At 53.6% G+C, this 57,671-nt stretch carries 47 protein-coding genes (2 of these 47 running past the window's edge); 22 read left to right on the top strand and 25 right to left on the bottom strand.

Annotated elements, in window-relative coordinates; genetic code table 11:
* From ABO_RS14665 to slmA, 3 genes are all read left to right on the top strand, one after another.
* Positions 1–2,211 carry the 3' portion of a phosphomannomutase/phosphoglucomutase gene (locus tag ABO_RS14665; protein ID WP_050731494.1) on the top strand. Its footprint begins 189 nt before the window's first position, so the window shows 2,211 of its 2,400 coding nt (coding positions 190–2,400); the start codon falls outside the window, past its left edge; it ends in the stop codon at positions 2,209–2,211.
* Positions 2,212–2,389: 178 nt separating this feature from the next.
* Positions 2,390–3,289 carry an acetylglutamate kinase gene (gene argB / locus ABO_RS01055; RefSeq protein WP_011587507.1) on the top strand — a complete coding sequence of 300 codons (900 nt, stop codon included), beginning with the start codon at positions 2,390–2,392 and terminating at the stop codon, positions 3,287–3,289.
* 203 nt (positions 3,290–3,492) lie between these two features.
* Entirely contained in the window at positions 3,493–4,077 is a 585-nt protein-coding gene (slmA, locus tag ABO_RS01050; RefSeq protein ID WP_011587506.1) for a nucleoid occlusion factor SlmA, read from the top strand.
* Between the two features lie 98 nt (positions 4,078–4,175).
* Here the strand turns inward: slmA and ABO_RS01045 are convergent, their stop codons facing one another.
* The 3 genes from ABO_RS01045 to rph form a co-directional block, all read right to left on the bottom strand.
* Complete coding sequence (locus ABO_RS01045) at positions 4,176–4,808, bottom strand: hypothetical protein (RefSeq protein ID WP_011587505.1); 633 nt, start codon at positions 4,806–4,808, stop codon at positions 4,176–4,178.
* A 2-nt stretch (positions 4,809–4,810) separates the two neighbouring features.
* Positions 4,811–5,473 carry an orotate phosphoribosyltransferase gene (pyrE, locus tag ABO_RS01040; protein ID WP_035459033.1) on the bottom strand — a complete coding sequence of 221 codons (663 nt, stop codon included), beginning with the start codon at positions 5,471–5,473 and terminating at the stop codon, positions 4,811–4,813.
* Positions 5,474–5,557: 84 nt separating this feature from the next.
* Positions 5,558–6,274 carry a ribonuclease PH gene (gene rph / locus ABO_RS01035; protein ID WP_011587503.1) on the bottom strand — a complete coding sequence of 239 codons (717 nt, stop codon included), beginning with the start codon at positions 6,272–6,274 and terminating at the stop codon, positions 5,558–5,560.
* 181 nt (positions 6,275–6,455) lie between these two features.
* Here rph and ABO_RS01030 point away from each other — a divergent pair, with 181 nt between their 5' ends.
* A complete protein-coding gene (locus tag ABO_RS01030) occupies positions 6,456–7,307 on the top strand; it encodes a YicC/YloC family endoribonuclease (RefSeq protein WP_231860900.1) in 852 nt (283 codons plus the stop codon).
* A 197-nt stretch (positions 7,308–7,504) separates the two neighbouring features.
* Here the strand turns inward: ABO_RS01030 and ABO_RS01025 are convergent, their stop codons facing one another.
* From ABO_RS01025 to ABO_RS01005, 5 genes are all read right to left on the bottom strand, one after another.
* A complete protein-coding gene (locus ABO_RS01025; protein ID WP_144412614.1) occupies positions 7,505–8,182 on the bottom strand; it encodes a transglutaminase-like domain-containing protein in 678 nt (225 codons plus the stop codon).
* 847 nt (positions 8,183–9,029) lie between these two features.
* Positions 9,030–10,262 carry an NAD(P)/FAD-dependent oxidoreductase gene (locus tag ABO_RS01020; RefSeq protein WP_011587500.1) on the bottom strand — a complete coding sequence of 411 codons (1,233 nt, stop codon included), beginning with the start codon at positions 10,260–10,262 and terminating at the stop codon, positions 9,030–9,032.
* A 143-nt stretch (positions 10,263–10,405) separates the two neighbouring features.
* Positions 10,406–12,064: a GMC family oxidoreductase gene (locus tag ABO_RS01015; protein WP_041704644.1), complete on the bottom strand. Its 1,659-nt coding sequence runs from the start codon at positions 12,062–12,064 to the stop codon at positions 10,406–10,408.
* Positions 12,064–13,476 (bottom strand): cytochrome P450, encoded by a 1,413-nt coding sequence (locus ABO_RS01010; protein WP_011587498.1) that lies wholly within the window; start codon positions 13,474–13,476, stop codon positions 12,064–12,066. Before ABO_RS01010 ends, ABO_RS01015 begins: the two co-directional genes overlap by 1 nt.
* A gap of 14 nt (positions 13,477–13,490) precedes the next feature.
* Positions 13,491–13,811: a 2Fe-2S iron-sulfur cluster-binding protein gene (locus tag ABO_RS01005; protein ID WP_011587497.1), complete on the bottom strand. Its 321-nt coding sequence runs from the start codon at positions 13,809–13,811 to the stop codon at positions 13,491–13,493.
* 82 nt (positions 13,812–13,893) lie between these two features.
* On the opposite strand from ABO_RS01005, the gene ABO_RS01000 reads away from it, so the two are divergent.
* The gene (locus ABO_RS01000) at positions 13,894–14,982 is read left to right on the top strand and encodes an AraC family transcriptional regulator (RefSeq protein ID WP_231868093.1); all 1,089 of its coding nucleotides are present in this window, start codon (positions 13,894–13,896) and stop codon (positions 14,980–14,982) included.
* 176 nt (positions 14,983–15,158) lie between these two features.
* Here the strand turns inward: ABO_RS01000 and ABO_RS00995 are convergent, their stop codons facing one another.
* Positions 15,159–15,764, bottom strand: coding sequence for a TetR/AcrR family transcriptional regulator (locus tag ABO_RS00995; RefSeq protein ID WP_011587495.1), 606 nt, complete (start codon positions 15,762–15,764; stop codon positions 15,159–15,161).
* Positions 15,765–15,945: 181 nt separating this feature from the next.
* On the opposite strand from ABO_RS00995, the gene ABO_RS00990 reads away from it, so the two are divergent.
* From ABO_RS00990 to ABO_RS00945, 10 genes are all read left to right on the top strand, one after another.
* Positions 15,946–16,878 carry a metal-dependent hydrolase gene (locus tag ABO_RS00990; RefSeq protein ID WP_011587494.1) on the top strand — a complete coding sequence of 311 codons (933 nt, stop codon included), beginning with the start codon at positions 15,946–15,948 and terminating at the stop codon, positions 16,876–16,878.
* An 8-nt stretch (positions 16,879–16,886) separates the two neighbouring features.
* Positions 16,887–17,714 (top strand): SDR family NAD(P)-dependent oxidoreductase, encoded by an 828-nt coding sequence (locus tag ABO_RS00985; protein WP_041704629.1) that lies wholly within the window; start codon positions 16,887–16,889, stop codon positions 17,712–17,714.
* Positions 17,715–17,752: 38 nt separating this feature from the next.
* The gene (locus ABO_RS00980) at positions 17,753–18,712 is read left to right on the top strand and encodes an alpha/beta hydrolase (RefSeq protein ID WP_011587492.1); all 960 of its coding nucleotides are present in this window, start codon (positions 17,753–17,755) and stop codon (positions 18,710–18,712) included.
* Positions 18,709–20,307: a flavin-containing monooxygenase gene (locus ABO_RS00975; protein WP_011587491.1), complete on the top strand. Its 1,599-nt coding sequence runs from the start codon at positions 18,709–18,711 to the stop codon at positions 20,305–20,307. The genes ABO_RS00980 and ABO_RS00975 overlap by 4 nt, the downstream gene beginning before the upstream one ends.
* A gap of 395 nt (positions 20,308–20,702) precedes the next feature.
* The gene (locus ABO_RS00970; protein WP_011587490.1) at positions 20,703–22,067 is read left to right on the top strand and encodes an OmpP1/FadL family transporter; all 1,365 of its coding nucleotides are present in this window, start codon (positions 20,703–20,705) and stop codon (positions 22,065–22,067) included.
* 33 nt (positions 22,068–22,100) lie between these two features.
* Positions 22,101–25,190 (top strand): Ig-like domain-containing protein, encoded by a 3,090-nt coding sequence (locus tag ABO_RS00965; protein WP_011587489.1) that lies wholly within the window; start codon positions 22,101–22,103, stop codon positions 25,188–25,190.
* A gap of 1,194 nt (positions 25,191–26,384) precedes the next feature.
* Positions 26,385–27,341 carry an alpha/beta fold hydrolase gene (locus tag ABO_RS00960; RefSeq protein ID WP_011587488.1) on the top strand — a complete coding sequence of 319 codons (957 nt, stop codon included), beginning with the start codon at positions 26,385–26,387 and terminating at the stop codon, positions 27,339–27,341.
* Positions 27,338–28,864, top strand: coding sequence for a flavin-containing monooxygenase (locus tag ABO_RS00955; RefSeq protein ID WP_011587487.1), 1,527 nt, complete (start codon positions 27,338–27,340; stop codon positions 28,862–28,864). The genes ABO_RS00960 and ABO_RS00955 overlap by 4 nt, the downstream gene beginning before the upstream one ends.
* Entirely contained in the window at positions 28,861–29,727 is an 867-nt protein-coding gene (locus ABO_RS00950) for an SDR family NAD(P)-dependent oxidoreductase (RefSeq protein WP_011587486.1), read from the top strand. Before ABO_RS00955 ends, ABO_RS00950 begins: the two co-directional genes overlap by 4 nt.
* Before the next feature lie 40 nt (positions 29,728–29,767).
* Positions 29,768–30,652: a metal-dependent hydrolase gene (locus ABO_RS00945; RefSeq protein WP_011587485.1), complete on the top strand. Its 885-nt coding sequence runs from the start codon at positions 29,768–29,770 to the stop codon at positions 30,650–30,652.
* A 788-nt stretch (positions 30,653–31,440) separates the two neighbouring features.
* Here ABO_RS00945 and ABO_RS00940 read toward each other — a convergent pair.
* From ABO_RS00940 to doeB, 9 genes are all read right to left on the bottom strand, one after another.
* A complete protein-coding gene (locus tag ABO_RS00940) occupies positions 31,441–33,054 on the bottom strand; it encodes a GMC family oxidoreductase (RefSeq protein WP_041704624.1) in 1,614 nt (537 codons plus the stop codon).
* Complete coding sequence (locus ABO_RS00935) at positions 33,041–34,156, bottom strand: acyl-CoA dehydrogenase family protein (RefSeq protein WP_011587483.1); 1,116 nt, start codon at positions 34,154–34,156, stop codon at positions 33,041–33,043. Before ABO_RS00935 ends, ABO_RS00940 begins: the two co-directional genes overlap by 14 nt.
* An 8-nt stretch (positions 34,157–34,164) precedes the next feature.
* Positions 34,165–35,325 carry an acyl-CoA dehydrogenase family protein gene (locus ABO_RS00930; RefSeq protein ID WP_041704621.1) on the bottom strand — a complete coding sequence of 387 codons (1,161 nt, stop codon included), beginning with the start codon at positions 35,323–35,325 and terminating at the stop codon, positions 34,165–34,167.
* A 50-nt stretch (positions 35,326–35,375) separates the two neighbouring features.
* On the bottom strand, positions 35,376–36,941 hold the full coding sequence (locus ABO_RS00925; RefSeq protein ID WP_255352975.1) for a long-chain-fatty-acid--CoA ligase: 1,566 nt from the start codon (positions 36,939–36,941) through the stop codon (positions 35,376–35,378).
* 32 nt (positions 36,942–36,973) lie between these two features.
* The gene (locus ABO_RS00920; protein WP_011587480.1) at positions 36,974–37,909 is read right to left on the bottom strand and encodes a PaaI family thioesterase; all 936 of its coding nucleotides are present in this window, start codon (positions 37,907–37,909) and stop codon (positions 36,974–36,976) included.
* An 18-nt stretch (positions 37,910–37,927) separates the two neighbouring features.
* Complete coding sequence (locus ABO_RS00915) at positions 37,928–38,908, bottom strand: BtrH N-terminal domain-containing protein (protein ID WP_011587479.1); 981 nt, start codon at positions 38,906–38,908, stop codon at positions 37,928–37,930.
* 29 nt (positions 38,909–38,937) lie between these two features.
* A complete protein-coding gene (locus ABO_RS00910; RefSeq protein ID WP_011587478.1) occupies positions 38,938–39,816 on the bottom strand; it encodes a metal-dependent hydrolase in 879 nt (292 codons plus the stop codon).
* A gap of 182 nt (positions 39,817–39,998) precedes the next feature.
* Positions 39,999–41,684, bottom strand: coding sequence for a dihydroxy-acid dehydratase (gene ilvD / locus ABO_RS00905; RefSeq protein ID WP_011587477.1), 1,686 nt, complete (start codon positions 41,682–41,684; stop codon positions 39,999–40,001).
* 18 nt (positions 41,685–41,702) lie between these two features.
* Positions 41,703–42,692, bottom strand: a complete 990-nt coding sequence (gene doeB / locus ABO_RS00900) for a N(2)-acetyl-L-2,4-diaminobutanoate deacetylase DoeB (RefSeq protein ID WP_011587476.1) — start codon at positions 42,690–42,692, stop codon at positions 41,703–41,705.
* Between the two features lie 101 nt (positions 42,693–42,793).
* Here doeB and gmk point away from each other — a divergent pair, with 101 nt between their 5' ends.
* The 5 genes from gmk (at position 42,794) to ABO_RS00875 (ending at position 47,316) form a co-directional block, all read left to right on the top strand.
* Positions 42,794–43,417, top strand: a complete 624-nt coding sequence (gene gmk / locus ABO_RS00895) for a guanylate kinase (RefSeq protein WP_011587475.1) — start codon at positions 42,794–42,796, stop codon at positions 43,415–43,417.
* Between the two features lie 150 nt (positions 43,418–43,567).
* On the top strand, positions 43,568–43,831 hold the full coding sequence (gene rpoZ, locus ABO_RS00890) for a DNA-directed RNA polymerase subunit omega (protein WP_011587474.1): 264 nt from the start codon (positions 43,568–43,570) through the stop codon (positions 43,829–43,831).
* A 251-nt stretch (positions 43,832–44,082) separates the two neighbouring features.
* A complete protein-coding gene (locus tag ABO_RS00885; protein ID WP_011587473.1) occupies positions 44,083–46,194 on the top strand; it encodes a RelA/SpoT family protein in 2,112 nt (703 codons plus the stop codon).
* Between the two features lie 319 nt (positions 46,195–46,513).
* Positions 46,514–46,900 (top strand): RidA family protein, encoded by a 387-nt coding sequence (locus tag ABO_RS00880; RefSeq protein ID WP_011587472.1) that lies wholly within the window; start codon positions 46,514–46,516, stop codon positions 46,898–46,900.
* A gap of 179 nt (positions 46,901–47,079) precedes the next feature.
* Positions 47,080–47,316 carry a DUF2789 domain-containing protein gene (locus ABO_RS00875; RefSeq protein WP_011587471.1) on the top strand — a complete coding sequence of 79 codons (237 nt, stop codon included), beginning with the start codon at positions 47,080–47,082 and terminating at the stop codon, positions 47,314–47,316.
* A 97-nt stretch (positions 47,317–47,413) separates the two neighbouring features.
* On the opposite strand, the gene ABO_RS00870 is transcribed toward ABO_RS00875, so the two are convergent.
* From ABO_RS00870 to ABO_RS00855, 4 genes are all read right to left on the bottom strand, one after another.
* Positions 47,414–47,992, bottom strand: coding sequence for a TVP38/TMEM64 family protein (locus tag ABO_RS00870; RefSeq protein WP_035461613.1), 579 nt, complete (start codon positions 47,990–47,992; stop codon positions 47,414–47,416).
* A 118-nt stretch (positions 47,993–48,110) separates the two neighbouring features.
* The gene (locus ABO_RS00865; protein WP_011587469.1) at positions 48,111–49,217 is read right to left on the bottom strand and encodes an ATP-grasp domain-containing protein; all 1,107 of its coding nucleotides are present in this window, start codon (positions 49,215–49,217) and stop codon (positions 48,111–48,113) included.
* Between the two features lie 44 nt (positions 49,218–49,261).
* Positions 49,262–49,753 (bottom strand): 5-(carboxyamino)imidazole ribonucleotide mutase, encoded by a 492-nt coding sequence (gene purE / locus ABO_RS00860; protein WP_011587468.1) that lies wholly within the window; start codon positions 49,751–49,753, stop codon positions 49,262–49,264.
* Positions 49,754–50,129: 376 nt separating this feature from the next.
* Positions 50,130–50,957 (bottom strand): NAD-dependent epimerase/dehydratase family protein, encoded by an 828-nt coding sequence (locus tag ABO_RS00855; protein WP_011587467.1) that lies wholly within the window; start codon positions 50,955–50,957, stop codon positions 50,130–50,132.
* Between the two features lie 137 nt (positions 50,958–51,094).
* Here ABO_RS00855 and ABO_RS00850 point away from each other — a divergent pair, with 137 nt between their 5' ends.
* Both ABO_RS00850 and recG read left to right on the top strand, forming a co-directional pair.
* Entirely contained in the window at positions 51,095–51,997 is a 903-nt protein-coding gene (locus tag ABO_RS00850; RefSeq protein WP_035461615.1) for a hydrogen peroxide-inducible genes activator, read from the top strand.
* 120 nt (positions 51,998–52,117) lie between these two features.
* Positions 52,118–54,229 (top strand): ATP-dependent DNA helicase RecG, encoded by a 2,112-nt coding sequence (recG, locus tag ABO_RS00845; protein ID WP_011587465.1) that lies wholly within the window; start codon positions 52,118–52,120, stop codon positions 54,227–54,229.
* Between the two features lie 186 nt (positions 54,230–54,415).
* Here recG and phoR read toward each other — a convergent pair whose 3' ends face one another.
* From phoR to ubiA, 3 genes are all read right to left on the bottom strand, one after another.
* A complete protein-coding gene (phoR, locus tag ABO_RS00840) occupies positions 54,416–55,726 on the bottom strand; it encodes a phosphate regulon sensor histidine kinase PhoR (protein WP_011587464.1) in 1,311 nt (436 codons plus the stop codon).
* Between the two features lie 89 nt (positions 55,727–55,815).
* On the bottom strand, positions 55,816–56,520 hold the full coding sequence (gene phoB, locus ABO_RS00835) for a phosphate regulon transcriptional regulator PhoB (RefSeq protein WP_011587463.1): 705 nt from the start codon (positions 56,518–56,520) through the stop codon (positions 55,816–55,818).
* 325 nt (positions 56,521–56,845) lie between these two features.
* Positions 56,846–57,671: the 3' portion of a 4-hydroxybenzoate octaprenyltransferase gene (gene ubiA, locus ABO_RS00830; protein WP_011587462.1), read on the bottom strand. Its footprint extends 47 nt past the window's final position; only the last 826 of its 873 coding nucleotides appear in the window; its start codon lies beyond the right edge, outside the window; it ends in the stop codon at positions 56,846–56,848.

The following is a 57,671-nucleotide window of genomic DNA, read 5'->3' as shown; positions in this document are numbered from 1 at the left end:
CAAGTCCATAGCACGATCGAGATATCACGTAAGCAACTGGACATTCTCAGTAACCGCCGCGACGCAAACCGCGCTCTGGCAGACAATGACCTGTCCAGCTTCAACATGCATCAGCAGCAATGGTTCCCCGAAGCCTCAGTCCAGTTAATTTCCCACCGTGATTCAGATATGTCCCGGCTCAGCTACACGGCCCAAGAGCTACTCAAGAAGGCCAGCTTGGGCCAAAAGCCCGAGCCCGTCATCATTGCCGGCGACATACCCCGGCTAGTGATCGCTCGCGCCACCCACAACGAATTTGGCAGCCTACTGCTCACCCAGTCCTTAGTTCCGCTGGCTACCGCCCTGCGCGCGTCTATCCCAAACGGTGGTGCGCTCGCCGTGAAATACGCTGGCACCCCTCTGCTCAACAACAAGCAACGCGCCAGCGGCGGCACCGCTCAGGTCACGCAAGGCCCGGTTGAAGTCAGCCTAGCACTACGCGCGCACAGCGATAATAGCCTGATTGTCGCCATCCTTGGCGTCTCCCTGGGTGCAGTTGCCATCCTCCTAACCACCCTGCTGGTCAACCGCCTGCTGAACCGAGCCCTGCGACAAGACGTCGCCGAGCTAATCCGCTACAGCGACGAACTCATACACCAACCGGGTGTCACCGCCCGCGACCATTTCCAGTTTCCAGTTTTAAAAGGCGCTAACGAAGCCTCCGCCCGGCTGGCCCAAAAATTACGCGAGCGCGCAGGCGCCACTCGTCCCCATGCCGCAGCCCAAACCGACGCCTTGCTAGTGGAGGAAAATGACGACGATAGCATTCTACTAATAGATGACGATGGCGGTGACCAAGCTGTACCCGACAGCATTTTTCGCGCTTACGACATCCGCGGCATAGCCGGCGACACCCTAACCGCTCAAGGCACCTACCTGCTAGGACGCGCCATCGGCAGCGAAGCCGGCGAACTGGGCCAGCAAACAGTGCTGGTGGCCCGCGATGGCCGCCTTTCCAGCCCGGAACTCAGCCGCTCATTAATCAAAGGCCTGCTAGAATCCGGCCGCGACGTGGTTAACCTGGGCCTAGTCCCCACTCCGGTTCTCTACTATGCCACCGAAGTACTAGAAACTCAGACCGGCATCATGCTCACCGGCAGCCACAACCCGCCCCAGCATAACGGCCTAAAAATCGTCATGAACGGCGACACTCTTTACGGCGAACGCATCCTAGCCCTTAGCCAGCGCATCAAAAACAATGCCTTTAGCGAAGGCCGCGGCCACGAAGAAGAACGCGACATCGCCGATCGCTATCTCAACGACATTGCCAGCGACATCGTGCTGGCCCGCCCCCTAAAAATTGCCATCGACTGCGGCAACGGTGCCACTGGCGAACTGGCGCCACGCCTGTTCAGCCAGTTAGGATGTGAAGTTGCGCCACTGTATACAGAGATCGACGGAAACTTCCCCAACCACGCCCCAGACACCGGTAACCCGGATAACCTCACCGACCTGATCCGCGTAGTACAGGAACAGGAACTGGACCTGGGCCTAGCCTTCGATGGCGACGGCGACCGCGTCGCAGTGGTTACCAACACCGGCGAAATCATCTGGCCCGATCGCCTGCTAATGCTGTTCGCCAAAGACCTGCTCGCCCGCAGCCCCGGCGCCGACATCCTTTTCGACGTAAAATGCAGCCGCGCCCTGCCTGCCATTATCCGCAAGAACGGAGGCCGTCCATTGATGTACAAAACAGGGCACTCGCTAATCAAGGCCAAAATGAAAGAAAGTGGTACCGCCTTGGCGGGTGAAATCAGCGGCCACATCTTCTTCGCCGACCGCTGGTTCGGCTGCGATGACGGCGCCTATGCGGGAGCTCGCCTGCTGGAAATCCTTTCATTGCAAGATGACACCGCCGGCCAAGTATTCGACCAATTTCAAACCGGCGCCACCACCCCAGCGTTGTATATCGATGCCACCGACGACAACAAATTTGCACTGATCGACGCCCTCGAGGCCCATGCCGACCAATTCACCGGCGGCCGCCCCACCACCATCGACGGGCTACGGGTGGACTTTCCTGATGGCTGGGGGCTGGTGCGCGCGTCCAACACCACCCCGTCACTGGTGGCCCGCTTCGAAGGGCGCGACGAAGAGGCACTGGAACGAGTAAAAGAACAGTTCCGCAAACAACTGCATGCAATCGATAAAAGCCTAAAATTGCCGTTTTGAGTTAGAATCACCGAACTGAAAGGTCAAACGTGGAGATGGCACCGCGCAAATCGGATACTCTTTTGCTCCACGCTTTATCCTAAGAGGGAACGCGGACAAAGCCCCTGCAATGCAAAGCGTTGGCCCTGCATTTTGAACGTTAAATACCTCCGCTAAAGCGAATACCCAAGGAGACCCAATGGACGCCAATAGTGCCCATGACACCGCCCGAATTCTGATTGAGGCGCTACCCTACATTCAGCGTTTTGCCGGCACCACGGTAGTCATCAAATATGGCGGCAATGCCATGGAAAACGAGGAGCTAAAAAACAGCTTCGCCCGTGACGTAGTAATGATGAAACAAGTGGGCATCCACCCGGTGATTGTGCACGGCGGGGGCCCCCAGATAGGCGAGTTACTGGAACGTCTTGGCAAAGAATCCAAATTTGTTCAGGGTATGCGTGTCACCGACCGGGAAACCATGGACGTGGTACAGATGGTGCTCGGAGGGCTGGTCAACAAAGACATCGTTAACCTGATCCAGCATAACGGCGGTCAAGCCATCGGCCTCACTGGCAAAGACGGTCGGCTGATTAAAGCTCGCAAGATGGTTCTCAAGGCAAGCGATGCGGATAGCCCTGCATTACAGGCCTCAGAGATCATCGACATCGGCCACGTTGGCGAAGTGCAGGGTATCGACACTCGCATCATCGACCTGCTCGCCGGCAGCGATTTTATCCCTGTAATCGCACCCATCGGCGTAGACGACAACGGCGCCAGTTACAATATCAACGCCGACCTTGTGGCCGGCAAAGTAGCTGAAGTGCTGCGTGCAGAAAAACTCATTCTGCTCACCAACGTCCCCGGCCTGAAAGACAAACAAGGCCAGATCCTCACCGGGCTCACCACCGAAAGGGTCAACAGCCTGATCAAGGACGGCACCATCTACGGCGGCATGCTGCCCAAGATAGGCTGCGCCCTAGAAGCAGTGCAAAACGGCGTGCACACTGCCCACATCATCGATGGCCGGGTGTCTCACGCCGTTCTGCTAGAAATTCTCACAGACAAGGGGATCGGCACCCTAATTAGCAAAGACTAGTTGAACAATAAAATTTTAAAGTTTTCAGCTTCAACTTAAGTCGCCGGCAAGAGGGATTGCCGGTGACTTTGCTATAACCAATTTATAAGAATATTGCAGCAATAAACCCGGGAATGTTGGGCGCGGGCATAGCATATGATATATCTCTTGCCACACTCGCGCTGCAGCTTGCCGCTTGCAGCTAAAAACGGGAACGACATTTCATGACCGATAAAAAACCGTCTCGGAAAGAGCAGATCCTGCAGTCGCTCGCCCACATGCTTGAAGCCGCACCAGGAGGACGCATTACCACCGCCGGGCTGGCGCGGGAAGTGGGTGTCTCCGAGGCGGCGCTATACCGACATTTTCCCAGCAAGGCAAAGATGTTCGAGGGGCTGATCAGCTTTATCGAAGAAGCCATTTTTTCGCGTATTAACCGTATCGTGGAAGACGGTCAGGCCAGCGATCAGGTGGAACAAATACTCACCTTGCTGCTGGCGTTCACCGAGCGCAACCCCGGTATTACTCGGTTACTCACCGGCGACGCCCTGACTGGTGAAAACGCACGCCTGCACCTGCGCATCCAACAATTCTACGACCGAGTGGAAAGCCAAGTAAAAAAAGTACTGCGTGATGCAGAGCTGAAGGAAGGCTTACGCACCCAAGCCACCCCAACCGTCACAGCCAACCTACTGCTGGCCGTGGCCGAAGGGCGCATTGCGCAATTCGTTCGTTCTGGCTTCAAAATTAAGCCAGGCCAGGACTGGCCGGCCCAATGGGCGCTATTGCAACCCACCTTGTTTCGGTAAAAGGAATTAAAGGCGTTCGCCACCGTGGTGGCTATTTTCTTCAAGCTTTCTCCGCTTCATTCCGCACTAAACCAGAATCAGGGCGACCATTATCCGCCCTAATTCTGGCCTTTCTCAATAACCTCAAGACGCTCAATAATTGGCGCGTATTGTTGATTGGCTTGATCTATTTCTTGATCGAACTCACTTAGTTTTTTTTCCGCGGTGATGATCTGCCGTTGCAACCGATCAATCGCTTCTTTAACCACCTCCGGCACCTCTCTACCCGCCCGCTCATTGCGTGCCGCCGTGGCAATCTCATCATCCAGCTTCGCCTGTAACTGAGCCAGATTATTCTCTTCGTAACTAATACTGAGCTCCAGCGCTTCGACCCTACGGTCCCGCGCCCGCTCCGCATCTTCCGGGCCGGCATATAATCGCAACATATCGCGATCTTCCCGTGCCTGGCGAGCCTGCTTCATCCGCTGGGCCTTGGCTTGGGCGTCATTGAGCTCCACACCCTCCACGTCCTCCAGCACCCGGCCATATTGATCCAACAACTGATAACCGTTGCGGATAGCATCCATCGTCAGGGTTCGGTTCAAGTGCACCACACCATCCGTGGTTTCATGTCGAAAGTAGGCGCCATCCGGCATCCGCTCATTCGCGCGCTGCCCGGAACGCGCCCAAACCGACGAAGGCAGTAATGGCGAAACCAAAATGAACGCCATCAACAGGACGACGATTCTCATTATTATTGCACTCCATAGCGCTCCCGGTATTCACGCATAGGCTCCACCACGGCTTCGCTATCCGGTTGCTGTTCCAGCCAGGCGACAATATCACTCATGGTAACGATAGACCCCACTGGCACTCCCAATGCTTGCTCAACTTCCTGAATCGCAGACAGGCCCTTGCCCGCCTCAGAGGGCTCTTTACCGCACTCCTGCCGATCCAGTGCGACCATCACCCCCGCCATGCTCGCGTCGGTCTTCTCGAACATCGTCGCCACTTCACGAATCGCAGTCCCGGCCGTGATCACATCATCTATCACCAGTACTCGGCCCTGCAATGGCGCACCCACCAGCCAGCCGCCTTCGCCATGGTCCTTGGCTTCCTTGCGGTTAAACGCCCAAGGGTAATCCCGCCCATGGTGTTCGGCCAGCGCCACGGATACCGCCGCTACTAGAGGAATACCTTTATAGGCCGGCCCGAATAACATATCGAATTCCAGCCCGGATGCCATGATCGCATCCGCATAATAACGTCCCAACCGGGCAAGCGCTTCACCGCTATTGAAGGTTCCCGCATTAAAGAAATACGGGCTATTACGGCCGGATTTCAACGTAAACTCACCGAATTTCAAAGCCTTACGCTCTTCCGCGAAGCGCAAAAAGTGCTTTTTATAGTTCTTCATAATCAAGCCTGTGTGCTACGTAACTTGCTCTCAACGGTGAAGCACCGTGCCGCGCACGGTGCAAAACGCACCTTTGTTTTGCTTTTACCAGCCGAGTGCGACCTGCTGCGCTTTAATGATCTCACCGATACCATTTTCAGCCAGCTCCAACAAATTGTCAGATTGCTCACGGGTAAATGGCGCGCCTTCTGCTGAACCCTGGATCTCGATAAAACCGCCTTGCTGAGTCATCACCACGTTCATGTCAGTGCCTGCATTGGAGTCTTCCGCGTAATCTAGATCTAGCACAGGGGTATCCTTGTACATACCCACAGACACCGCACCCACTAACCCGGTCAGCGGGTCGTTTTTGATCTTCTTGGTTTCCAGCAGGTAGGTAAAGGCATCAACCAGCGCCACACAGGCCCCGGAAATGGATGCCGTGCGCGTGCCACCATCGGCCTGCAGTACGTCGCAATCCAGGTAAATCGTGCGCTCACCCAGCGCCTTCATGTCCACCGCAGCACGCAAGGAACGGCCGATCAGTCGTTGGATTTCCAGGGTACGCCCTCCCTGTTTCCCGCGGGTCGCCTCGCGGCCAGAGCGGGTGTGGGTAGAACGCGGCAACATACTGTACTCGGCGGTGAGCCAGCCTTGGCCCTTGCCCTTGAGGAAACGTGGCACACCATCTTCCACGGACGCTGTGCACAGCACCTTAGTGTTCCCAAACGCCACCAATACGCTGCCCTCGGCATGAACGGTGTAGTTGCGGGTAAAGCTCAGCTCACGCAATTGATCGGGGGCTCGGCCGGATGGGCGCATGGAATCTCCTGAAATAGTAAAAACGAAAGGGCCGCCATTGTAGCAAACACCGACGCCAATGCCTTCCTTGCACCCAAACCCGTCTCCATTAGACTAGGGAACCATTACTGTAGGAGCGTGCAGGCAAACACCGCAGAGCTCCACCCCACTGACAACAACGAGGTTCACCATGATTTGCAGCATGACTGCTTTTGCTCGCGCCGACCGCCCGCTTGAGGGCTACGGCCTTGTCTGGGAAATCAAAGCCGTGAACCATCGTTACCTTGAAGTCAGCCCCCGCCTGCCCGACGCCCTTCGCTCACTGGAAAACGCAGTACGTGAACGCTGCCGTAAAAGGCTCGCCCGGGGCAAAGTAGAAATTACTCTACGCTACCAACAAGATGAGAGCGATGCCGCCCTAGAACTCAATGAGCCACTAGTGAAGCAACTGTCGGACATTTCTCGCCGAGTCGGAGACTTGGTCCAACATTCCGGCCAGGTCAACCCCATGGAAATTCTCCGTCACCCCGGCGTTCTCAGCACCCGGCAGCTGGATGTGGCGCTACTGCAACGCGAATCCCTAACCTTACTTGATGAAGCCCTGCAATCCCTGATCGACACCCGCAGCCGAGAAGGCGAACAGCTAGGCAAACTGATTGAAGAACGGCTCGACGGCATCATTGTCCAAGTAGAAATCGTCAAAGCCGCCATCCCGCGCATCAAGGAAGCCCAACGTGAACGCCTACGCAGCCGCATCCAGGACGTCATTGACTCCCCGGACCCGGATCGCCTGGAACAGGAGCTGGTTCTTCTAGCGCAAAAGATGGACGTTGATGAAGAACTCGATCGCCTGCTAACCCACGTTACCGAAGTGCGCCGCATCCTCAAAAAAGGCGGCCATATCGGCCGTCGGCTCGACTTCCTCATGCAGGAACTCAACCGCGAAGCTAACACCCTGGGCAGCAAATCCGTAGACAGCGAAACCACAGCGGCAGCGGTGGAGCTAAAGGTGCTGATTGAACAGATGAGGGAGCAGATCCAGAATATCGAGTAACCCCCCCATCCTTAAAACCCTGTACTTATTGAAATTTTATTAAATTAGAGTCCAGAGACATCCGCTCAAACCCACCATAATCCAACCCATAATGGTGGGTGAAACATAATTCTCACCCACCATCCTCTACTCTCAACACCTGTTGATCGGCAGCAATGACTGCATACCCATCAGCGTGTAAATACCTCGCCCCATCGTTAACCCGCCGACGCTTCATCCTCGAAACGCCCTTCAACCGCAACAGCAGCAGACGAACCGAACAACCCCTTAAAGGCCGGATAATACTTCTTAAAATCCGCAAGAATTTGCTGAAATGGAAGATCATCAAAAACGCCATGCTCTTTCAAATATTCCATATGACGATTGCCGGCCTGATCAAATGCATGCAATACAGAGTCATGAATGCCATCAAACTCAAGCGGTTTTACACCGGTCTTATCGCAAAGTGATTGATTAAACGCCGGAGTCGCTTTTACCCAGCGGGTATCGATATACAACTCCGTATAGCCATGCCAAGCAAACACATCTGTTTGCATCATCTCTTTCAGCTTTTCAGAGCTCAGATGATTTTTCACATCGGCAAAGCCCAAACGGCAAGGAATCCCAACCGCCCGACCGGCAGCGGCAAGCAGCACAGCCTTTGCCACACAGTAACCATAGCCATTGGCCAGCGTCGTGCTTGCCTTTAATCCCTCTTGCGAGAAACAAATCCGATACGGATCGTAGCGAATATCATCACGCACCGCGTAGTATAGCTTTACCGCTTTTTTTATCGGGTCCGTCTCGTCACCCACCACAGTTTCAGCAAAACTGATCACCGATGGGCTGTCAGAATCTATATATTCAGAAGGCTGAAGAGCCGCTTCAAAATCCATCGCTGCTACCTGCATGATCTAAAATGTTCGCTTCCATTCTACACATCGACTCGATGCCATTACCAAACATTATCGGCCTCTCTAGCTGCGGCATTCACAGCACTAACCAGAATAATGGCCTCTACAATAAAGAAAGGTTCACCGCACGCGCTCTCCCCTAAAAATTTATCGAGGTTTTGATTCGATACTTTTACGATGAAGACGCCTCTATTTTCCGGCAGTCAGATTCTAACGAATCTCGAGCAGCATGAGGCGGGAATACCAGTCTCCGGGGTATCCCCGAGCACAGCGTTGAATTATCACTGGTGAGCTAAGTTCGAAGGCAAGGGGTCCGTCACTGATAAATCGAATCAGGAAGTTGAAACAGACAATTACCCGCTAAAAAACGTATGCCGAAACGGCACTGTGGAAGCCCGCGCCAGCATTAAGTCACCCAATACCTATAGCGTTTGGCGTTCACAGGTCAAAACGCCCGTGTGGCCTTTGTTTGTTCCTGGTGGTAATCGGCCAAATTCGACAGGGAGGGGGTAATCACGTGCGGGAGGGGGAGACAACCAGCCATATGGCGGTAGACGGTATGGCGACGAGAAAAAAGGCCGCTGCTTGCGGCTTCCGGGATAACGACTTTTATCTTTATGAAGAAAAAGTCGTTATCCCAGAATTCTACGGTGAATCTATTTCCAGCTCATTCATCCAGCCAGTTTTTTAGCCGCGAAGATTACCGAAAGGTTCTAGCACCGAATAAGAAAGGAACATTGGAATACTTCACCCTCTATCTCCTTTGTTCCCAACCTTGCCTTGTAGCGGTAGCCCGTGCCACCGCCACAAACAGCAATCACTACCAGTTTCAGATCAAAGACTTTAATTCAACATCCAGATCACTCAACACGTCAGCGCTAATACTCTTACGGTGCTGAACCAACTGCTTTCCAACCATAAACGCAATGGGCATATTCACCGCATCAACGGCAATCACACAGCCCTCACGGAGATAGAACACCGCAAACGCTTTGTCTTCCGTGCTGCCACGCATGACTCGTTCATCATGGTCCTGCGAGAGCCCCACCATTTGCAAACGAACATCATATTGATTCGACCAAAACCATGGAGCGCTATCGTAGGGCTTATCCTCTCCCATCAAGGTCGCTGCCGCAGTACGTGCTTGATCGACAGCGTTAGCAACGGACTCGAGCCTCTGCATTTTCTCGAAGAAAAGGTTTCGGTGACGAGTGCAATCACCTATCGCCAGGATGCTTGGGTCAGAAGTGCGGACATATTCGTCCACCAGGATACCGTCTTCACAGGATAGGCCGGCAGCCTCAGCCAAAGCCGTTTCGGGTATAACGCCAATCGAGACAAGCACAACATCTGCGTCAACCGTTTCGCCATTTGCTAACGTTACGCCAGCCACTCGCCCCTGATCTCCAGCTTTGAAGCCGGTGACAGCAGTATTAAGACGCACGTCCACGCCAGAACCACTGTGCTTAGCATACAGGAACGAAGACATCTCAACGCCCGTAACTCGCTGCATTAGACGCTCAGCGCCTTCCAGCACCGTAACATTAACGCCTTTCTTGCTCGCACTGGCTGCAACCTCAAGGCCAATGTAGCCGCCACCGACAATAACCAAACGGGCACCTGGTGACAGTTGATCGCGCAATGTATCCGTATCAGCAATGTCATGCAGATAATGGATGCCTTTTAATTCAGATCCAGGCGCATTAAGACGCCTAACGTGTGAACCTGTGGCAAGAATCAGTCGGCCATATTTCAGTGTGCTCTGATCTGACAATGTAAGGGTTTTGTTGTCTCGATCAATGTTCTCAACGCGCACACCAAGTCGCAACTGATGCCCCGCACCTTCATACACCGAGCGCGGTTTCAAATAGAGAGATTCCTCGTTAACCTCTCCTGACAGATACGTTTTGGATAAAGGCGGGCGCTGGTAGGGCGGATAAGGCTCTTCGCCCACCAGAACCACCTCGTGTGGATATTTCTTTTGTATCAAGGCTGTCATCAACGCACCTGCTGCGTGCCCGCCTCCAACGATGACAGTGGCATCTTGTTTTTCGTTTTCCATGCTTCTCTCTTTATCTGTGCCTTGGGCCAAATTATGTAAATAAGCACCGTTTCTAATGAGATGAGTAGGTGAGTTCACGGGTTTAGCTGTCGCGATTATGACACGAGGTGGTGCAACGCGCCGCGCTGCACGGCACACGCCACTCAACCGTCAGTATGCTTGGCATCCTCAAGGATCATGGCTGCACCCTTCTCAGCAATCATCGTTGCCGGTTGATTGGTGTTGCCACCAACCAAGGTTGGCATGATGGACGCATCAACCACTCGCAAGCCTTGCAGTCCATGGACTCGCAAACGCGGGTCTACCACCGCCATTGCATCTACCCCCATCTTGCACGTGCCCACCGGGTGGTATGCCGACTCACCGCTAGTCCTCACCCATTCAGCCAGATCATCATCACTCTTCAACGCCGACCCAGGCGAAATTTCAACCTCATGGTGCGACTCGAGCGCTCGCTGGGCTAGGATCTTGCGCACCAAATGAACGCCACGAACCAGCTGCTCAACGTCGGCCGTCTCGGCCATATAGTTAGGGTCGATCAGCGGCGCCTGGAGCGGGTCTGCGCTGTGCAAACCGACACGCCCACGCGACAATGGCCGAAGCCCGTAAATCATGACGATATAGCCATAACCACTCATCGCCGTCTTAAAGTCCCGGCCATGATCAGCATACAACATAGGCCCGAAGTGCAATTGCAGGTCGGGTATGGATTCCTCAGGCCGAGAGCGGATAAAACCTCCGGCCTCAGCACCGTTGCTTGTCAATACACCGCGCCGCCCAGTCAAATACTGCAGTAACGCCCGCATTCCCTTGAGCCAATAGCTGGGATGCATGGAGATACTCTGGCGACTGCGTGCTTTGACACGCATGAATACGTCAATATGATCCTGAAGATTCTGCCCAACACCCTCCAGCGCATGACGTAACTCAATGCCGTGTTTGGACAATTCCTCACGTGGGCCGATTCCGGATAGCATCAGAAGCTGTGGAGAATTGAACGCGCCGCCGCAAAGCACAACTTCGCGCCCTGCTCGGACCTGAACCAGCCCCGTGGCAGACCGGTACTCGACACCGGTAGCGCGGGAACCCTCAAGCAGCACACGTGTAACATGAGCACCACTACGAACCGTAAGGTTGGAACGCCCTGCCGCAGGCTCGAGATAGGCACGCGCATTACTGCAGCGCGCTCCGTCCTTCTGGTAAGCGTAGTAGAAACCTACGCCTTCCTGCTCTCTGCCGTTAAAATCTTTATTGTGCGGGTGCCCTGCCTGTACCGCAGCCTCAACAAACGCCGAACTTAGCGGGTTCGTATAACGTCGCTCGGCCACATTGAGAGGCCCACCTTCGCCATGGAACTCTGCTTCAGCCGGTGCCAACGGCGGTTCGTAATGCTCGGTTTTTCGGAAGTACGGCAACACATCGGCGTACGACCACCCCTCACATCCCTCTCTCGCCCAATCATCATAGTCACGAGCATGGCCACGTATATAAACCTGCGCGTTCATGCCACTGGAGCCACCAAGCATCTTCCCGCGCGGTTGAAACAGTGAGCGGCCATACATGTGACGCTGCGGTTCGGTATTGAACTGCCAGTTAAAGCGGCGGCTAAACATCAGCTGCAGGAACCCCAGCGGCATGTTAACGAAGGGGTTCCGCCGGCTCTCTGGCCCCGCCTCAAGTAGCAGCACCGAGTAACTGCCGCTCTCGGAAAGGCGGGCAGCCACTGCACACCCAGCCGAGCCCGCACCGACCACCACATAATCGAATTGTTGTTCGATCACCTTTCCGTTCTGGCGAGTCATTATTTTTTAGCCGTCAACTTAACCATCATCTTGGAATAGCCCCGCACAAAGTTCGATTGCACGCGCTCCGGCTCACCGATCACTTCGATGTTTTCAAAGCGAGGGAGAAGCTCTTCCCACAGAATACGCAGCTGCAGTTCGGCAAGGCGGTTGCCCATACAACGGTGAACCCCATAACCAAACGACACATGGTTACGCGTATCTTTGCGGTCGATGATGAATTGCTCAGGATTCTCAAATTTTCTCTCATCCTGGTTGCCCGACGCATACCACATCAGCACGCGATCACCCTTCTTGATGGTCTGTCCGTTCAGCTCCACATCCTGCTTGGCAACCCGGCGCATATACGCAAGCGGCGTTTGCCAGCGAATGATTTCAGAGACCATATTGGGGATAAGCTTTGGGTTCGCCTTTAGCTTCTCGAATTGCTCTGGGAACTGATTTAAAGCCAGCACCCCCCCGCTCATTGAGTTACGCGTGGTGTCATTACCGCCAACAATCAACAACGCGAGATTACCAATGAATTCCAAAGGACGATTGATCAGATCTTTTGTGTCTTCATTGGACTGAAGCATGCTGATCAAATCGAAACCCGGCTCTTCACCTGCTTTTTGACGGGCTTCTTTATCACGCCAAAGCTTGGAGAAAGCCCACGCCATATCTGCCGCGTCATCAAAAAACACATCTTCATTCGTAAACTCGCCGCCGGTTGCCGAGGACGCGCCGGACAATCGATCCGACCAGCCAACCAGTTTTTCGCGTTCGTCATACGGGAAATCTAACAGTGAGGCTAGCATGCGCCCGGTCAGCTCTTTCGACACCACCGGCACCCAGTTGAACGGAGTGTCCAACGGCAGGCTATCCAGTACGTCCCCGGTGCGCTTGCGGATCAGTCCTTCCATTTCTTTCAGGTTCTTGGGCGCAACAACACCCTGGACTGCCCGACGCTGTACGTCGTGCTTGGGAGGATCCATAGCGATGAACATTTCAACCGACAGGCCTTCCGGAGGATCACCCAAGATAATTTGGGGTTCGGCGGAAAACAAATCATGGCTCTTGTCCACGAAGACGATATCTTCGTAGCGTGTTACCGACCAGAACGGCCCGAAAGCACTGTTCTTCTGATAGTGCACCGGCGCTTCATCACGCAACCGCTTAAAGTACGCATTCGCCTTACCTTGTCGGTATAAAAAAGGGTTACTCGTATCGATATCTTCTATCGCCAAATCATTGACGTCAGGCAAATCGGTTTCAACAAAGTGCACCTGAGGGCGGGAAGTGCCAATGGTCTTCCGCTTCACCTTCATCAAGTTTTTTAGTGCCTTGATCTGTAGATGCATTGGCACGACTTTGGATGTGGCGTTAATTATTTTTGCCTGGATGTCATTACTTGTACTTGAACTCGTTGACATGTCGCTCTCCGCACTTACATTTGAAATTCTGGCAATTGAACAGTCATTCCGTCCATTGCCTCAGTGGCCTTAACCTGACACCCCAACCGAGAGGTTTTTGCACGCTCAGGTGTCATGGACAACATTTGTTCTTCAGCATCATTAATCGGCCCGGTTTTATCGAACCATTCTTCTGGAACAATCAGGTGACAGGTACCACAGGCACACTCCCCGCCGCAATCCCCATCAATACCGGGAACGGCGTTGTCTAAGGCAACTTGCATCAAAGTAATACCTGCCTCAAATTCTGTTACATGTTCAGTTTTATCATTCTCAATAAAGGTGATTTTTCCCACAGCTGCATTCTCCTACCAAAAGTCTGTATGAAACCTAGCTTGTCGCTGTATAGCCATGCCGGCGAGGACATTTCTTGACAGCATGGGGACATTTCAAGACAATCAAGGTCATTCCCAAGGAGTGATTATGCCAAAAACATCACAGCAAGAGGGCCCCCAAACCCCCGAAGCTGACATTCCGTCGAATTATTCACGACTGATTGCACGTGAACTTGGTCTCGCTGCCCGGCAATTACCAAAGTTACTGCGCGGCACAGGCCTCGACGTTGAGCAGCTTTTGAAAGAAGACAGCTTACTCACTGCGACCCAGCAGATTCGCATCCTGCGCAATGCTCTGGCCTTGTCTGGCAAGCCTGAGTTCGGATTACGACTAGGCTCGCGCCTAACACCCGCAACCCATGGTGTAATGGGCTTGGTAGCCTATAGCAGCCCGAACCTACTGGCCGCACTACAGGCATTCCATACCTTCCTGCCCACGCGCGCAAGCTTCATCCAGTTACATTTGCAACAGGTTGATGATCTCCTCGTATGCTTGGCTAACTTCCAAGTGGTGGTAGATGAAGATGTTGAGCGATGTTTGGCGGAGGCCGTTATCAAAGCGTTCTTCGAAATGGGCGAATTCATCGTGGGGCACCCCTTATACGAAGCCGAGGTCTATTTTCGCCATCCAGCCCCCACATACCAAGCTGTATACCCAGATTATTTGCCTGGGTCGATTCATTTTGGCTCCAATCAGCTAAAACTCACTTTCCCGATGGAGTTATGCCGGATACCAAACGCTTCAGCGAACAATGAAAACTATAGCCTCGCCTTTCAGCAATGCGAATCTATGCTTGCTCGACTGCAAAACCATGAACCAGACTATCAAACCCTACTCAAAAAAATGATGCTGTCTCATCCAGCCGGCACACTATGCGAAGAAGAGGCGGCCGGCGCTTTATTCATTAGCAAGCGCACCCTCTCGCGTAAACTCAAAGAAGAAAATAGTAGTTTTCGAAAGGTTCGAGCTGAAATTCTTTCCCGTCAAGCTTCCGCTTACTTGCGCGATACCCAATTATCCGTAGAGGCTATCGCTTCACTGCTAAACTATCACGACACTGCAAGCTTTAGGCGAGCCTTTAAGCGCTGGTTTGGCATGCCGCCCGATCAGTACAGGCAGCGCACTGATTAGCAGGCTGAGAGGGGTCTGTGGACGACCAGGGGAGCGCCCCTCGCAGGCTACTGAAAACGAGCCCCTGCTCTACGGGGAAGGCGATCCCAAGATTCGTATGTTGATCGGATCGTACGCCGCGATATTCAGACACACCTTTGACCAACCGACCTCAATCCACAAACCAAAGCGCCCACCTACCGCTTAATTACCCCATCTTTTATTACCGCCCAGACAAAGTCACCGATATCCTTCACGGTATACCGGCCGTCTTCGTTAAACCACGTTGCCACCCAGTTTAACGCTCCGAGCCCAATAAGGCGCAGAAGATCACGATCCACATCAGCACGAATAAGCCCTTGAGATGACAAGGATTTCAACATAGCAGACCATAGAAGTTCGTATCTGTCCCGGAGATCAATCATTTCTTGGCGTGACGCACCATGTAAGGAGCGCCACTCAAAAAGCAACACATAGACCTTATCCGACCCACCAACCAGCAACTCAAGGTGGGCATTGATCCCCAGCCGCACCTGCTCAAGGGGATCACACTCCCCCTTAATTGCCTCAGACAAGGACCCCGACGCCTGCTCAAGTGCCAGCCGCATTAGGTCTACCAGGATGCTCTCTTTAGAGGGATAACGATAATGCAGGCTACCAGGCAACATGCCACAAGCTTCGGCGATCTCCTTTACGGTAGTTTTATCAAAGCCCTTTTGCCGAAACAGACGAGCTGCAGCACCAAGCACAAACTCTCGATCCGTCTCGGCCACCGACATCGCCTGATTTTTTTTTCTTCCCACAAGCCACTCCCATGCTGTAAGTCTTTGATTCTAACATTCCTTTTGGAGGCGGCCCAGCCTTGCTCTCAGATCGCTCCACCTAGGCTATACATAAACAAGAACACTGTTTAGCCCATAATATTGAATTTGGTTGGTCATACAAATAAAGTCTAGATAATGAACTCTATATCGGAGCAATCCAATGGCCCTAGCAAATCGCAAGATCGGTTACGACGAGGTTGTAACCCGTGACATTCACTTTCCCATGAATATCGAAAACGTGGCCCGCCACTGGTTCGGTAATGACCCTTGGTCCACCCACTGGATGAACGCCATCCTTGCCGCCGTCCCAGACGGCGAGCGCTGGGTTATGAACTCAGCCAGGCGACAACTTAGCAAGCTTGACGACCCGGAGGTGCTCAATGCCGCCAAGGAATTCATTCGCCAAGAGCGCATTCATGCTCGCGAGCACGACGAAATGAATGCCATCGGGGTGCAGCATGGGGTTCCCATCGACAAAGTCGAAGGCGTCTTCAAACTGATTCGAAAGCAACTCCAGCACCGTCTCAGTGACGACATGCAGAGCTCCATCGCTGCGGCGTTCGAGCATTTCACTGCGATTATCTCCTCGGTACTCCTTGAGCATCCGGAACTTTTTGACGAGACCCACCCAGAACTGCGCGCCATGCTCTATTGGCACTTTGTTGAAGAAACCGAGCACAAGAGTGTCAGCTACGACGTGTTCGTCGATGCCAGTGGCGGCGGCTTTCGCAGCTACCGGTTGCGCGCCAGTGGCATGCTACTAGCCATCGCCCTGGGTTTTCCCCTCATGATTGGCAACCAGACCTATCTACTCTACAAAGATCGCCAGATTCTGAATCTGCGCTCAGCAGCAAAAATGACCAAGGTGTTGTTCTGGCGGCCCGGCATTCTCTCCAAGGTCCTCGGTGGTGTAACACCCTACTTCTCACCCACCTTCCATCCTTGGGACGATGACAACCGTGATGTGATTCGTATCTGGAAGCGCGCCTACGAAAAAACCGGCGATGCCCAGAAGGCGTACCAGGCACTGCGAGATCACCGCGCCAAGCACGCACCGGAAACACTTTCTGCACCACAGGCTGAGCCCGCATGAGGAGAAGCATGAAAAAGAAACCGTTACCCCCGTCCACCCAAGCGGCCGCCGTCATCACCGGTGCCGGCAGTGGCATCGGTCGTAGCTTCGCCTACGAAGTGGCCCGCCGCGGTGGCTCGGTGCTGTGTGTCGATATCGATGCAGAACGTGCCGAACAGGTGGCCAGCAACCTGCGGGCACTCGGCAATCACGCCATCGCGCAACAATGCGACGTGGGCGATCAAGCGCAGATGGAGTCCCTGGCGGAGAATGCCGAGTCCCTGCTCGGCCGGCCGGTGACACTGTTGATCAACAACGCGGGGGTCGGTCTCGGCGGTCCGATCGGTGAAGTGTCGCTTGAAGACTGGCACTGGTGCATGAACGTCAATCTCTGGGGCGCCATTCACGGCTGCCATTTTTTTGCCCCGGCCCTGCGCGACCTCGGTTACGGAGGCATCATCAATGTGGCCTCCGCGGCCGCCTTCGGATCTGCTCCGGAAATGACCGCCTACAATGTCACCAAAGCCGGCGTGCTAGCCTTATCGGAAACGCTTTCTTCCGAGCTGGCTGGAACCGGTGTGCAGGTCACCGCCCTGTGCCCAACGGTGGTTCCGACCAATATCGTCGAGAATGGGCGCCTGCCTGAACGTCGACGTGACTTTGCCAGTTCAGCGATGACCCGCTTTGCCCTGACCAACGCTGACCAAGTTGCTCGCCAGACCCTCAATGCCCTAGACCGTGGAGATCTGTACATGCTGCCACAAATCGACGGCCGCATTGCTTGGCGACTGAAACGCTTGACGCCAAGACTATACGCCCGCGCCATTGGCGAAGCTTACCGAATACTGGCTGATTAACCGCATTCATGGGAAAGAAAAATTCAAGGAACTAACATATGGCTTCTATTCCCGCACACCTCATGAAGTTGCTTCTTCGTGCCGGGGTCAAGCGCGATATACGCGACCCGGACAAACTGGTAAAGCACTTACGCAGAGCAATGAACGCTCCTTTGGCGCCCTCACCGCTTCCACGCGGAATACGGTTACAGCGAGGCAAGGTTGCCGGGACGGCAGGCCACTGGCTCAGCCCCACCGACCCACAAACAACCATACTCTACCTGCATGGTGGCGCGTTTATTGGTGGCCGCCTTGCAACCTATCACAACTTTTGTGGCCATCTGGCCCGCACGCTTAACGCGCGGGTTTTTCTTCCAGATTACAGACTCGCGCCAGAGCATCCGTTCCCGGCAGCGACGGATGATGCCTTTAATGTTTATCGTGAACTAATGGCTGATCCCCGCCCTATAGTCATTGCTGGAGACTCCGCAGGGGGCAACCTGACTCTGGTCACGCTACTACGCGCCCGAGATCACAAGCTGAGAATGCCGGCCTGTGCCGTAGCCATCTCCCCAGCATCAGATGCCCGAGGCAATTTGATGTCCCGACAGGCGAATAGCGACAGTGATGCCATGCTATCTCACTGCATGATTGAGGTCGCAACGGATGTCTACTTGGCAGGCGCTGATCCCGCCCACCCATATGCCTCACCAATCACCCAAGACTTTACCGGCTTGCCACCTCTACTTTTCACTGTAAGCAGCGAAGAGTGCCTGCGCGACGATGCCTATGCAGCCGCTCACTGCGCCCGACAAGCCGGCGTGCCTGTGCAGCTTCTGGAACGTAAAGATATGCCACACGTCTGGCCCGTATTCACTTTCCTGCTGCCGGAGGCAAAACAAGACCTCCCCACAATCGTCCGTTTTCTTCGCAAATATCTTGCCACCACAGACGCCCACGAGGAGGCATTTCACACTGCAAACGAGAGCGACACGACAATCCCGGAGATATCGTCATGAACATGGCTGCTTTTGCAACCCAGAATCCTCGCTATAACATTAGCCCCGATCATGAAGTAATCATCATTGGCGCTGGCATCTCCGGCATTGGTGCCGCAATCCAGCTACGTGCCGATGGCATCAAGGACATTCTGATCCTTGAGCGCAGTGAGGATGTGGGTGGCACATGGCGCGATAACCGTTATCCGGGGATCGCTGTCGACATTAGCTCTTTCACTTACTCATTTTCGTTCGAACAGAACGCAAATTGGTCGCGAGTATTCGCTCCGGGAAACGAGCTTTACCAGTACACTCGGCAGGTAACAAGCAAGTATGGCATCTACCCCCTTATTCGTTTTGGCGTCGAAGTCACTCGCGCCAGCTTCGATCTTGCTAACCATCTCTGGGTGCTTGAGCTTGGGGATGGGCGACAACTTCGAGCGCGGCATATTGTTTCGGCTTGCGGCGGGCTGATCTCGCCCAAAATGCCGGATATTGAGGGACTGGAGAAGTTCCAAGGCGAAGTCATTCACACTGCCCGCTGGCCGGACGATCTGGATCTCAGTGACAAGCGGGTTGCCGTGATAGGCACCGGAGCCACCGCAGTGCAACTGCTTCCGGAAATTGCCGTCAAGGCCCGCCAACTCGATGTCTACCAGCGCACCCCTATCTGGGTTCTAAAAAAACCGGATCACACCCTGCCCGGCTGGCTCAAGAGCCTGTTCCGAACCGTACCGGGTCTGCAACGCACCCTGCGCGGAGCCACCGATACCGCCAGTGAAACCCTGATGGTGCTTTCAACAATTTATTACCGCCAAGCCCCTTGGCTGGTGCGCATGTGCGAAAAAGCGGGCATCGCCAACATGCGTAAACAACTGCCCAACCGCAAGGACCTTTGGGAGAAACTGACACCGAAATACGGGTTCGGCTGTAAAAGGCCCACGTTCTCCAACGAATATTTCCGCACCTTCGCCCGGGACAACGTTGAGCTAGTCACTACGCCGATTAAACACATCACCTCCAGCGGCATTACCACCGATGATGGTCGCTCACGACGCATCGATACCTTGATCCTGGCCACCGGCTACAAAACTTTTGAGAAAGGAAACATCCCCTCTTTCGACGTAATCGGCAGCAACAGCATTAATTTGGGCGATTTTTGGCATGACCATCGCTACCAAGCCTACGAAGGCCTGACCATCCCAGGCTACCCGAACTTCTACATTATGCTCGGGCCCTATGCTCTTATCGGGACTTCTTATTTCAAGATGGTCGAGGGTAATGCTATCCACCTCTCACGCTGCATCCGCGAAGCCAACCGGCGTGGCGCCACCCAAGTGGAAATTCGCCAGTCAGTACATGACGATTATTTCCGCAATATTCAGAAGCGCCAGCAGAACACAGTGTTCCTCAACCACAATTGTGCGCAGTCAAACAGTTACTACTTCGACCACCACGGTGACGCGCCGATGCTGCGCCCATCTACCTCTTTAGAAATGCTGTGGCGGGCCAAACATTTGCCAATGAACCATTACCAGTTCAGTCGACTGGGCGATCACCCAAATCCCACCACCCCCAGCACAGTGGAAAGCAAACGGGTTAGTCGCATACCCTGACCCCCTGCAAAAGGCGCCCTGACGGAAAACAACCTTCTAACCTAGCGTGCCACTGGGCACGGCAAAATAACTAGGCTATTCTTCGGGGCTATGCTGATGCAAACTGCATTACTATTATAATTTGCTAACTCTTCTAACCACATCACAGACGTGAGGTACTGGATACGTTATCCCCGGTCGAGAAACCACGATTTAATCGACTGCTATCACTGTAACTGTTAGGCACTTCCACATACACTCTAGTCATCTGTCAATAATCATATGTGGGAGGGCAAAGACAGGCGCTGCGTAGACATAGACACAAGACAAGAAATCTGACAAATTTGAAATTTGCTTGGTTGTATGGCCAAACAAAGTAAATAACCAAAAAAAAAGACACCCCCCTTAAGGAGCCCATGATGCCTTCAACAAAAACAAAACGGTTGCCTCTCATTGCTGTTATTTGCGGCACCGCACTACTCTCTCCTAGCTTAACCATTGCTGGTGCTGGCGACGGAGCCTCCAACTACGGGCTTGGCCCCATGAATGTAGGCTCTGCCCTCGCATTCAGCCCTTTTACGTCCAACAGCTGGTCGGTTTACTATAACCCTGCAGCAATGGCCCGCTCAGAGGAAGGCGAACTGAGTATCGTTGCACAATATGGCGACCAAGAACTACGAGGCAAATCACTGGGGGGCTCCGCGCCTTTAGATCGCGAGAACGATGTACTCTCCGACAGCAGCTCCGAGTTGCTATTAATCGGCTTCAAAAGCCGCATAGCCGGCATCAGCAGCACCAAAAGACCGATCTATTTCGGGCTTAACGTTGGTACCGATGAATACACATCCAACCTCTTGCCATACCAAGCCAATACCTCACAAGAAGGGCAGTTCCTACGCTACGAGTCGCAACCACTTTATCTTGCGTTTGGTGGCGCTGTCAGCAATATCATAAGAGGCGTTGACGTCGGGGCCTCCGCCCGCCTAACCCTGGAAGCTAAAGCAAAGCTGGAAACAGTCTCGGACCTGGGCGGCAACACTGACTCGGAAAATCTCTCCCTTGAAGCGTCCCCCTCACTATCCCCAGCATTAGGTATCAATATCCGTTCTGGCGAAATGTTTTGCGGTTCCAGTGAATGCATGCCTTTTGGCATGGACAAACTCGAAGTTGCGCTATTTTGGCGTGATGAAAGCAGCTACGAGGTGTCCGTCGATGCAAACGTAGTCGTGCCTGGGGTTATACCTGAACCAGGGCTGAGTCTGGCATTGAGCACCATCGACACCTATCAACCCGAGGTTCTCGGCGCGGCGCTCCTGCTTCCGGTAGGCAAATTCGAACTGACCGCCGGCATTGAGCAACATAAATGGTCTGCTCTTGAACGCGAGTTCGCCAGTGATACCATCCGTGACCAGGCCAACCTGGCATTTGACGACATCACTATTCCCCGTATTGGTGTCAGTTATCAGTGGTCGGAATCAATGAAGCTATTTGCTGGTGCGGCCCTGGAGGACTCCCCCTTAAAGTCCAACCGATCCCAAGATGTTAATTACCTAGACACCGATAAAAAAATCTTCGGCTTAGGTGCAAGCTACCGCCTAGCAAACGCGCCGGTATTGCATATGCCGCTAGAACTTGCCTTCGCATACCAGTATCAAATGCTGGATGAAGCAGACTTTGAGTTAACGTCTATCAACTCCCCCTCTAACCCCAACTCGTACGAGACCCTACGAGCCGATGGCGAAATCCAAGTATTTTCTTCCTCTCTATCGCTGAAGTTTTAACAGCTGCCGTGCGATAATACCTGGAGAATAATAATGAATGAAAAAAAAACTAATATTTATCAATTATTTACCGCCCTTCTCGTCGCGACCATAGCTAGCATCCTATATGGCTGCGGAGGCGATGATGAGGGCGATGTGACAACTACAACTACGTGGCAAGCTCCTGATAGCCTGATTTTCTCTTATCCTTACCCTGATCAAATAGAAGTACCATCTTCCGCCCTGGTGGTTTTGCGTTTTTCCACTGAGCTTGATCAAGAGGTGATTGACGACATTGATACCCGGCTGCTGCTGGTAAGTGATCCCGACGACAGCACAGTCGCGGTTGAATATCAGGTGACGGATAACGGCAGGGGTCTGGTTCTGCACCCCCTGTCCCCCCTGCTTCCAGCGGAAACTTACCACCTAGCCGTCAGCGGAGCCGGCCTCGGAGCCATTGATGGTGATTCCGTGGCCCGCGTGCAATTTCAGACCGCCGGCAGCCAAGCTGGCGCAGCGGAAGCCATGGGCGCCGGCCCCTTCACTTTACTCTCGGCCCCCCCCTTGGACCAACCACAATTGCTCGCATCAAACGACGATGCCAGTCGCCCCAACGACATGAGCACTTTCAGGATGGCATTCAACCAGACACTTGACCCTACCAGCACAAGTTATGGCGAAAACGGAACCGTCCAGCTGCGTGACAACCTGGGCCAGTTAGTGCCTGCCTCCCTGTTCTTGCAGGGCCGATACCTGAGCCTCGACCCCTCCCAGGATCTGGAACCGGTGGAACACACATTGACCATTACTGGACTGCGCGCCCAAACAACCGGTGCTGAGTTGCCAGAATACAATCGTACATTTGTTCCAGTCTCGACACTTCCTCGCGCAACATCCATTCTTAAGGTAGGCAGCCTTGGTGCTGAGCAGCCTGATTTGACCTCGTTGTTAACCGGAAACCCAATCAACCAGGTCCCCGTCCAGTCCTTTGTGCTGGGCAACGAGTCCTTTACGGCATTGAGTGGTGATCTTGCTGCCGATCTAGGCTTTGCACCAGATTTTCCTGGTGCTGTGCCATTGCGAGTGCCCGCCGGTTCTGTGCTGCGGGGCTCACCTGTCGATGTCAATATTTTGGGCGAAATACCCTCCGGCCTTGAGACAGGTGAAGTTACCATCACACTGCTCAGTGACGCCAACGGTTACCTGATTCCCAATCCGTTCAGTGATTCACCGTCAGTCCCTCGTTATGCCCTGCTTAATATGGACGCGGCAATGAGCGCAGAAGGAATGGCGCCGAACGGAGCCCTCAGCCAGAACCTGCTCAATGTACAGGTAGCCGGGCTAGCCGTTGTTGAAGATGGGGTGCTGGTACTGGATGCAGTCAGCGTAGTCGAACCCGAAGTGTTAGGCTTGGAAAAGGCATCGGGCTTACTTTCATTCCGCATGGAGGCCTACGAAAACCAGCGCCAAGCGCCTTCACCCACTCCCGATGCACGCCCTCTGCAACTTCACTCTTGGGTACCAGGCATCTTCCAGCCCAATGCTCGCCCCGGCGATCCAATTATCTTGAACTTCAACAAACCACTGGACCCTGCATCGGTATTTCTTGACGGCGCCATTCAGGTTAGGGTCGATGGCGTAGTTCAAACATTCGAGATGAGGCATGATGGCGCCACGGTGGTGATAAGCGAAGACATTCTTGAGCATGGCAAAGATATCCAGGTAACCCTGACCAGCCTGCTTCGAGATACTCAAGGCAATTCGCTTAACCAAGATCGAACACTCGATATTCGCCTGCCGGAATTCATTCTTCCCAATGGCAACGTAAATGAGTTACGTTCACCTCTTGTCTCCGCTGTTTTCCCGGGCTACCCCTGTGCGATGACCGGTGCCGTGCTAACCGGACCACGCGAAAACTGGCGAAACGGTCGATGTGTGGGCGGCAAAAGTAGCGACCCGCTTTACCCAGTACCAAACCTTTTCAAGGACTTTAGCCTCCGAGCTATTTTCAGCCGCAGCATCGACATAGCCACTGTCAACGAGAACACCTTTGTTGTTGAGCGTTTTAACACTGGCAATAATGCGTGGGAGCTCGTCAACGGCCGTCTTAAGGTATTTGCACAACGGACCGAGTTTTATCCTGAAAGCCCTTGGCAAGTTGGTGACCTTTACCGCTATACCCTTCACTCTGAGGCCGGGTCTCCAAATTGTGGGGGCAACGCCATTTGTTCAAATGATGGAGCCCCGATACAAACACGCCAACTGTCTCAGTCCAGCTCTACCGCTCCTGGCCTGAGAGAAGGCGGCCCTAACTTGACCAATCACTTTGTGGTAACAGGGGAAGAGGATCGGATTACCCGCGTATCATTACGCTCACTTCCGGTAGCAGATGTAAACGCGAACCTCAGTCTCGAAGACAGCGAGCAAGGCGCGGAGCCGGATGGAAACGGTGGAGCGACTGCGGAATTCAATTACTTGCAACTTCAACTCAAAGACTTCTCTGGCGTTGTAACCGATGCCAACATTGGCTGTGATATAGGCGAAGATTGCCCAGAAAAGAAGTTTGCTTTCGTGGGCGCAGGTGCATTGCAAGCCGGGGTAAGCAGCTATGAACCAGATGTCACCGTAAACCGCCGCCTCATCGACAGTGACCCGGGCACGTCAAATGAAGTCACCGGCGCCGTGATTGCGAAAGTCTTTCCCACTATTCTCCCCACCACCAGCGTGTTTCTGCAGGCTAGGGCATTGGGAATAATCTCCATACCACTAGACACAGGCCCTTTGATGCTCCGCCTGGCATACGAAAACAACAACCCAATCACGGGGTATATCACCCAAACCCCTGATGGCCCCTGGTTCAGCACCACGTTTGATCTCATGGTAGATGCACCAGAACTAGAACCACGGCTAATTATTGAACTCGGACATGATATCCGCAGCAAACTAATCACTGGGGTCGTCCTGGAAGGGCCGTTACGTTTTGTTGACGATGGCCGCCTGATTCTAAAGGTCCGCAATCCTGACCCCCTCATCATACCGGCCAACATTGATCTTTTGGGCATAGGTTTGGCTGGTGTGGAACTGGAGGTACCGCCCCTAGGCGTAGACCTGACATTCACCTTCTTGCCAGTTAAAAATCTCTAAAGCATTCCCCGTAATGCTATGCACTCTTATGCCCCCTTCATTGGGGGCTTTTTTTATGGTCTAGGGCAGGATGCCGAAAAAGCGGCGTAGATTTCACGAAGAAGTAGCCGTTATCCCGAAAACCGTAAGCCATTCTCTTGATGACCTTAATCCAAACCTTCATTCCCTCTAGCATGCTAGGCCCGGCTCAAGAATTCAGCGCGAAGTGGCACTAGCGGCGATACCCTCTGCGTACAGTGTCCATTTTTTGGCGAAGTGAATCATTGCCTTGATCCCCCCGCACGCGATCTATCATATCTCCTGCCGAATTTGGCCATCGCATCGAACAACCCATAGGCCACCCGGGCGTTGGGAAGCAAGCCTCGACCTCAGATCCATGGTCAAGCTCATGTCCATTGCCACCGCTTGAATCTGACGGGAGTGTGGCCACACCCGCTCAAAGAACCGTCGAATCACGGCTCTGAAGCGACCTTCGTTTACCCAGAGCACCTACCACTCTTGGCATTCACTGCCATGTTGGTATAACGATCTCCTTGAACAGGGCAGATTTATCCATCATCACATAGCGGGCCTAGCCAAGATCCGGGGCACCAGATCGCGCCCCGTCGGGTCTTGTCGATGGCCTTGTGGTTTGCAATCCTGGCAGAGAGGCAATCAACTTGAGCGGCAACATCGGCACAGCCCTTCTGCATGCTAGCGTAATTGCTCTGTGAGCCAACGCTAGACAGACAACCCGCCCAAAGCTGCTAGCCGCACACCTCAAGCCAGATTCAGCACTCAAATGAATGCCGATCTCGAATACGACGCAACCGAGATCATGAATCAAGGGACACGCTTGGTAGCAACCGCTACATAGGTGTGTAACGGGGGAATCGGGTACTCAGAGGCAGAAAGGCGGGAGTCATGACAGGGAAAGAAACCCTTCTGGCCATTCTACGCAAACGTAGCCTCGGGCATGAGCGCAATGTTTTTGTTGTGTTGCTTGGCCGCACAAAACAGTGTAACTCGGTGCATTGTTCGCCCCTACCTATCTCGATCTAATCCGTGGTGAACCTTTTCTCACTGTAGAATTCATGAAGGGCTTTTTTAGCCACATTTGCACCCCTGCGACAATTTACTCAAGCAGCACTTCCCTTTTTGTGAATGAAACGTTACCATTTGGTTGTTTGACCAAACAATCAAGTGCCTTTAATAATGCATTATCAAGATAATCCCACAACGCGTAACCAGAGTGCTTCAAGTGCCCCCCCGGAGACTGGCAGGGACATACAGTTCCAAGGAAACGGAGGTTTGGCTCTTAGTGCGACCCGGTTCGGTGATCCAAAGTCGCCGCAGGTGCTACTGCTACATGGCGGCGGACAGACTCGTCATGCATGGACGCACACGGCAACCGTCCTGGCAAAGGCCGGGTACTGCGCCACTATCATAGACGCCCGAGGTCATGGGCAAAGCCAGTGGTGTCCAAAAGGTGATTACAGCGCCACTGCCTTGGTGTCCGACCTCCGCGCTATCATTCAGTCGCTCCCCTCGTCGCCGTATATCGTCGGTGCATCAATGGGTGGCCTCACTGCCATGCTCGCGCTTGGAGAAGAGGCTTCTCTGAACTGCCGTGGCCTTGTACTGGTAGATGTGGCTCCCAAGCTGGAACGCAACGGCGTTCGCCGGATTATTGAATTCATGCGTCGCCACCGTGACGGATTTGACTCTCTGGAGCAGGTGCGGGACGCGGTCGCTGCCTATAACCCGGGGCGCAAAGCACCCGCGAATTCACAGGGTCTCCGCAAAAACCTGCGTGAGGATGTGAACGGTCGTCTCCACTGGCACTGGGATCCAGCGTTTCTTGATCATGCCGAGATCCCCGAAACAGATGAAAGCATGTTCGGCGGGGCCCGACTCAATCGTGCGGCGAGGCACCTCAGCATGCCGATATTACTGATCCGTGGTTACCACAGTGATGTACTCAGCGAAACAGGTGCTCAAGAGCTTTTGGCCCTGGTACCCCAAGCCCAGTACCGGGTGATTGAGCAAGCGGGTCATATGGTAGCCGGTGACCGCAATAGCATTTTTACGGGGGCTGTGATGGATTTCCTTCAATCGATTGATCCGCCCATTCAACAGATACGCTCCACTGAGCGGAGAGTTAAAACATGAAACACAGACATCTAGACGTTCTAATAATAGGTGCTGGCCTGTCCGGCGTGGGAGCAGCTTGCCATCTTAACCGCGACTGCCCTGATCTACGCTACGAAATTGTCGAGCGTCGTAAGCGAGTAGGCGGCACATGGGACCTATTTCGCTACCCCGGCATTCGTTCGGACTCAGATATGTTTACTCTCGGCTATAACTTTCGGCCTTGGACAGACACAAAAATGCTTGCCGACGGTCCCTCCATCCGCAAGTACATCGAAGAAACTGCCGAACAGCATCAGGTCGTTGACAAAATTCACTTCGGTCTCAAAGTTCTTTCCGAGGAGTGGAGTAGCGAGAGCAATCGCTGGACCGTCACCGCCCAGAACGAGGAAACCGGTGAAGAGGAAACCTTCACAGCCGGATTTGTGCTCAATTGCACTGGCTACTACAACTATGATGCTGGCCACACACCCAAAATACCCGGCATAACGCGCTTTGGGGGCGACGTCATTCATCCTCAGCACTGGCCTGAAAATTACGATTACAGTGGTAAACGGGTGGTCGTAATCGGTAGCGGAGCCACAGCTGTAACGCTGGTACCGGCAATGGCAGACAATGCCTCTCATGTGACCATGCTACAGCGTTCTCCCAGCTATGTTGCATCCGTTCCGGAGCAAGATCTAATCTCTAAAAACCTGCGTCGTGTATTACCAGAAATGGTCGTTTACCGTATGGCTCGCGCGCGCAACGTTTTACTTCAGAGAAGCGTATTCCAACTGTCAATCCGAAAGCCCAAGGCTATCCGCAGATTACTGTTAGCCGCTGCCCGTAAGCAGCTTGGGCCAGATTTCGACATGAAGCATTTCCAACCGCACTACAATCCTTGGGAAGAGCGGTTGTGCGCGGTGCCAAAGGGCGATCTCTTCCGGGTTCTTCGTGAAGGCAAAGCCTCGGTGGTAACAGATCATATAGCTAGCGTGACTAAAACTGGCATAAAGCTTAAATCCGGAGAACTTCTTCCCGCAGATATCATCGTCACAGCCACCGGTCTGGATTTGCAAATGTTCGGCGGCGCAAGCATTCGTGTGGACGGTAAGGAACCCAGTATTTCAGACACCATGATGTACAAAGGGTTAATGCTTGAAAACATCCCCAATATGGCATTCGTCTTTGGTTATACCAATGCCTCCTGGACCCTAAAAGCCGATATCGCTTCCGAGTTTGTTTGTCGCCTACTCAAGCATATGCAGAAGACCGGCGCTGACAAGGTGACACCCGTTGACGAAGAGGACTGTGGAACTGACGTCAACTTCCTCAACCTTCGGTCAGGATACATTCAGCGTGCCGATGATCGCCTACCACGCCAAGGAACCAAACAGCCTTGGCAAACACTGAACGATTACCTGCGCGACCTTCCCGCCCTTCGTTATGGGAAGCTTGATGATGGCTACCTGCATTTCGAAGGCAAAAATCTCCATAAACCTAAGCGCAAACTGGTTCAACAGCTACTCGGCAGCGCGCTAACCAAAGAGGCACAACGATGAAGTCATTTTCTGGAAAAGTTGCCGCCATTACAGGAGCGGGCTCCGGTATCGGCCAGGCCACAGCCATTGCACTGGCAAAAAAGGGATGCCATTTGGCTATCTCAGATATAAGCCAAGAAAGCCTCGAGAAAACCATCAAGATGCTTGCCCATTATCCGGTGAAAGTTAGCAGCCATGTCGTTGATGTCAGCGATCGCGAAGCGGTCTATAAATACGCGGACGACACCGTTACTGAGCACGGCAAGGTCAACATCATCATGAACAATGCGGGTGTTGGTCTTGGTGAAACCGTAGAAAACATGAGCTACGAGAACTTTGAATGGCTTATGAACATCAATTTTTGGGGCGTGGTATACGGCACCAAAGCATTCCTGCCGCACCTGAAGCGTGCTGATGAAGGGCACATCATCAATATCTCAAGCGTGTTCGGCATTATCGGCGTACCGACTCAATCTGCCTACAATGCCGCTAAATTTGCTGTACGCGGTTTTACAGAATCGCTGCGCGAAGAGCTTGATATAGAGGGCGGCCGCGTCAGCGCTACTTCAGTTCACCCTGGAGGGGTCAAAACCAATATCGCTCGCAACAGCCGCATGGGCGACATGGGTGACATGGGTATCGGTGACAAAGAAGATATTGCCGATATGTTTGAAAAAATCGCTATGACCACACCAGAAACCGCAGCAAAAACTATTCTAAAAGCTGTACGCAAGAACCGGCGGAGAGTATTGGTGGGCGGCGATGCCATCATGCTCGACACCACCCAGCGCCTGATGCCCACAGGCTATCAGCGGCTGCTCGAAGTTATGTTTAAAAAGCAGCAAGGCAAGAATAGCAAAACCGCCCGCAAGGGCATTGCTTAACATCCTTTAATTAACCATTACATTTAATACTGGAGGCGATATGCGCTCTTCAAACCCTGTCAAAAGCATAAAAAAACTCAGCGGAGCCCTCGTTGGCATTCCGCCTAGACATATTAATTTTAGTTTCCCAGAAAATATGCCGAAATACTTCTACGCAGGAAATGCAACTGCCACGACATTTTTCGCAATGCTTTCGGGATTTTTTCCGCCGGGCGAACGATACTTCATGGAATCGGTAAGACACTTTCGAAATGAAGTTAAAGACGAAACTCTGCGTGCAGAAATTTCAGGATTTATGGGTCAGGAAGCCATCCATGGTCGCGAACATGACCGACTCAACAACATCCTTTCTGAGTACGGCTTTGACATGCAGGCCCCGGACCGTTTCGTTAAAATTGGCCTAGCCATACTTGAAAAGTTACCCCCGAGCACGCGACTTGCGGCCACGACTTTTATGGAGCATTTCACTGCCCTTCTAGCCGAACAGCTCCTTAACGATGAACAATTCGTACAGCAAGCTGACCCTGAAATGATCAAGATATGGCAGTGGCATGCACTTGAAGAACTTGAGCACAAATCTGTTGCTTATGACGTTTACGAGCTGATCGGGAACAGCCGTATCGAAAGAGCCGCCGCAGCACTGGCGTCCGTAGTAGTATTGCTTCCGATGCTAGGAGTAACTTGGAGCTGGATGCTGGCAAAAGACGGCCAGCTAGGTAATTTAAAAGATAATATCAAAGGTCTTAACGTATTATTGGGTCGCAATGGTTTTGTATCACGCATACTATCAAGGCTTCCCGAATTCGTAGAACCGAATTTCCACCCCAATCAACACAATACCAAACAGCTGGAGAGCAATTGGCGAGATAAGCTATTTGCCGTAGGCGGAGCATTGCATGATCAATATAGCAATTCAGCTGCCTGATTATGTTAGCCCGTCACCTGCACGTAGGTAGGGTGGCAGCATAAAAGATTCACCACGAAACCCCGGGAAAGCGGCTTTTATCTTCATTAAGATATAGTCGCTATCCCGGGTATCACCACCATTTTATCTTGATAAAATGGTTCCAGTCGTTAATTTTTTTACGCCTTCTTTTCTTTGGGAAACCCGCAAGCGGACTACGTTGATCCTGCTTCAAACTATCCGGGTTGCGAAACAGTAACAGCGTGATTACTTTACTCGTATTCGCGTAGCCTTGTTACTACATGGTTTCTGGCTTGTCCCACCCTCCACGCGACCCAACACTACCCTGCCGAATTTGGCAATCACAAATCACATGGAACAGCTCATAAACCACAGAGGCACAGTGGGCAGAGCTCAGCATCCACTGCCACGCAGCCTTAATCAGGAATTTTGGAAAAGGGCATACCTATCTATGCACATGAATAACCTGTGCTCGCTCCAGACGTGCTTTTTCGATCGCTTTTAGAGTGTGCCAATATACGCTGTCAGGAGGTGATCTGTTTGAGTGGAAACCGCTGCGATGCGTGTAATCGAGATCAAGTTAGCGCTGAATTAAGCACTCAAAGACAGAAACGCGGGGTAAATACTGGGGAGAATACCTTTCTACCGGTTAACGAAAACTAACATGTGTCATATAGCGTAACAGCTGAGTTCTTATTCTGCTTGCTGCCTCTCATTTCATCCTAATACACGATGGTTTTAGCCCCAAAGCCTAGTAGCTAGCCTTGGGGCTAATTTCCGAAGAAAGCTTAACAAGCCGCCCCTTCAATATCGCTTAAGATAAACTGTGCCGCTCGCTCACCAATCATCATGCATGGTGCATTCGTATTACCACTGATCAATAATGGCATAATCGAAGCGTCCGCAACACGCAAACCCTTCACTCCGTTCACACGTAAACGAACATCCACCACCGCGCCATCATCACTGCCCATTCGACAAGTACCAACCGGATGGTAAATGGTTTCAGCACGCTGACGAATATCAGCATCAATATCCGCATCGCTTACAATGCTTGAGTTAGGCTCATCGTCCCCCCCAAAAGCCGGCTGAAACGATTTGCTGTGGAAGACCTTTCTCGCCAATTTCACGCCCTCACGGAGTACACTGACATCCTCAGGATCAGAGAGGTAATTCGGATCAATGATTGGTGCTGCTAATGGATCGCTATTGGCTAAACGAATCCACCCTCGACTTTTGGGTCTAAGCTGGCAAACATGGATAGTGCAACCGAAACCCGGGGTCAACTGGCGGCCATGATCACGAAGGAACGCCGGCAAAAAGTGAAACTGAGCGTCGGGCCGATCCTCATCGCTGAGCAAACTAACAAAGGCCCCTGCTTCTGCAGCATTGCTGGCCAAAAATCCGCGCCGATGACGGAAATACTGGTAGAAAGCACGAATCAATCGGGGCAAAAAGAAAGGCGACATCCCAATAGACTGCCGACTTCGATCCTTTATTAAGACCGTCATATCCAGATGGTCCTGAAGATTAGCTCCAACCTCCGGCAAATGATGTAGGCAATTGATCCCGACTTCATTTAGGTGTTTTTTATCTCCAATACCCGACAACATAAGCAGCTGAGGAGTGTTGATCGCGCCACCGGACAGAACAACCTCTTTATGTGCTCCTATTTTCGTGACATTCCCATCACCATCACGTATTTCAACCCCAATCGCCCGGCCATCACCAAACAGCACTCTTCTTACCTGAATCTCAGTCATTATTGTCAGGTTTTTTCGGCCACGTGCTGGGTCCAAAAAGGCGCGCGCTGAACTCCAGCGCCGCCCATCCTTTTGTGTTACCTGAAAACGCCCAAAGCCTTTTTGATCTGGCCCGTTAAAATCATCATTACGGGGATAACCCAGCTCCTCGCCAGCGCGGATAAACATAGGGGTCAAGGGATTAATATCCTTCACCCGAGTTACATTTAGAGGCCCACCAACACCATGGAAGCTATCTTTGGGGTATTCTTCGTTGTTCTCGTGCGCGTTGAAAATAGGCTGCACATCCTTCCATGCCCAACCTGACGCGCCCTCCGCCGCCCAATCATCATAATCCTGCTGTTGTCCACGAATATAGACCATAGCATTAATTGAACTACTGCCACCCAGCGTTTTGCCACGGGGCCAATAGAGGCTTCTATTATTAAGATTCTTCTGTGGCGCTGTGTCATAACCCCAGTTTCGCTTGCCTTTTTTGATCAACCCAATAAGGCCAAAGGGAATATTTACGAAGCCACTATTGTCATGAGGGCCTGCTTCAATCAGGCACACGGAGTATTTCCCACTCTCGCTTAAACGGTTGGCAAGCACGCAGCCGGCCGAGCCCGCGCCCACAACGATGAAATCAAATGCCTCCATGTGCACTATCTCCTACTTGGCTAAAGCGCGTTATGTGATGTTCCCGGTCACCATGACTCAATGAACAATGAGTAATAAGGCGAAAGTAGTGCCCGATATTAAGCTCTTCAGTAACGCCAACACCACCATGTATCTGGATGCCTTGTTGGGCAATAATCACCGCCTGGCTCGCGTAGTAAGCCTTTGCTCCCGCAGTAGCTCGAACACGCTCGGAAATGCAGTCACTTTCCGCTTTTACCGATACCATCAGAAGCATCGATTCAAGCTGCTGTAGATCGATAAAAAGATCGACAAGATAATGCTGTATCACCTGGAAACTGCCAATGGCAGTGCCAAATTGCTTCCGTGTTTGAGCATATTCCAGCGTTGACTGAAATACCTGACGAGAAGCCCCATACATGCGTGCACAATCCAGCGCACAGAGATAATCGTACCAAGCAAGAACAGCCTGCTTAGCGTCCTCTCCACGACACAAAATCATTTCTTCACTGATTTCGACATCATCGAGGGTCAAACTGGCAGCACGACTTCCGTCCAACAGCCGATACCGCTCGACATCACAAGCCTCAATAGGCAATACGATAATCACCAGCTCATCACCAGACATCGCGGACAACAATACGGTATCTGCACAACCACCATCTGAGACGATATGCTTCTGGCCTGAAAGGCGTCCGCTATTAAGCCTTAATGAGGGCTTCAGTATATTGTAGCCGGCATGCCGATCGTAAAACCCACATGCCACTCGTGCATCACCGGCAATCACTTTCTCAAGCAATGACAGTGATGTTGATGTGTTTACGTGCTCCAGCAACTTTCCAGGGGAGACGATCAAATCGACATAAGGGTCAAGACAGAGAGCTGCCCCCATCTCCTGCACGATCGCTGACACATCCAATAACGTGCCGCCGTATCCGCCAACAGACTCCGCAAAAGGAAGACCGAACCAACCCAAATCTGTCATTGCCTGCCAACGGCCTTCGTCCAAATGGTTGCTCTCATCAAGCTGAGCAATATAGGTATCGAACGAGTAATTATCTTTTAGATAACGGCGCGCCGTATCGGCAATCATCGTGGTATTTTCAGGTAACTTGAAATCCATGCCTCACCTCACAATCCGAGCAGCATCTTTGCCAATACGTTTTTCTGAATCTCGTTAGATCCACCATAGATAGTGCAGGCACGCAGGAAGTTATAGCGGCGACTGGCTTGATTAAATACTTCGTCTCCAATCGGTTGCTTATTATCCCATGGCAGAGACATCAGCCCACCGATCTCAACCATCGCCTGAGAAACTCTTTGCTGTAATTCGGTGCCTTTAATTTTCAGCCCTGAAGACTCTGGCCCAAAGGGCTTACCCTCATCGGTCGCAGCTACGGTACGAAAATTGGTGTACTCCAATGCCATCAAGTCTATTTCCAGAGATGCCAAGCGCCGTTGAGCCTGCTGCCGCTCATTTTCAGTGGGCAGACTTTCCATGGCTGATTTGAGACGATTTATTTCATGATGAATATCAGCCACGCCAGCAATAGTCGTACGTTCGTGAGTAAGCAGGAACTTAGCGATGGTCCACCCCATCCCTTCCTTGCCCACAAGGTTTTCCACTGGAACCTTCACATCTGTGAAATACACTTCGTTAAGGTGGTGATGTCCATCGATCGAGTAAATCGGTCGCACCTCAAGCCCAGGCGTTTTCATGTCGATCAGTAGGAATGAGATGCCCTGTTGTTGCTTCACGGTGTTATCTGTACGCACTAGGCAGAACATCATGTCCGCCCAGTGTGCCTGAGTCGTCCAGATCTTCTGGCCATTTACCAAATAATGATCACCGTTAAGCGTGGCACGCGTTTTCAATGAGGCCAGATCCGAGCCAGCATTAGGTTCGGAATACCCTTGGCACCAGAGCGTTTCTCCACTTTGGATACCTGGCAACCAGCGTTCCTTCTGTTCTTCAGAGGCAAAGGTATAAAGCACCGGCCCAACCATGGCTACCCCAAAAGGACTCGTCGGTGGCGCACCGGCCAAAGCCCGCTCTAGGTCGAAAATATAGCGCTGAGTTGCGCTCCAGCCAGGGCCACCATATTGCTCTGGCCAAGTCGTTGTCAGCCAGCCTTTGCTTCCAAGCAAACGCTCCCAGCGCTGCTGCATGCTCTTATCCGGCATCGCCCCGCGGGCGGTACAGCTGCGAACATCTTCAGGGACGTTTTCAACCATCCATTGCCGGATGCTTTCACGAAATTTCTTTTCTTCTTCGTTGAAATCCAGATTCACGGAAGTCTCCAAGCTATTATCTGTTTCGTGATACGGGCGAAAAACTCAATTCAGTTAACCCGCATACTCTTATCTTCCCAGTAAGGGGATCGAAGTTCATTTTTTAATACTTTTCCTGCCCCACTGATGGGTAACGGCTCACTCCGAAACTCAATCGAACGAGGCACCTTATAGCCAGCTATTTTTTCTCTACAGTGATCAATGATATCTGTCTCACTGGCACTACTTCCTTCGCATAACACCACTATCGCATGAACAGATTCTCCCCATTTTTCGTCAGGGATTCCGATCACTGCGCATTCTTGTACTGCCGAATGACTATATATAGCGCCTTCGACCTCAACCGAGAAAATGTTCTCACCGCCACTAATAACCATATCTTTGGCGCGATCAACAATGAAAACGAAACCATCCTCATCCATGTAAGCAAGATCCCCTGTATGCAACCATCCGTTGCGCAGAGTTTCTTCCGTGGTGGACTCCATACCCCAGTAACCACGCATGACATTGCCACCACGCACACAGATTTCACCAACTGTGCCACGAGGTACTTCTTCATCGTTTTCATTTACAACCATTACCTCAACACCCAAGGCCGCACGCCCTGCGCTCCGTAACTTTTCGCCACCAGCAACATGAAACTCAGGAGCAAGCGTGGTAATGATTGGTGAAGCTTCAGTCTGGCCATAGCCCTGGGCGAACGAGGCTTTCGGCATTTGCTCCATCGCGCTTATCAACACCGCTTCTGGCATCGGTGAGGCTCCATAAAGCATTCGCCTTATGCTGCTTACATCGTAATTAGCAATACGCCCAGATGAGGCAAGAAGATTAACCATGGTTGGCACAAGCAAGGCGTCTGTGATTTTCTCGCGTTCTATGAACGCCAAAACTTCATCAACATCAAAACGAGGAACAATTCCATGGGTTCCTGCTGCAAGGGTTACAGCAAAAGTGCTGGCCATGTCAGCCAGATGGAACATTGGAGCAGCATGCATATAGACAGTGTCACGCCCATACCCCATTTCTGCGACGACATTCAGTGCGTTGAATACTAGGTTGTCGTGACTAAGCATTACCCCTTTCGAGCGCCCCGTAGTACCGCCGGTATAAAAAAGGCCAGCAAGGTCATCTCCGCCCGCGTCTACATCGCTCATTCGCTCGGATTGAACAATAAGCGATTCATAATCAATACAACCTTCCGGACACTCACCATCACCAATAAAAACCACATGCTTTATTGATTCAAACTGTGGTCGGAGTATCGGAAGCAACGCTGAAAAGGTGTCATCAATGAATAGAATTTTCGAACCTGAATCATTTAACGTAAATGCAATTTCCGGCGGTGCGAGACGAATATTGATAGGGTTTACCGCAGCTCCCGCCCAGGGAACCGCATAAAAATACTCCATATAGCGGTCACTGTTCAGCGATAGGATCGCAACCCTATCGCCCGACTCAACCCCCAGCCCTACCAGACCATTTGCAAGGCGTGCGATACGATCCTCAAACTTCTTCCAGGTTTGTCTCCGGCCAGCAAAAATAGTGGCCGTACCTTCTCCATTTAACTGAACAGCACGACGCAAGGTCTGTGTGATATACATGACTGGACGCTCCATTGAGGATTTTAAGAAAGTTTTATTGTAATAAATCAGATTGTTTCCAAGGCTCTCTTGTATATAAACCGACCCTGCGAAACTTTATTTTTTTCAATAAATAGGTCCACGACAACGATAATGAAGCGTCTACCTTCTCTAATAATTCTTGGTTCGGCTCGCAATGTTCCGGCGAAGGCAGGCCTAAGATAATCAAAGGTCATGCTTGAGCATATCGACTTATCATTAATCCCATTATTCGATGTCAAATAGCTTCCAGCAACGATCTCTGCAAAGCTGGCCAAGATGCCGCCGTGAAAAGTTTTGATTAACGGATTACCGACATGTTTGTCGCGAAACGACATTTCGTAGGTTTTTACGCCATCATCATCACCTAACCATATGCCGAGAAATTTCGAGTATGGTGATTCATCAGGGAGTGCATGATGGGAAGGAGGAGCCTCATTTCTTATATCAGAGCCAACTTCCCCCGACTGCTCTTTCGGCACATCTTTTTTATTATCTTTTTCTTTTGCAATTGGTTTATCAAACGAAGGGCCTAATGTTCCGATCGCAAAGCTGCCAGACACTGATGCCAACACATCATCTCCAGAACGGCCGAATGCCTCTCCACGGACATAGGCGATGTCCCCTTCAATAGCAAAGCATACGACTTTGCAATAAATCGCCTCATTGATACCCGGCATAGTGATGAAATCGACACGTAGATCGATAGTGGCGATTGGCCGCATATCTCCGAGACGAATAAAAATCGCCAAGCCACAAGTCGTATCCATCAATGTAGCAATTGCACCACGGTGTAACACACCGTTGCTATCACACATATCAGGCACACAGGGCATGCCCATAACCACCCCGTCAGGGGCAACTTCTTCCATCTCGATTCCGAAAGCCCCAAACAAAGGGTGTGAGGCACCAAAAAAACCACTCGCGGCAAGAAGATCTTTAGATATTGAATTTACAGCCGTCATATTAGCAACTTTCGTTCTTCATAATGTCAACGCGGCGTCTATATACCGCAATTCTGCTTCTCTCACCTTGGCTATGGCTTCACGGATCATCTCAGTAGGAAACGTCTCACTTTCAGAACCCAAGCGAAGACAATCAGCCAATGCAGACCACGCACTGGCAGAGTCGCGCATCAAATCAGACAGGCCCATTTTTTTGAGTGCGGGGATTACCTCCTCTGCCTCATCAATAAACTCTGCATACATAGTGCGGAAACCACCGCCGCCAGTACCGCGCTTCTCTATCACTTGATACGCAAAACGCAGCAACCAAGGCCATTTTTCAAAATCTTTCCAGCGATGAAGATCATTGATCCAAGTATTCAGTGCTTCAATGCCCTGGTTTTTATCACCATCTTTAAGCGTTTGCGCATTACGAATAATCGCACTCTTGACCTGCTCGGGAGAGATTTCAACTGAGATATCTTCCGGAGCGAACAGAGAGCCGTGATGAATAAAAGGTGGCGTCAAAGAAAAGCGCGCCAGTGCCAGCTTATCGCGCGGCACCTCAAGAAGCTCAGGCCGCTCGGTATCACTCACCAAAACCGTTTTCCCATCATCAGTCCGCTGCCAAGCAACAATTGCATGACCGGGGAAATGGGTACTACTTTTAAAATAAGGAAGGTGATATATATCGGTTAACAAGAGAGCAGGACGACCAGCATCAAGATATCCATCTAGCGCCTTCGCAGCGTCCTCTTTATCCTGCCAAGATTCCCAATGAAACGGCACTCCCAGTGTTGAGAACACCGCCTCTTCAAAACCCATTGAGCGAACATGAACAATAAAAGGCGTATCAGAATTTGGTATTTCCACATAGGTAATACCAAGCCCCGCACCCAGGCCAAAACAGAAAGCCTCAGTCAGGTTAAGCCCATGAAATTCGAGCAGATCCCTGATGGCTGAGCTACCACAATGACGTCCAGGCCTATGAGTGTGCTTATGGTATTCGGCGCCACTCATGCCAGCCTCCTCCGGCTTTCTTTTCGGCATTAGGCCACCACTTTTAGGGAAACAGGACCAACAGGGCCGTAAATTGTTTCCGATGCCTGCATCGGGTCGCCATGCTCCTCATACTCCGAAAGCCAAGCAGCAACCTTTTCTGGCATACCCGTATCCCAGGGGTGAAAGCCTGGACGGAACCAATCTAAAAATTCAGGCAACATCCCAGTAAGAATGCCTTTTCGGCCATATAATTTGTTAAGGCCTCGCAGAATCACACCCGGCTTTCGCGTAGCACCGTCGAGCCTGAGCATATTCCAGAATACTGGAGCTACAACAAGATGAACCATCAGAGTAGCAACAATTAGCGCCGACGCGCGGGTTAGGTAACCGCCACCAGCAGCACTCTGGTAAAGATCGTAAGCAACAGCCTTGTGCTCCACTTCTTCTACGCCATGCCACAGGAAAAGTGCCCGCATGACCGGGTCAGCATCCCGAAACATATCACTATCTTCACTAACCATTGCCTCACCAAGGGTTGCAGTGAAGTGCTCAAATGCCGCAGTCATCGCTAATTGGTACTTTTTAGGCAGGTACTTTTGTGTAGTGCGGATAAATGTTCGCAGATTCGCAGTTACCTTCTCCACGTCCACACCCTGACCAACCATCACATCATTGAAACGATCATGGACAATCCCGTGCTGACCTTCCTGACGAATAAAATGACGAATATCTTCACGCAGACGGCTATCTGTTACTTGATCCTGAAAGTTACGCACAGATTGGATAAAAAACCGTTCGCCTTCCGGGAAATGCACTGACAGCGCGTCAAAAAAGCGAGTAAGAACGGGATCGCCCGCATTCCAGTGCCGCGGAACAGAGGAAACATCAAATGCGACTTTGCGCGGCTGGATAGGTACAGAATTCATAATTCCTCCGAATGAGCAGTTACCATTGCATGGTTTAATGCAATTATCTTATTTGGCCAAACGACCAAATGTCAACACCCAAGCCCTTCTCCCTCTGACTGCCAGGGCTCTATCAGCGATCAAATCATCGGAGGGTGAGGCCTAAGTCGGCGGGAGCAAGGAGCCTCGAAAACGGCAACAGATTAACCTAAGTCCGTCAGCGCGCCTTCGCTGGCCGAACCCACCAGCCGTGCGTATTTGGCCAGCACACCACGGGTATAGCGTGGTGCTGGCTGTTGCCAGTTAGCACGGCGGCGCGCCAACTCCGCATCAGACAGCGCCACGACCAGGGTGTTGGCTTCGGCATCAATGGTAATTTGGTCACCGTTTTCCAATAATGCCAGCGGACCACCATCGAAAGCTTCTGGGGTCACGTGGCCTACCACGAAACCATGGCTGCCGCCGGAAAAGCGACCATCGGTAATCAGCGCCACCTCGTCACCCAGGCCGCGCCCCATGATGGCAGAGGTGGGGGTGAGCATTTCACGCATGCCTGGGCCGCCGCGGGGGCCTTCATAGCGGATCACCACCACGTCCCCGGACACCACAGTCCCATCATTGATCCGCTGCTGCGCTTCTTCTTCCGAACCGAACACCCGGGCCGGGCCGGAAAAGTGGGTGCCTTCCTTGCCGGTGATCTTGGCCACTGCGCCATCCGGCGCCAAATTGCCATAAAGGATGCGCAGGTGACTTTCTGCTTTCAGCGGCGCAGACAGTGGCGCGATGATCGTCTGATCCAGTGGATAAGGACTGACATCCGCCAGGTTCTCAGCCAAGGTACGGCCGGTGACCGTCAGGCAATCACCCTGCAGCAAACCCGCCTCCAACAGCACCTTCATCAACGGCTGAATACCGCCGATGGCCACCAACTCGCTCATCATGTAATGGCCACTGGGGCGCAGGTCCGCCAGCACCGGCACCCGCCTGCCGATCTCGGTAAAGTCATCCAGCGACAGCGGCACCCCCACGGTGCGCGCCATGGCGATCAGGTGCAGCACCGCATTGGTGGAACCGCCCAGGGCGATCACCACAGTGATGGCGTTCTCAAATGCAGCCCGCGTCATGATGTCCGAGGGCTTGATGTCCTGTTCCAGTAGCGCCAACACTGCTTCGCCGGCGCGCTGGCAATCATCACGCTTCTCTTCCGACACCGCATTCTGTGCGGAGCTGCCCGGCAGGCTCATGCCCAGCGCTTCAATAGCCGAGGCCATAGTGTTGGCCGTGTACATGCCGCCGCAAGCACCGGGCCCGGGAATGGCAGTTTCTTCTATCTGCTTGAGTTCGATTTTGTCCATGTCGCCGCGGGAATGGGCTCCCATGGCTTCGAACACAGAAACAATATCCGTGTGGCCCTTGCCGGGCATGATGGTGCCGCCGTAGACAAAGACGCTGGGGCGATTCAGCCGCGCCATGCCCATTAGGCAACCGGGCATGTTCTTATCGCAGCCACCAAGAGCTACCAGGCCGTCAAAGCCTTCACAAGCCGCCACGGTTTCAATGGAATCGGCAATCACCTCGCGGGAGACCAACGAATACTTCATCCCTTCGGTACCATTGGCGATGCCATCGGAGATGGTGATGGTATTGAAAATTACCCCTTTGCCGCCGGCCGCATCGGCTCCAGCGCAGGCTTTTTCGGCGAGCTCACCGATATGGCTATTGCACGGCGTCACCTGACTCCAAGTAGAAGCAATGCCCACCTGGGGTTTATGAAAATCCTCATCGGTAAACCCCACCGCCCGCAGCATGGCCCGGCTGGCGGATTTACCGGGGCCGTCCACGACCTTTGCTGAATGGCGGCGACGCGGATCGCCCTTTGAGTCACTCATATTTTCTCCTGATTCCAGTTAACGCTTCACCGCCAGCACGGCAAAGGTGTCGCCCACGTCCACCCGTGCCGGGTGGCGGCGGCCGATCAACATGCCCGCAAACGGCGCCCGATAGTCCACCGGTGGCTCACCGGTACGTTCCAGGGAGTACACGCGGGCAAGCACGTCACCCTGTTGCACCCAGTCACCCAGCTCCACCGCAAATTCCAGCAGGCCACGATGCTGACTGACACGGTAATAGTCTGCGCTGGGGATCTCCAACGCCTGCGATGCCACCGGCAGCGGATCACCGGGCAAGATGCCGGCAAAACGCAACACATTGTCCACGCCTTGCTCCGCCAATGCCACGGTGCCCGGGGTGGTGGTGCCGCCTCCACGCAGCTCGGTGCTGATGAAGACCCGGCCTAGGCTTTCCACCACGCTGTCGAATAGGGCGGCCTCTTCCAGCTCCGCCATAAACAGGGTGTACGGTGCGCCAAAAGCTTGGGCCCCGGCCAGGCAACGGGCGCCAAAGGTGGCGTCGGCCAGCCGATGGGTGGCCGCGAAGGGCAATAGATCCAGAGTACGCCCACCGGAATGCATATCCAGCACCACGTCAGCCAACGGCACCAAGTAGCGGGTGAAGTAATCGGCGATTTTTTCGGTAAGGGTTCCCACGGGGTTGCCTGGGAAGGCGCGGTTCAAATTGCCGCCATCCAACGGGGAGGTGCGTGTGCCGTTCAGCACCGCTGGGTGGTTCATCATTGGCACAATGATGACTCGGCCACTGATCTCTTCAGCGCCTAGCCGGTTGGCCAGCTTGAGCAGGGCGGTGATGCCTTCGTATTCATCACCGTGGTTGCCCCCGGTGAGCAGCGCGGTGGGGCCCTCGCCGTTACAAATCACCGTGATCGGGATCATCACATTGCCCCACGCCGACTGGTCATGGGAGTACGGCAGCTTGAGGAAACCATGTTGCACGCCGTCCTGATGGAAATCCACCGTGGCGCTGATCGCGCTGTCCTGCATAGCGAGTCCATTATCTCCGAATCAGAGTGCATATGACGCACCCGGTTCTTTACGCCTATAATGCGCGCTTTACCAGGATCGCGAACAGGACATTCCTTAATATGGCCGACAAAGGCACGCTGTACATCATTTCCGCCCCGTCCGGCGCCGGCAAAACCAGCCTGGTGGCCGCACTGGTCGACAAGCTTGCCCAGGTACGCATTTCCATTTCGCACACCACCCGGGCCATGCGCCCCGGTGAAAAAGACGGCGTGAACTACCACTTCACCGACCGCGACTGTTTTGTGCGCCAGGTGGAGCAGGGTCGTTTTCTGGAACATGCGCAAGTGTTCGGCAATCTCTACGGCACCAGCGCTGACTGGGTAGCCCAGACCCTGCGCACCGGCGACGATGTCATTCTGGAGATTGACTGGCAAGGCGCCACCCAAATACGCAAACAGCTCCCGGATTCAGTCAGCATCTTCATTCTTCCGCCCTCCCTGGAGGCACTGGCTGGCCGCCTGCGCGGCCGGGAAACCGACGACGAAACGGTTATTCAGCAACGCCTAGACGGCGCCCAAGAAGAGATGAGCCACTACGGAGAATTCGATTATCTGGTGGTCAACGATGACTTCCAGCGTGCCCTTTATGAGCTGGAAGCCATTGTCGAAGCTCGCCGGCTGGTGACAGCACGACAGGTCGCGCGCCAAGCCGCCACCCTGCAGAACCTGCTCGCCCGGCGCTGATCGCCCGGCGCCGCGCTTGCCACGGCACCGCCGTTCGGCGGCCGGCACTGGACTTGCCCCGCCCTCAGCCCGTAAAATCGCCTCCTTGCGAATTATCAGACGGCGCGGGTTCATGTCGAGCCCGCCTCGTCAGCTTGTCAGGAGAGCAACATGGCACGAGTTACCGTAGAAGATTGCCTGGAAAAACTGGATAACCGCTTTGAGCTGGTGCTGGTTGCCGGCAAGCGCGCCCATCAATTGCAGAGCGGCGGTAAAGAGCCACGTGTAGCTTGGGAAAACGACAAACCCACCGTTGTCGCCCTGCGCGAAATCGCAGAAGGCCTCGTCACCGCTGAATCCGTGGATAACCCCATCGCGGACCGCAGTGCCGACGTGGACGAGCTAGCGCTGCTGACCCAGTCTTTCGGCGAGTAAGTACCCGCCCCCCCTGTTTTATTGCGATAGCAAAAAGCAGACAGAGAAACGCAGAGGCTTAGATTAGAGCCTCTGCGTTTTTTTGTGGGCAGCACACGGTGCCCCCATTACTCTTTACGATCCCCCATTGTTTTTACCCAGCCGAATAATAGTTCGTCGCTATCCGCCTTATCGTAGACAAACCCCGCCCTCAAATCTAAGCTAAGAGTCATCTTAGAACCTGCTACTCGCCAAGGGCGTGACGAGGCCTTTTGCCCACCATTCATAATTTGGAAAAACGGTTACGTAGTTATCTGGACGATGATCAAATCGCCCAGGTCGTACACGCTTACCATTTTGCCGAGCAAGCCCATGAGGGCCAGTATCGTCGCACCGGCGACCCCTACATCACCCATCCACTGGCAGTCGCAAACATCCTTACCGACATGCACATGGACCATGCCTCGCTTATGGCGGCCATGCTGCACGACGTAATCGAAGACACAGGCATCAGCAAGGAGCAGCTGGCAAACGAGTTCAGCGAGGAAGTGGCCGAGCTGGTCGATGGCGTTTCCAAAATCGCCCAGATCAAGTTCGAATCCAAGGCCGAGCAACAGGCAGAAAACCTGCGCAAGATGATGCTGGCCATGACCCGGGATATCCGCGTTATTCTTATCAAGCTGGCCGACCGCCTGCACAACATGCGCACCCTGCATGTAATGCGCGCGGAAAAGCGTCGCCGTATCGCCACCGAAACCCTAGAGCTGTACGCCCCCATCGCCTTCCGCTTGGGCATGTACAACATGCGGGTTGAATACGAAGACCTGGCCTTTCACGCCATCTACCCCATGCGAGCCAAGCTGATTGGGCAGGCTGTTAAGAAGGCTCGCGGCAACCGCAAGGAAATCCTCTCCACCATCAAGACTAGCCTCGAGCATTGCCTAGAAGAGGAAGGCATCGAAGCACGCGTGCTGGGCCGCGAGAAGCACCTGTTCAGCATTTACTGCAAAATGAAAGAGCAGCACAAACCGTTCGTGGATATCATGGATGTGTTCGGTTTTCGTATCATCGTGGACCGGGTAGATACCTGCTACCGCGTGCTTGGCGCCGCACACAACTACTTCACCCCGATTCCTGGGCGCTTTAAAGACTATATTGCCATCCCTAAGGCCAATGGCTACCAGTCCCTGCACACCACGCTGAAGGCTCGCTCCGGGATCCCGCTGGAAATGCAGATTCGTACCGAGGAAATGGAAGCCATGGCTAACAATGGCATCGCCGCCCATTGGCTTTACAAGTCCGATGACGAGCCTGGCTCGCCCACCCACAGCCGCACCCAGAGCTGGATGCAACGGTTACTTGAGCTGCAGCAAAAAACCGGCAATTCCATGGAGTTCATCGAAAATGTGAAGGTGGACCTATTCCCGGACGAAGCCTATGTGTTCACCCCCAAGGGGGATATCAAGGAACTGCCCGCCGGTGCCACAGCCGTGGACTTCGCCTACGCGGTGCACACCAAAGTGGGTAACAAATGCGTCGCAGCACGTATCGATGGCAAGCTTGCCGCTTTGTCCACACCACTGGAGTCCGGGCAGACCGTCAAAATCATCACCGCACCCAGCGCCACGCCAAACCCAGCATGGTTGAACTTCGTAGTTACTGGCAAGGCACGCACCAACATTCGCCATTTTCTCAAGAATCAACGCCGCGAAGATGCGGTCGAGTTGGGCCAACGGCTATTGGAAAAAGCCCTGCATTCCTACGAGATGGGCATGGATGATTTGCCTATCGGCCGCGTGGTCAGTGAACTGGCCGGTAACGGTTATGTGGAGCTGGATGGCCTACTAGAAGATATCGGCATGGGCAATCGCCTAGCGCCACTGGTCGCGCGCAAACTTGCCGGCGCCCGCGATGACGACGAACGCCAGCACGAAGAGGACCGACGCCCACTAGCCATCCGCGGCAGCGAAGGCCTGATGGTCAGCTACGCGAAGTGTTGCTGCCCTTTACCCGGCGACACCATCATCGGCCACCTTAGCGCCGGGCGCGGCATCGTAGTCCACCGTGACACCTGCAAAAACCTGCTGGCGGAAATGCGTAACTCCCCGGAGAAATGCATTGCCTTGCGTTGGGATAAACAGGTGGAACAGGAATTCACTGCCACCCTGCGTATCGAGCTAATCAACAAGCGCGGCGTGCTCGCCATCCTGGCCAACAGCGTGTCGGAACTGGGTTCCAACATCGACACCATCGACATGGCTGAGAAAGACCCCACCCTCACCATTCTCAATGTGACCATGACCGTAAAAGATCGGATCCACCTAGCGCGCATCATCAAAAAACTACGCACCCTAGACAGCATAGTAAGAATTCACCGGCTTTAAGAAACGCTTCTCGCAAGAGCTGAGCATACTCAAACGTTCCCTATTACGCGCTGATAGTTCGGAGCGTTCTGACGGTTACCGAGGCCTCCCACCTCATCACAGGCAACGTCCTTGTGGCATGAACGATAATATGGAGGCGGTCTCACTTTGAGAGCGGACAAGCCGTTTACCTGTACGTTCGCACCAACTTGACTCGGTGCTATCCTCTAACGCTCTTTTGGTTGCGCCTCAGGGCATCCCATGCAAGCATAACGGCCTTAAATTATTCTGCTCGCTCAATGGCATCCAGCCAACAGCTCAACTATTGAAGATTCAGACCATGTCCAACCATTCTGTAATCAGCACCGACAAGGCCCCACAAGCCATTGGCACCTATTCCCAGGCCATCAAGGCTGGCCCCACCGTTTACCTATCAGGCCAAATTCCACTGGTACCAGACACGATGGAACTGATTGATGGGGACATGGAAGCGCAGATTGAGCAGGTGTTTAGCAATCTGACAGCCGTCTGCGAAGCAGCCGGAGGCAGCCTGCAGGATATCGTAAAACTCAATATCTTCCTCACCGACCTGAGCCACTTTGCGCTTGTCAATGAAGTGATGGCACGACATTTTAGCCAGCCCTATCCGGCCCGAGCAGCCATCGGTGTGGCCGCACTACCCAAGGGCGCTGGCGTGGAAATGGACGGCATCCTGGATATCGCCTAGCCCCCCTGCTGAACACACTACTATGCCACGCACACGCTCGCCCATTACGAGCGTTTTTGTTAGCTCACCCCCTCCGAAAGGAGGGGGAGACAGTACGTTTCAAAAAGCGCAGCATAGTAAAAACGGTCAGCGGGCCAACGCCCGTTTTCGTTAATCGGGCAACATCTAGGGAGAGCGATATGGATACCGCGACCCGCGACCTCAACACCTTGTTTGATCAGCTCGGGCTCGCCAGCAGCGACCACGACATCGAAGATTTCATCCACCAGCATGGCGGCACGCTCGCCGACAGCATGCACCTACACCAGGCCCCTTTCTGGAACGAATCCCAGTCAAAGTTTCTCGTCGAAGCGGTTCGCGAAGACGCAGAGTGGGCAGAGACCGTAGATACCCTCAGCGCGCTGTTAAGGCACTGATAGTAGCCCAGCGGAGATTCCTTAGGTGTGCAGTTCTGCTAGGTAAGGCAAGCTTAAAAGCCCCTTCCCCGGTGCTACACCGTGTTGACGATTGCCACTAGTCAATCGGCAGTAGCAACAGTATTCGATCAAAGAATAGACAGTAGAGCAGCAGGGGCACCGGTAGCCCAATCACAGTACCCAGCATGTAGTGACGTAATTTTACTCCGCTGAGCGACAGCGTGTAATTAAGCGCAGGCATCGTCTGAAATAGTAAACGCAACAAGGCGACACTGCGTATTGGGTGGCTGTCCAAGCGTGCCAGAATTTGCCTAGCGAAAGGGTTCTGAATGTCGCGCAACGCACTCCCCCCAAGCCCACGCACCAGCACATAGGTTGCCAGACAAGAAATGCACGCTGCCACATAGGTTGCTAGCCCGCCCATCACCGTACCCAGAGCCAAAATGGCCGCCGCCAAGAAAATCCAGCCCGGTAGCTGTATAAGATTACCAATCACGAAAACCACAACAAAAGCGATAAACCCGCTCACCGGGTTGGCTTCAAGCTGCGCCCGCAGAAACGACACTGACATCTGCTCACGCAACCCTGACAGCTCCACCGTTATCAACACCAGCGCCAATATCACGACCAACATAATCAAACGGCGATAGCGAGCGAGTGAAAAAGAAAGCGCCACAACAACAATTCCAGAAAGGGTCAGTAATTCAGTGTAAATCATTACAGACGGGGAAGAGCGTGAAGGAGTAAAAGGCTATTGATTCCCAGCTTCACGTTGAAGCTGAGATCTTGGTTTTTCAGCCCAGAGCCCGCTCGGAATCCAGCACCTGCTGATACCCCTCCGGCAGGACATCAGCCCAGGCATCAAGCCCCTGGCGCAAATCGTCCAGAGAGGAGGCCGCGAGATTAGCATGACCCACCTTGCGGCCCGGACGCACACTTTTACCATACCAGTGCACCACACCCGGATGCTGGAGCCAGGCGTTTTCAAATGGAGTACCGATCAGATTTACCATGGCAGACGAGCCATGCACATTCAGAGCATGGAGCGGTACGCCGGCCAAAGCATGAACGTGTAGGTCAAACTGAGACCAATCCGCACCTTCATGGGTCCAGTGCCCGGAGTTATGTACCCGCGGGGCAATTTCGTTGACCATCAGCTGGCCATCCACTTCAAAAAACTCCACCGCCATGACGCCGGCATAATCCAACTCTTCCATAATGCACTTGAGCATTATTTCCGCCGGCGCCTGCAGATCGGAACAGGCATTCGCCGGTGCCAGACTCAAGCGCAGAATGCCATCCACATGCCAGTTTCGGGTCAACGGGTAGAACAATGTTTCGCCGGTAATACTGCGCGCGCCGACAATGGACAGCTCGCGGCGGAACGGAATTTTCTGTTCTACAATCGCTTTGCCAGCCAACTCAACAGCAGGCACTGCACTCAAATCACCACCTTCGCCGACGATCCAGGTGCCCCGCCCGTCATAACCGCCACTGCGGGCTTTTACCACTACACCACCAAAGTCCGCCACCGCACGAGGCAAATCTTCAGCCTGGTCCAGCATTACCCAAGGGGCAGTGGGAATGCCCAGCTTGTCCAACATGGTTTTCTGGGTAAATCGATCGGGAATGACCTGCAGGGCCCCGCGCGCTACACAGCGATCACTCTGGGCTAATTCAGCGGAGAAACCGGTTTCTGGAAACGCTTCACGTTCCACGGTGATCACCGGGTAGCGCTCTTGGCACTCTTCCCAACTAATCGGCACAGCCAAATCAGAAGTACCCGGCAACAGCAGCGCCCGCTCGGGATCGTAACGGTCTACCACTAGACCCAAACGGGCCGCAGCTTCTGCCATCATCAAGCCAAGCTGGCCACCACCGAGAACAAGTACGCGATTCATAGCAGATCCGTCAGAGCAAACAAGGAAAGGAGCAGCGCAGGGAGTTAACCCTGCCCCAGCTCGGCATTGGCCAACACTTCATCCGCACGGGTGGCTTTCCAGTCGGCAATCGCCTGCAACAACGCCGGATTTTCCGTCGCCAGCATCTGCGAAGCTAACAGGCCCGCATTCCAGGCCCCCGCCGCGCCAATGGCCAACGTACCCACCGCCACGCCTTTGGGCATTTGCACGATAGACAGCAGGCTATCCCAACCGGATAGCGTGCGGCTTTTCACCGGCACACCCAGCACCGGCAGCGGGGTCAAAGACGCAATCATACCGGGCAAATGGGCCGCACCGCCGGCACCGGCAATGATCACCTTGTAGCCATTTTCATGGGCGCTTTTGGCAAAATCATACATGCGCTGGGGCGTGCGATGGGCCGAAACCACCTCGGCTTTCCAGCCCACATTGAAATGGGTCAGGGCGTCACAGGCTTCTTTCATGGTTTCCCAGTCAGATTGGGAGCCCATTACCACGGCAACCGGCGTGCTCATTCGCATTACTCCATTGCGCCCATTACAGGCTTTTGCGGGCGCATCAGAACCAAGCCACGCCAACACAGAAAAAATTGAGGCGCACACTTTACTAATGCCAGCGCCGGAGGCAAGTCTATCGACGAAAAAATGATCGACGATGAAGCTCTCAGCCGACAGATGGCGATTTTAGCGTGATTTGGTTGGGAATGCGCTTCTGCCCTTGCCGCCTGCCCACGCAACTCCCTTCAATTACAGAACAGAGGCGTAAGCGACAACCCACAAAACAAAACGGGCCATGATCATTATTTGAAATGCCGCCGCCGCATCATCCCGAATAAGAAATGATGCGCAGACACTGCATTGGATTCACTCAAGGATAAAGTCATGTGGCCGCTTACCTCCCTGCCAACACCTGAGCATAGCCGTCCTGATAGCCGGGATATTGCAGGGTGTAATGGCCCTGCTGGATATATAGGCTCGTCACCTGCTTGCCCACTGCCGGTTCATCCGGCACCGCCAAGGTCAACCCTTGCTGGTCTGCCAACCATTCCAATACATCCAGATTACGGCCGCCCACCGCATCGGTGCCAATCACCAACGGTGGCATTTCATGGCCACCCAGCCAGCCTAGCACCACGCTACGCAGTAGCCCCACGCAATCGTCACGGTGGATCCGATTGGTCCACTGGGGGGCAGGTAGACTTTCTTCGCCACGGGCCAATCTGGCTGCCTTGTCGATCTGCCGATATCGTCCCGGCCCGTAAATACCGGTAAAGCGCACCACAGTACTCAGACTACGAGTGCTAATTTCCTCTTCCGCCGCGAGCAGCACCTTGCCGTTATAGCGGCTCGGACGAGGAGGGGTTAGCTCATTGACCACCCCTTCCACGTCGCCAAACACCGCGCTACTGGAGACAAACACTACAGGGGGCAGCGGCTGCTGGCCTTCCAGAGCATCCAATAACATTAGCGGCGCCCGTACATAGGCCTGCAAATACCCTTCTTCACTGTACTCGCTCGGAGTCATGATGATGACAAGTAAATCCACCGGATCCGGCGGTAGCATGGCCACCCCTACAGTCAAATCTTGGCTATACAATTCCACTCCACCCGGCGCCTGTTCACCGCGGCGAATGGCACTGATGCGATGCCCGTCTACGATTAATTGTTTGGCCAAGCCGCTGCCTAGGTCACCCAGACCGGCAATCAAAATATGAGACATGAAGGCTCCTTGCGTACCGCCAGTAACCCGATGCCGGATGGCGAACGCAGGCTGTTCTTACGTTAGTCATCCGGCACCTAGCGTACGACGCCGTTAATATGCACAATGGTATTCAATCGAATAAGTGTATCAATGCCATGACATTAACAGAACTTCGCTATCTGGTCGCCTTAGCCCGGGAACGCCACTTTGGCCACGCGGCCCAAGCCTGCAACGTAAGCCAGCCAACCCTGAGTGCTGCCATTAAAAAACTGGAAGAGCAGCTGGGCATGCCACTGTTCGAGCGCCGCCCCCGGGAAGTGGTGGTTACGCCTCAGGCCGAACCCATTATCGCGCAAGCCCAGCGCGTGCTGGAGCAGGCGGACCTACTTTCCCAGATGGCAATGAGCCAGCGCGATCAGCTTGGCTCACCGCTGCGGGTTGGCGCAATCTTTACCGTTGCCCCATATCTCTTTCCCACCATGGTGCCGCGGGTCCGCAAAGCCGCAGCGGAAATGCCGCTATTTATCGAAGAGAATTACACCCACGTATTGCGGCGCAAGTTAGAGCACGGCGAGCTGGACGCCATCATCGTTGCCCTGCCATTCTCCGGTGGTGGTTTGGTGCGTGCGCGCATGTACGAGGAGTCTTTTTCGGTACTGCTACCGGCAGACCACCCCTGGACCAAGCAAAAGAAAATTGCACCTGAACAACTGCTTAGCGAGACTCTGCTATTGCTCGGTGAAGGCCACTGTTTCCGCGACCAAGTACTGGAACTGTGCCCCGCCATCGATTCTCAACACCAACGCAACCTGGTGCAAATCGAAGGCGGCTCGCTAGAGACTTTGCGGCATATGGTCGCGGGCGGCCTGGGCATCACCGTGCTGCCCAATTCTGCCTTGCACCAACATGGATACGACAAGCACACTTTTGCGGTTCGTCCATTTGAAGAACCAGTGCCCTCGCGGACCATCGCGCTAGTTTGGCGCGATAGCTTCCCACGCCCCAAAGCAATCGAAGTATTGCGACAGGCCGTACCCAAGGAAGGATTGTCAGGATAACAACGATGAACAGGCCGGTTTTTCCCTGTAAGAGCTCCTGTAGCGATGCGAACCGACTTGCCGGCACGCCTCCAAGCACCCTCTGCACCTCAACAGGTGCGGTTATGGCGACCTAACATCATGGCCGGTGACTCCCTCTCCAGCCTACCCCTGAGCCGCCTCAAGGGCGTCGGCCCCGCCGCTGCGGAAAAACTGGCCAAGCTGGGCCTGCATAACCTAGAAGATCTGCTCTTCCACCTACCGTTCCGTTACGAAGACCGCACTCGCATTTCCCCCATCGGCAGCCTGCGCCCGGAAACCGGCGTGGTCATCGAGGGTCAAGTAATGGCCGCCGATGTGATATTTGGCCGACGTCGCTCCCTGCTTTGCAAAGTGGCTGACGGCACCGGCATGGTGACGCTGCGTTTCTACCATTTCAGCGCAGCACAGAAGAACACCCTAGAGCGCGGGCGGACTATTCGCGTCTATGGCGAGCCCCGTCCTGGTTCCGCCGGGCTGGAATTTTATCATCCAGAATACCAGCTAGATTATGCTGACAGCGGCCTGCCGCCACTGGAAAAAGCATTGACCCCGGTCTACCCCACCACCGACGGTGTCAGTCAGAAAACCCTGCGCAACCTCACCGGGCAGGCCCTGAAATACCTACAGGCGCACCCTCCCCAAGAGCTGATTCCTGCCCAACTGCTGGATCAGAGCGGCCTGCCCAGCTTAGCCGACGCCTTGAGCAAACTGCATAATCCACGACCAGATGACCCGGTGAACTTACTGCTGGAAGGCAAACATCCGGCAGTAAAACGGCTGGTGATGGAAGAAATGGTGGCTCACCAATTAGGCATGCTGCAAAAACGCGCCGGACAGAAAGCCTTCCATGCCCCGCGCCTTGGCGGGCAGACACTGTTTGAAAAACTACAGGATAGCCTACCCTTTAACCTCACTGGCGCCCAAAAACGAGTCATCGGTGAGCTGATGGGCGACATGAAACAAGCCCACCCCATGTTACGTCTGGTACAAGGCGATGTGGGCTCAGGCAAAACCCTGGTAGCCGCCGCCGCCGCCCTTGCCGCCATTGAGTCCGGCTATCAGGTCGCGTTAATGGCACCTACGGAGCTGCTGGCGGAACAGCATCGGGAAAACTTCCACCACTGGCTGGCGCCACTGGGTATAAAAGTACACTGGCTGGCGGGCAGCCTCGGCGTAAAAGCCCGCCGGGAAACCAACGCAGCGCTAGCCGATGGCAGTGCGCACATCGTGGTCGGCACCCATGCTTTGTTTCAGGAGGCCGTACAGTTCCATCGCCTTGGGCTCACCATCATTGATGAGCAGCACCGCTTCGGTGTGCAGCAGCGGCTGGCCCTGCGTGAAAAAGGGCGCGAGGATAACGCCCATGGCATTCAGGTTCCCCACCAATTAGTCCTCACCGCCACGCCCATTCCCCGCACCCTGGCCATGAGCGTCTATGGCGATCTGGACACATCCGTGATCGACGAAATGCCACCGGGCCGCAAGCCCATCGACACCTTGGTGCTTCCCGAGAGCCGACGCCCCCAAGTAATCGAACGCATTAACGATGCCTGCCGTCCCTCTGCTAAAAAGAAAAACACTCAGGCCTACTGGGTCTGCACTTTAATTGAGGAGTCTGAAGAACTGCAGGCTCAGGCAGCGGAAGCAACATTTGCGGAATTACAGATCGCCTTGCCGGAGCTGAAGGTGGAGCTGGTACACGGGCGCATGAAGGCGAAAGAAAAAGCCGAGCGTATGGCACGTTTTTCGCGGGGAGAAGCGCAATTGCTGATTGCCACCACCGTCATCGAAGTGGGCGTGGATGTACCCAACGCCACCCTCATGGTAATGGAAAACGCCGAACGGTTGGGCCTCGCGCAGTTACACCAGTTACGCGGTCGCGTAGGCCGTGGAGCCGAGCAAAGCTACTGTTTACTGCTATACAAAAACCCTCTATCGCATACTGGCAAGCGACGCCTGGCGGTAATGCGCGATACCACCGACGGTTTTGTGATTGCCGAAGAAGATTTGAAACTACGTGGACCCGGCGAATGGCTGGGCACTCGCCAGACCGGCGACCTGGCCTTTCGCATCGCCGATCTGGTTCGTGATGAAGCGTTAATGGAGCCCGCCAAAGAGATCGCCAACAAACTAATGCAAGACTACCCACAGTGGATCGACCCCCTGTTACGTCGCTGGCTAAAGGGCGGGCAGAACTTTGCCGACATCTGACACAAACGAAGAATCCCCAAGATCAGGGGCGTTGTCACCGGGGAATGACAAAGGGGTCTTGCTCCTTTTTATAAAGCAAAAAAACCGAAGCCAAAACATACCATTCTCGAAAACAATAATGTTGAGAACGTCCTGACAAAAGAGATTTCAACAGCCGGCTAGAAACACACCTCTTGAACCTGAAATTCAACCCGCCACTGCCGTTGGCTTGCTAACCAGCCGCTCCGCCGGGAAATGACAGGTAAAGGTGCTGCCCTTGCTCAGTTCGCTGACGATTTCCAAGCGCCCATCATGGCGAATCATTACGTGTTTAACGATGGCGAGGCCCAGGCCGGTGCCCCCGGTTTCTGTAACGCGGCTATTGTCTGGCCGGTAAAAACGTTCCGTTAAGCGCGGGATGTGGGCGGGGTCGATGCCAATCCCGTTGTCTGTGACAGAAAAGTGCGCGCCGCAAGAATCTTGCCACCAACGGATACGGATGGTGCCGTTGGCCGGCGTATATTTCACTGCATTGGTAATCAGATTGCCGAAGGCACTTTCCAGTTCAGCCGGATTGGCGATCAAGCGTGCGTCGAGAGGAACATCCAGCTCGATCTGGTGATCCTTGTCGCTGCCTATAGCCAACGCATTTTCTTTCATCCGATTAAGCATGCCATGAACGGGTACCGCCTGACGTACACTGTCAGCTTCCGTTCCTTCTAATCGGGCCAGTAATAACAAATCGGCGACTAGGGCTTCCATGCGGTTGGATTGATTGTCCATTTGCATCAATGCGCGACGCAGACGGGCCTGTTCTTCCGGGAGGGTATCGAGCAGGGTTTCCAGGTAGCCTTTGAGTACGGTAAGCGGCGTCTTTAATTCATGGCTCACATTGGCTACAAAATCTTTGCGCATTTGTTCCAAGTGATGCAGCCGCGTAACGTCACGGGCGATCAATAATTGTTCGCCGATACCAAACTCAGTTACGCGGAACTGCAGGATACGGTTGTCATTCACCGGTGAAGGGATTTCCAGCGGGTCCTGAAAATCCCCTTTGCTTAGATAACCGGTAAACCGAGGATGGCGGATCAGGTTCGTCAGTGGCTGGCCCAGATCTTGGCTCGCATTAAAGCCCATGGCACGTTCGGCGGCATGGTTCCAATATTCCAGATAACCGTGTTGGTCGATGAGGATGACTACATCGTCAAGGGCGTTCACTGACTGTTGGGCGCGGTGGATGATGCCTTGCAGGTTTTCCTGGGCGCGACGTTCTTTTTGGAACAAGTGCTCAAGGCGGGTATAAAACTCACCCCACAGCCCGATACTGTCCGGTGGCTCGGTATGATCGTCGCGCACCAGCCAGCTGTACAGGGCGAACAGTTGCCGGGTGCTCCAAATAATATAGCCCCCCAGCCCTACCAGCAGTGGCCAAGTGTGGCCCACTGCCAGGGCAGCCAGAGCGGCCAGAAATATCAGGCCGGCAATGCGATTAACTTCCTTGGCCAAGCTAGCTTTCATGGGTATTCCACCGCAATTACTTTGCTCGTTAGCCGGTATCGGGGGGGCCGACGGCGCTGCCTAGTATAGGCAGCCGCATGCCTGCCGTCTCAACCTGCCTTGGCCGATTTCACTGAAAACCGGTAGCCGGTACCGCGCACGGTCTGAATAAAACGATCGTAGCCGAAGGGAGCCAGCGCCTTACGCAGACGGCGGATATGCACGTCGATGGTACGGTCTTCCACATAGACGTTAGCACCCCATACTTGGTCCAGTAGCTGGGTGCGCGAATAGGCCCGCTCTTGGTGGCTCATGAAAAATTCCAACAGCCTGTATTCGGTGGGCCCCATGTCCACGGGAGAATCGTTGGCGCTAATGCGGTGACTCACCGGGTCCAGGCACAGACCTTCTACTTCAATGGCCTTTTCCGCCGCGACACTAGACGCGCGCCGCAGCACGGCTTTAATGCGGGAGATTAGTTCACGAGTGGAGAAGGGTTTGGTGATGTAATCATCGGCGCCAACGTCCAGCCCTTGAATCTTGTTATCTTCTTCGCTTTTCGCAGTGAGCATGATGATGGGCACCTCGTTGGTAGTCTCATCACGCTTCAGCCGGCGGGCCAGTTCGATACCCGTGACCGACGGCAGCATCCAATCCAGCAGCACCAGATCCGGGCGCTCATCGACGATGATCTCATGGCCACGTTGGGCATTCTCTGCCTCCAGCACATCGAAATCGGCCAGTTCAAGGGCGACGGCGACCATCTCACGAATAGCAGGCTCGTCATCAACAATCAATATACGGTTTCGGGACATGGCTTCCTTCCTTGCCTGTCTTGTGAGTGGCGTGTGCCGCTCGGGATGTTATCTATTAGATTGCTTTTTTATGACATGTGTATGACAGATAGAGCCCCGCCACGCAACAACGCAGGTTAAGACGAACGGAAGGCCTGCAACCATCTGGCGACAGCCCCAAGCCACAAACGACAACACACGCCAGGCCTTAAGATACGGTAATAATATGCCCTCGATTAGCCGCTCAGGTGGACCGAATTATCCCTTTCGTCCCCCTTGAATCGCGGCGCCGAACACCATTAGGTGGCACTCTAAGACACCCCCGCTATAGGGGACTTGTAGCGATTCAAAAATACTGAAAATACAACCCGATAAACACGCATGCTCCGGCCCAATGATTATTCAGAAATGCGTGAAAGCTGGGCCAGCGTTCACGGTAGCGGATCAAGCTGTGCTGAAAGGCAAAGCTAAGGCTCATTCCAACCAAACCGGCGTACCAGGGCCAGGAAAAACCCAGCCGGTGGCCGACCATAATCAATGCCAATAGTGTCAGGGCTTGAAGGATGGCGATCATCAGGCGGTCGGCATCGCCAAACAGGATGGCGGTGCTTTTGATGCCTAGCTTCAGGTCATCTTCACGGTCACACATAGCGTATTCAGTGTCGTAGGCCACCGTCCACAGCACATTGGCCACGTACAGCAGCCAAGCGATTTCCGGCACTTCACCGGTTTCAGCGGCAAACGCCATGGGGATGGCCCAGCTGAAGGCAGCGCCCAAGAAAAGCTGGGGCATAAAAGTGAAACGCTTGGTAAAGGGATAAAGCACTGCAAGGCCCAAGCCGCCGAAAGACAGCCAAAAGGTCAGCTCATTGAGAAACAGCACTAGCCCAAAAGCCAATAGACCTAAGCCGCCAAACAGGGCCAGAGCCTGTTTGGCGCTGAGTGCACCGGTGGCCAGCGGACGTCCCTGAGTACGTTCTACGTCGCCATCGAAATTCCGATCGGCAAAGTCATTAATCACACACCCCGCCGCCCGCATGATCACCACGCCCAGAAAGAAAACCACAATAACGGTCAGGCTCGGCGTACCGGCCCCAGCAATCCATACCGCCCACAGCGTGGGCCATAGCAGCAACAGCGTGCCGATGGGGCGATCAAGGCGCATTAACTGA

Source organism: Alcanivorax borkumensis SK2 (genome assembly GCF_000009365.1).
In the GTDB taxonomy this organism is placed as follows: domain Bacteria; phylum Pseudomonadota; class Gammaproteobacteria; order Pseudomonadales; family Alcanivoracaceae; genus Alcanivorax; species Alcanivorax borkumensis.
This window is presented reverse-complemented; position numbering and strand designations above follow the sequence as displayed.

What these genes read in the sequence shown, in the direction of transcription:
- ABO_RS00935 (WP_011587483.1), bottom strand. Translation starts at nt 34,156, where the DNA reads ATGGATTTCAAGTTACCTGAAAATACCACGATGATTGCCGATACGGCG.
- phoR (WP_011587464.1), bottom strand. Translation starts at nt 55,726, where the DNA reads ATGAAAGCTAGCTTGGCCAAGGAAGTTAATCGCATTGCCGGCCTGATA.
- ABO_RS01000 (WP_231868093.1), top strand. Translation starts at nt 13,894, where the DNA reads ATGGGGACATTTCAAGACAATCAAGGTCATTCCCAAGGAGTGATTATG.
- gmk (WP_011587475.1), top strand. Translation starts at nt 42,794, where the DNA reads ATGGCCGACAAAGGCACGCTGTACATCATTTCCGCCCCGTCCGGCGCC.
- slmA (WP_011587506.1), top strand. Translation starts at nt 3,493, where the DNA reads ATGACCGATAAAAAACCGTCTCGGAAAGAGCAGATCCTGCAGTCGCTC.
- ABO_RS00910 (WP_011587478.1), bottom strand. Translation starts at nt 39,816, where the DNA reads ATGAATTCTGTACCTATCCAGCCGCGCAAAGTCGCATTTGATGTTTCC.
- ABO_RS00975 (WP_011587491.1), top strand. Translation starts at nt 18,709, where the DNA reads ATGAACATGGCTGCTTTTGCAACCCAGAATCCTCGCTATAACATTAGC.
- ABO_RS01025 (WP_144412614.1), bottom strand. Translation starts at nt 8,182, where the DNA reads ATGGATTTTGAAGCGGCTCTTCAGCCTTCTGAATATATAGATTCTGAC.
- ABO_RS00960 (WP_011587488.1), top strand. Translation starts at nt 26,385, where the DNA reads ATGCATTATCAAGATAATCCCACAACGCGTAACCAGAGTGCTTCAAGT.
- ABO_RS00945 (WP_011587485.1), top strand. Translation starts at nt 29,768, where the DNA reads ATGCGCTCTTCAAACCCTGTCAAAAGCATAAAAAAACTCAGCGGAGCC.
- ABO_RS00850 (WP_035461615.1), top strand. Translation starts at nt 51,095, where the DNA reads ATGACATTAACAGAACTTCGCTATCTGGTCGCCTTAGCCCGGGAACGC.
- pyrE (WP_035459033.1), bottom strand. Translation starts at nt 5,473, where the DNA reads ATGAAGAACTATAAAAAGCACTTTTTGCGCTTCGCGGAAGAGCGTAAG.
- rpoZ (WP_011587474.1), top strand. Translation starts at nt 43,568, where the DNA reads ATGGCACGAGTTACCGTAGAAGATTGCCTGGAAAAACTGGATAACCGC.
- ABO_RS01020 (WP_011587500.1), bottom strand. Translation starts at nt 10,262, where the DNA reads ATGGAAAACGAAAAACAAGATGCCACTGTCATCGTTGGAGGCGGGCAC.
- ABO_RS00940 (WP_041704624.1), bottom strand. Translation starts at nt 33,054, where the DNA reads ATGGAGGCATTTGATTTCATCGTTGTGGGCGCGGGCTCGGCCGGCTGC.
- ABO_RS00855 (WP_011587467.1), bottom strand. Translation starts at nt 50,957, where the DNA reads ATGTCTCATATTTTGATTGCCGGTCTGGGTGACCTAGGCAGCGGCTTG.
- ABO_RS00985 (WP_041704629.1), top strand. Translation starts at nt 16,887, where the DNA reads ATGAAAAAGAAACCGTTACCCCCGTCCACCCAAGCGGCCGCCGTCATC.
- ABO_RS01045 (WP_011587505.1), bottom strand. Translation starts at nt 4,808, where the DNA reads ATGAGAATCGTCGTCCTGTTGATGGCGTTCATTTTGGTTTCGCCATTA.
- ABO_RS00980 (WP_011587492.1), top strand. Translation starts at nt 17,753, where the DNA reads ATGGCTTCTATTCCCGCACACCTCATGAAGTTGCTTCTTCGTGCCGGG.
- rph (WP_011587503.1), bottom strand. Translation starts at nt 6,274, where the DNA reads ATGCGCCCATCCGGCCGAGCCCCCGATCAATTGCGTGAGCTGAGCTTT.
- ABO_RS00875 (WP_011587471.1), top strand. Translation starts at nt 47,080, where the DNA reads ATGGATACCGCGACCCGCGACCTCAACACCTTGTTTGATCAGCTCGGG.
- phoB (WP_011587463.1), bottom strand. Translation starts at nt 56,520, where the DNA reads ATGTCCCGAAACCGTATATTGATTGTTGATGACGAGCCTGCTATTCGT.
- ABO_RS00880 (WP_011587472.1), top strand. Translation starts at nt 46,514, where the DNA reads ATGTCCAACCATTCTGTAATCAGCACCGACAAGGCCCCACAAGCCATT.
- doeB (WP_011587476.1), bottom strand. Translation starts at nt 42,692, where the DNA reads ATGCAGGACAGCGCGATCAGCGCCACGGTGGATTTCCATCAGGACGGC.
- argB (WP_011587507.1), top strand. Translation starts at nt 2,390, where the DNA reads ATGGACGCCAATAGTGCCCATGACACCGCCCGAATTCTGATTGAGGCG.
- ABO_RS00970 (WP_011587490.1), top strand. Translation starts at nt 20,703, where the DNA reads ATGATGCCTTCAACAAAAACAAAACGGTTGCCTCTCATTGCTGTTATT.
- recG (WP_011587465.1), top strand. Translation starts at nt 52,118, where the DNA reads ATGGCCGGTGACTCCCTCTCCAGCCTACCCCTGAGCCGCCTCAAGGGC.
- ABO_RS00965 (WP_011587489.1), top strand. Translation starts at nt 22,101, where the DNA reads ATGAATGAAAAAAAAACTAATATTTATCAATTATTTACCGCCCTTCTC.
- ABO_RS01030 (WP_231860900.1), top strand. Translation starts at nt 6,456, where the DNA reads ATGACTGCTTTTGCTCGCGCCGACCGCCCGCTTGAGGGCTACGGCCTT.
- ABO_RS00990 (WP_011587494.1), top strand. Translation starts at nt 15,946, where the DNA reads ATGGCCCTAGCAAATCGCAAGATCGGTTACGACGAGGTTGTAACCCGT.
- ABO_RS00925 (WP_255352975.1), bottom strand. Translation starts at nt 36,941, where the DNA reads ATGGAGCGTCCAGTCATGTATATCACACAGACCTTGCGTCGTGCTGTT.
- ABO_RS01010 (WP_011587498.1), bottom strand. Translation starts at nt 13,476, where the DNA reads ATGTCAACGAGTTCAAGTACAAGTAATGACATCCAGGCAAAAATAATT.
- ABO_RS01015 (WP_041704644.1), bottom strand. Translation starts at nt 12,064, where the DNA reads ATGACTCGCCAGAACGGAAAGGTGATCGAACAACAATTCGATTATGTG.
- ABO_RS00950 (WP_011587486.1), top strand. Translation starts at nt 28,861, where the DNA reads ATGAAGTCATTTTCTGGAAAAGTTGCCGCCATTACAGGAGCGGGCTCC.
- ABO_RS00915 (WP_011587479.1), bottom strand. Translation starts at nt 38,908, where the DNA reads ATGAGTGGCGCCGAATACCATAAGCACACTCATAGGCCTGGACGTCAT.
- ABO_RS00920 (WP_011587480.1), bottom strand. Translation starts at nt 37,909, where the DNA reads ATGACGGCTGTAAATTCAATATCTAAAGATCTTCTTGCCGCGAGTGGT.
- purE (WP_011587468.1), bottom strand. Translation starts at nt 49,753, where the DNA reads ATGAGCACGCCGGTTGCCGTGGTAATGGGCTCCCAATCTGACTGGGAA.
- ABO_RS00865 (WP_011587469.1), bottom strand. Translation starts at nt 49,217, where the DNA reads ATGAATCGCGTACTTGTTCTCGGTGGTGGCCAGCTTGGCTTGATGATG.
- ilvD (WP_011587477.1), bottom strand. Translation starts at nt 41,684, where the DNA reads ATGAGTGACTCAAAGGGCGATCCGCGTCGCCGCCATTCAGCAAAGGTC.
- ABO_RS00955 (WP_011587487.1), top strand. Translation starts at nt 27,338, where the DNA reads ATGAAACACAGACATCTAGACGTTCTAATAATAGGTGCTGGCCTGTCC.